The sequence below is a fragment of the Sneathiella litorea genome, from assembly GCF_009882915.1.
Taxonomy (GTDB): domain Bacteria; phylum Pseudomonadota; class Alphaproteobacteria; order Sneathiellales; family Sneathiellaceae; genus Sneathiella; species Sneathiella litorea.
In genome coordinates, this window is the sequence record NZ_WTUW01000002.1 from 1,453,144 (window position 1) to 1,510,814 (window position 57,671).

Consider the following 57,671-nt stretch of genomic DNA (forward strand, 5'->3'; position numbering starts at 1 on the left):
TCTTATCAATCACCGTTCCGAGCTTATTAACGATTTCCTCGATATGCCATTCTTCTACTATAAAGGGTGGCGCCAGCAGAATATGATCACCGCGCCGCCCATCTATTGTTCCTCCCATTGGATAGCACATAAGCCCAGCAGCCATCGCCGCGCTCTTAATTCTCGCATGTATTTTTAGGCTGGGATCCAGAGGTTCCTTTGTCATGCGATCAGCAACGAGTTCCACGCCCTGAAAAAGACCACGACCCCTTATATCGCCCACAAATGGATTATTTCCAAGCCGCGCGGTCAAGGCCTCCGCTAACAGTGCGCCACGACGACGAACATTGGATAGCAGGTCATTTTCTTCAATATATTGCTGTACGGCGAGCGCCGCCGCGCAACTGACCGGATGCCCCATATAGGTATGTCCATGCTGAAAAAAGCCCGATCCATTAACGATCGCTGCGAAAATTTCCTGTGAAACAAGCATTGCACCAATTGGCTGATACCCTGCTCCCAGCCCTTTTGCCGTCACCAGAATATCCGGCGCGACATCCTCCTGCTCAATGGCAAAAAGACTGCCGGTCCGACCCATGCCGCACATCACCTCATCGGCAATAAACAGGATACCATATTGGTCACAAATCTCCCTTATGCGTTTAAAGTAGCCCTCAACAGCGGGTACGGCTCCCATTGTTGCTCCAACAACCGGCTCACAGATAAAGGCGCAAATATTCTCTGGTCCGGCCTCAATTAATGCCGTTTCAAGCTCCCCTGCGACCCGTTGACCAAAATCCCATTCTGTTTCGCCCGTTGGCTTTTCGCGGTATTCATAACAGGGGGAAATGAGGGGAACCGACATCAGTAAAGGCGCATAGGGTTCCCGGCGCCATTGATTTCCACCTGCCGCCAGCGCTCCAATGGTATTACCGTGATAACTTTGCCGCCGCGATATAAAGCGGGTCCGGCTTGCCTCGCCTTTTTCCAGAAAATATTGCCGGGCCAGTTTCAATGCCGCCTCCACGGCTTCCGACCCTCCCGACACGAAATAAACATGATCCAGATCACCTGGAGCCCGTTCGATCAAAAAATCTGCCAAATCCTCCATGGGCTGATTTGTAAAAAATCCGCTGTGAGCGAATGATATCTGGTCAATCTGCTGTTTCATGGCATTAGCGACATAGGCGTTACTATGCCCCAAACAGGAAACAGCCGCACCACCGCTGGCGTCCAGATACTGCTTCCCGGCGGCATCATAGATGTAAGGCCCCTCTCCTCTTGCCGCCACGGGAAGTTCTACCTGCGGATTTCGATGGAAAACATGTGTCACCGGGCATCTCCATTTATCCAATAGGTGTTATTGTCACGGAGAAGCGCCTCTGACGCCTGCAACTTAATAACAGCCTCCTCGCCGAGCTTGCTCACAATCGCGGCAACCAGGGCCTGAACGATAGCCATTGCGCCAACCAAAGAACGGTAAAATGACGGGCTTGTGTTCGCTGCAAGAAAAAGATGATCCGCGCCAATCGCCAGAGGGGATACGACACTATCGGTAATAGAAGTCAGCTGTGCTCCCACGGATTGAGCCGCCTTGGCCGCCCTTACCGTTTCATTCGTATAGGGATCAAAGGCTATGACAAGGACCGCATCTCGCTCAGATATACGTGCGATTTCCTCTCCATACAAACCTGCCTGACCTTGAATCAAGCGGGCGTTGGGAAAGAAAACTCGAGTTGCATAATGGAAGTAAAAAGCTATCGGGAAACATTTCCTGAGGCCTATAATATTAACTGTTTCCGCGTTGATGAATGTTTCCGCTGCGGCCATGATGGCGCTATCTTCGATAGGGTCAAAGGTTTGTTCAATATTACGCCTGTCTGCGGCTGATATCTCCTGCAAGAGCCCTGATCCAGCCGTAAAAACCTCGCGCGCTTGTAATTGTCGAGCTCGCGCTGCATAGGAACCACTCGGCGCGGCAATCCGGTCGCGAAATCTGTCGCGAAAATCATTAAAGGTATTAAATCCCAAACGCTTTGCCAGACGTAACATTGTTGGCGGCAGAACATCAGCCTGAGCCGCCACTTCACGCATGGAGTGAAAAGCGATGCGATCCGGGCGGTCAAGAGCAAATCGCGCTGCCAACCGCAGCTGCGGACTCAATTGGTCATATTCATTTTCAATGACCTTAAGTATATCCTGTCTGTCTGTCATAGGTGTCGCCTACTTTTAAAACGCCCCCCTGAAGAAACGGCTATTACCGTCCCAGTCTATTAGACTATCCATGGACATAGGCTTCTGCAACAATTGAATCAAAATAATCCAATCAGATCATTTTGTGGCGCCAGCGCCTTACCTCCATAGCAGCCTCAATTATAGACGAGCCTATAGCGTTGGAATTGAGACAGAAGGATTATCAATAATTACTGTTTCTAATTTAGATTTTTCTAACCTATAGTGGTATGGGGGCCTGATTATATTCAATAACCAAAAGATGCGCATATAACTTTTTAGTTCTACGAAAGCGCGTTCTTTCATATTGCTGACTCAGGCTCCTCTGTGTCAAAGAGGAGGGCAAAATATGACGACAACATTGGTTATTGGCTTAGATGGCCATGAATCGGGTGAACGAGTACTTGACTACGGCAAACGAATGGCCGGGCTTATACAAGACAGCGAACTCCTGATTGTTTATATCGTCGAATGGTCACCATACTCATTTCAAACCCCTGAAGAAAATGCCGAACGCCATAAGCGGCGCGAACAAGAAATCTCCACCGCTTTTGAGCGCGTTGTTAATCCAGCAGTTGAAAAGCTGGAAAAGGCGGGGATCAAGGCCAAAGGCATCGTTCGGCATGGACATGTTGCGGATATCCTGAACTCGGTCGCCAAGGAACAAAATGCCGAACAAATCATCGTCGGCCGATCCTCCGGGCGAGGCCTGGCAGGACGCATCTTTGGAAGTTCAACATCTAATCTGGTCATGAATGCTGCAGTACCAGTTACCGTGATTGGTTGAGGGGGAGGAGATGATGAGAAAGTTTTTATTTACGATGCTGTTATTAGTCGCAGCTAATGGCTGGATTGACAGTGCTCTTGCGCAGGAGGCGCAAACAATCGATCAACAAGTCAATGAAATTTTTGCAAATATTACCGGCCCTTTTGTGAGCCTGATTTTTGCACCAATACCCGGCACAAGCTTTCCGTGGATAGTTATGTGGCTTGTTATTGCGGCTTCGGTATTCACTATTTATTTCGGATTTGTCCAATTCAGATTTTTTGGACATGCAATCAGTCTGGTAAAGGGTGACTATTCCGATCCGAACGATGCCGGCGAGGTCAGCCACTTTCAGGCTCTCGCAACAGCGCTTTCCGGCACGGTTGGACTCGGAAATATTGCCGGTGTTGCCGTCGCTGTCGGGATTGGCGGCCCAGGAGCAACCTTCTGGATGATCTTGGCAGGCTTGCTTGGAATGGCATCAAAATTCACGGAATGCACACTTGGCGTTAAATACCGTAATGAGTATGAAGATGGCACTGTCTCCGGCGGACCAATGTACTATTTATCCAAGGGATTTAAAGAACGCGGAATACCCGGCGGCAAAGTTATGGCCATAGTATTTTCAATTTTCTGCATACTTGGTGCGCTTGGTGGCGGAAACATGTTCCAGGCAAATCAGGCGCACGCTCAAATTTCCGGAATCGTCGGCAACTATCCGGGGTGGATTACAGGGATTGTCTTTGCTGCTGTTGTCTTCGCCGTCATCGTCGGTGGTTTAAAATCAATTGCGCGCGTTACAGAGAAAGTCGTCCCGTTCATGGGTATCTTGTATGTAACGGCCGCAATCATCATTATATTGATCAATTACGATAAGATCGGCTGGGCGTTTGGCCAGATTTTTGAAGGCGCGTTCACTGGCCTTGGCGTTGCCGGCGGCTTTGTCGGTGCATTGATACAGGGCTTCAAGCGGGCCGCGTTTTCCAACGAAGCGGGTGTTGGGTCAGCCGCAATTGCGCATTCGGCCGTTCGGACAAAAGAGCCAATCACCGAGGGGTTCGTTTCCTTACTGGAACCATTTATCGATACGGTCGTAATTTGCACAATGACCGCTTTGGTTATTACGATTTCAGGCCAATTGATAGTTGATCCTGCGACCGGCCTATATATGACCGATGGTTCAATGATTTCGACGATAGACGGCAATACGGGCGTTGAATTGACATCAGCCGCCTTTGGATCAGCGATTAGCTGGTTCCCGTATGTCCTGGCCATCGCTGTGATCTTGTTCGCTTTTTCGACAATGCTTTCATGGTCTTACTATGGCCTGAAAAGCTGGACATATCTGTTCGGCGAAGGAAAATCTAAGGAACTGGTCTTCAAGATCATTTTTTGCATCTTTGTCGTTATCGGTGCTGCCGCTAATCTCGGGCCGGTGATAGATTTTTCTGACGCCGCGATTTTTGCAATGGCCGTTGTGAATATCATCGGATTGTACTTCCTAATGGGATTAGTCAAAAAGGAATTCAATTCCTATAGTGAGCGACTTGAATCAGGAGAAATCAGAAAATTTAAGAACTAGGCATGAGAAGGAGGCGGCGTATCAGGCGCCTCCTTTTTTTGGCCAATCCCAAAAAAAACCTACGGCATTCTCGCGAAACTCCCTGGCTAGGGCTCACATAGCAACTAGAATACTGGAAACAGCTTTTTCAAGGCTGGGTAGGGCAAAGCACGAATATTTATTCCGTTTTCAAAAGATAACTTTTCACATTTTTCGAGGCCGAGATCTTGCAGCCATTTTAGCACATCGGACTGCTCCACCCCCAAATGTAAGGCTCCGAAATTAGTAAGCAGGCCCCTCAACCGTGCAACATAATGCTCTTTAGCTCAAAGCAACCCATTAGTTTTCCCTTATGCTGGATGCCCGGGCCTTAATCTGGCTATCAACTGGCTCGACAAGAACCGGGCAAGAAGGATAACATTGATCCTGAAACCAAATAATAAGAAGAGTTAGAGCATGACCAAAATACTTAACGAAACTGAAGTGATCGACAGAATTTTCTCACATATAGACGCAAAAACAACCGATGTAGGTGATCGTGTCTGGCGGGAACCTGTCGAAAATTATCGCTCGGAGGAACGCTTCAATGCGGAAATCGAATTACTCCGTCGCCTGCCGGTGCCCTTCTGCCCCTCTGCGGCGTTGCCCGAAAAAGGATCATTCATCGCACGAACTGCCGCCCTCACACCGATAGTGGCCGTCCGCGGGGATGATGGCGTGGTGCGCGCCTTCCGCAACAGCTGCCGACATCGCGGTATGGCAGTTGCGAATGGGACTGGCTGTGCGCGCGCTTTCGTATGTCCTTATCATTCATGGACCTATGGCCTGGACGGAAACCTCAAGCATATTCCCGGGCAGGAAGGGTTTCCCGGTATAGATATGACAGAGCATGGGCTGGTGCCCGTCACCGCGGAGGAGCGCGGCGGCATTGTCTTCGTAACCCAGGATGCGCCAATTTCCAACGGTGCGTTGGACGCACTGCCTGAGATTATTGACCCTAGGCAGGACATGTTCGATCACGGGGAATATACGGATGAAACCAACTGGAAGCTGATGGCCGAGACATCCATGGAAGGGTATCACATCAAGAGCCTTCATAACCGTACATTTTACCCCTATGGCCTGGACAACATAAATGTTGTCGAGACGTTCGGCCCAAACTCCCGAATCATATTCCCCTTCCGCCGGATCAATAAACTACGGGACGTGCCACGCGAGAAGCGGCGCATTAATGGTATGACGACAGATGTTTTTCAGCTGTTCCCCAATACCCATCTATCGGTTCTCTCCAGCCATTCGATCCTCATCGTGCTGGAGCCGGTTTCACCGACTGAGACCCGAACAATCATTTACAGATTGCGCAACCTCGATCCTGACGGAGAGCTTGTTGATCTGGCGATCGCAAAACGCGACGCCGGTTTTGTCAAGGAATCGGGAATTGAAGAAGATCGCGAGGCTGCCCGCTATATCAACACAGGACTAGAATCCAAAGCCAACAGCCACTTCACCTTTGGCCATTACGAAAAGGCTATCGTCCATTTTCACGAAACCCTGGACGACCATCTTGCAAAAGCAACAAGCGCGAATGATTGAATAGATCACAGACACTAAGGGTAATTCATCGAGATCCATTGTGAATTGCCGTAACCAATAGCTTTGCGATAGTTGAAAACCAGAATATCGAATAGGAAAAGAGATCAACGGCGGCTAACGCTCTGGCTGGAATGCCAGTGGTTAGCCCCTTGGTTGCATCGAGCTTGCTCAAGCGGCAAGTTGCCTTCACGCTAAACATAAATATACATCAAAATAATTAATATTATTTCACAAATATTAATTCGACAGGTCATTTTATTTCTTAATTTATTTAAATTCAGGAAAATAAAATGAGATATTTATTACGATACCTGCCTTCTATTACATCTTTTAGACATGATCGACATCGAGACTCCCGAAACGATAACTTTTCAACTTTCAACCAAATTATACGTAAAAATTACCTTGATCACCGACAAATCAAGAGTCTTTTCAATTTCGGCATTATCGAGACAATGTTACGCCAACAAGCCGATAGTGATCCTATTTTAATTAACAATCTTAAATCGACTGATTATTTTACACCTATGCTAACATATTCGGCTTTTTTAAAGTCGTATATCGATTCTAATACTTCAGGTCATTTAATCAGTATCGGCGGCGGCCCTCGTGGTACGATGCAATTCAATGCTGAGGTGGATTTTCTAAAAGAACATAAAAAAGACTTCGATGAATTAAGTTCTCTTGGCGCCCATTATAATATGCTAACGACAGTTATCGAAAGACAGGGACCAGAATCGATCGCTGGTGGTGTAGCCTGGACTGAAAGCTTCGGCGCAGCCATGATGAATACTGGAGCCGAGGGAGAAATCACGTCCCGCCTGATAAAATACATAGAGAAAAATCAGGATTCCATCGAAAAGGAACTGAAGGAAAACCCGGTCGCCTTCGCAACATTCAAACGAGCCAGACGAGCAGATCGCATTTTTCAAGCCCCTCTCAATCGCGCATTAGTGACCCGCAGAATAATAGGCAGGGAACTCTTGGAGCATTTCAATGACCAGGTGGAGACGGCAAATAATCTCGACATTGGATATGCGGTTCAAATCTTATCTGACACCACGGTCAAGGGAATAGATATCTCCACCCCCTTGAAACCTATTGTCGTTTTCGACGAAGACGGTCGGATAAACGGAATGTCGGCCGATATCGTACGTATGAATATTGGCACCATCACCCATTGTGCGACAGAAGATGAGGAAGTTCAAAAACTTACATATTGGGGGCCAATGTTTGGTTCACCTAGAGTCGAGAACTCTCAAGAAAGTAAGTCAGACCCTACGTTCGCGCCCACGGACCAGACACCGGAAAGAAATACCGGACTGGAAACGAACAAACAAAACCAGGGTGTAACTGCCTTCCTGAAAGAAAAGGGCCTGACCGATGAAAATAATAAACTAAAAAGCAATGCAACCCTGCTTGTGGGTGGATCAGGGCTATCCCTTTATGATCAGCTTCTAGCGCTTCAGGATAGCATGGGGCTTTTTGAAACTGTTGATGAAAGTGAATGGGATAGCCATCCACTCGGCTATAAAGTAAGTGAGGCAGCAATAGAAAAATATGTAAGAAACCGGAAGGGTGACATCCCCCCCATTGTCGTTATCAGCAGAAACCCGGGCAAATGGATTGCCCCACGCCACTCACACGGACCGTGGTGGAGGCAGACACTTGGTGATGAAGAGACTCCAAGCCGTCCATTGGCTGGCAGTTCGAAAGTCCAACATGCGCTGTTTCTACATGGCGACGGCGGTCATGTATTTGACACCTGGAAAACAATTATGGATGGGGCTATTGCTGCTTATTGCGGCGTTCACCCAAGAGATCTTCAAACCAAGAAGGATACCTATTCCTTATTGCAAGAACAGTATGAGCGGAATATCCAGCGCGCGAGGAAGATTAATGACTATAGCGACGATTTATCCGCGACAAGAACATTAGAAGGTGCCTCCCGTCAGGCATATCTGGCGGGCATCCTTGGGTTTGGCATGGAATTGGGGCCCGGACCCGTGTTGAAAGATGAAGACTCACTCGCAGAAATGGCGCCGCTGACGGCATATGGTCGACTTGGATATTTGATGCACCGGGCACAATTTAGAGCTATCAGCAACCCTGCCACATTTCAACCGACCGAAAAACATGCCCGCCTACAGAGAAAAATGCTGAACAATGCGGGCGAAATGATGAACCACGTAACGTCTTCGCCGATAGAGGTTCACTCATTGATACAGATGTTAATTGCCGCAAAACTCGCTGTGTATCTCCCCGTCGATTATAGGAACATAAAGAACAAGAATAGCAAACTCGTGATTGAAGGTTCTGCCATAGATAAGATCAAAAAAGCCCCTTACCTCGACCGGGTAGGCGGCGCCGATACTTTGAAAGGCCGACAATTCGATGCCTTTATTGTATCCGCAATCTTTTATGGAAAGCCGGATGTTATCCCCATAGCCGATGTACAGCTGAGCGAAATGAGCAATGTAAAAGTCAACGTAGGGTCCAAACCCCTGACCTTTAAAAACATACAATCCATGTTTCAGGATACAATCGAGCCCAGCGAAGCACCACCTAGCGGGCATAAAGCCATGGTTGCAGAAATTGAAAAGCGAACTATCGCAGCATCCAGTAAGCTGGGAACTCAGCTCGCTAAAATCGAAAGTCAAAAAGATAGTATCTTTAATATATTTATCCCAAATAGTGGCTTTTCAGTTTACCCCCACAGACGACTGGCCATGAAGGTTGATGGTCAAACAAAGCTCACATCAATTGAGCTCAATGCGCTTCTGGGCAAAGGGGTCAGTTTGGGAGATGCCGTTCAGTATACCGGAGATACTACGTTTGATCCTGTCTCCAAAGCGCTTAGAATGAAGGCAGACATCTTTGCAACCGATGTAAACAATCGGGAATCCATTACAAATCTTGTCAAATCCCAAGCCTACTACCGTTTTGCGTTAGAGCATTTAAGGGCAGCTAAAATCGAGAACCCGCAAGCAGAGCTGGACAGGTTTTACGCGATCCAGAATTTAAACTCACACAGTCTTGTCGACATCATAGAGATTGGAAGCGAGATAAAAATCGATCCTGCCCAGCTGGAATATAATGAAGAGGTTAGAAAATTCGAGCCATACTACAATGTAGGACGTTTAGGTGCAGCATACATCTCCGCGATCACGGAAATTACCGAAGGAGATGCAGAGCAATATCTTTCACTTTATATCGCCGGACGAGAAATATTTCAGGACATGTCGGTAAGTTTTGATAATTTTGAGGAAACAATCAGCAGCAAAGCTTTGCCGAAGGATGTGAACCCCGCAATAATCCGCCATATGAAGGAAACCCTTGGGGAAAGCTACGACTTTGCGCCACGAAAGGCATCTGACTACTTTAGCGCGTTTGTTGATTATCCCGAACATATCCATAAGTTAGCCTATCAATGGGCTGAAAAAGTAGCGAAGAAAAAGCTACGAAGTGATCAAGGCAGGCCCAGCAATTCTTTTGACTTTCCCGACCCAGAAGACCTCATGGATAGGGGACTAGATTTATTTTAACCCGCAATAAATTGCACTCCTTATTCAGACCACATTTCCTTTTTTTGTGCCTGAATGCCAGAAAAAAAGCCCGGAAGAGATACATAATCTCCTCCGGGCAAATAAGGTACCGCATCAAACTACAATGGGAAAAGTCGCTGCGTTACCAAACAAGAAAGATGGAGAAACCGCTGGCCTTAATCTGGACAGAGAACCGGGAATGGCAGCTACACTGTCAAATATGCCTCATGTAATATCCCCGGATTTTCGTTCAGTTCCTTTGGATATCCGGAGAAAACTATTCTCCCTCGGTTCAGAACATACGAATAATCTGAAATTCCGAGTGCCAAATGAGTAAATTGCTCTATGAGCAAAATGCCGATACCCCTTTCTCTCAATTTCACCAATACATTCATCAATCTCTCGATGATAATGGGAGCCAGCCCTAGAGACATCTCATCGACCAGTAAAATTTTGGGTTGGCAAACCATCGCTTGAGCCAGAGCAACCATTTGCTGCTGACCCCCTGAGAGCATACCGGCCCTTTGATTTTCAAGGCGTCGGATTTCAGGAAAGACTGCGTAGGCTCCCTCAACAGCATCGGCCAACTCTTTCCTGCTATGCATGGACCCGGCGGCTTGGAGATTGTCATGCACAGTCAATTTTGAGAGGACTTGGTGTCCCTCCGGAACAGCTGCCACCCCCAAAGCCCTTATCTTTTCAGGCCGTTTATCAGCCAGACTTGTCCCACCAATACTAACGGAACCTTCTGCAATTGCCATTTGCCCAGCGATCGCGAGAACTAATTCGCTCTTACCCGCGCCATTGGGTCCGAGTACCGAAACAATTTTTCCCGGTTCAACCGTCATCGAGATTTCCTCAAGAACCGTCCGTTCCGGCGTGAGTACGGTTAAATCTGAAATATCCAATACGCCTGCTTTCATCATGTACCTATTTCCGTCCCTAAATATGCAGCCTTGACATTTTCATCCTGTAAGACGGTTTCTGTCGGACCGTATGCAATGATTTCGCCAAAATCCAACACCATTGTTTTTGAGCAAACTGACCGGATCAGTTCAACATCATGATCAATCAGCAAAACCTGCGCGCCAAAATTGGCTTTGATATTGCCGATTACATAGCGAAGTCTGTCGACCTCGCATTCGGACAACCCACCTCCCGGTTCATCAAGGAGTACGATCCTGGGGGAGGCTACAAGGCATCTTGCAAGTTCCGTCATCCGACGTTGGCACGGATTGAGCATTGCTGCCGGCACGTTCGCCATATCTACCAACCCAACATATTCCAGCACCCTGTTAAGTGCGGCGGATTTTCTCATGCCTATGCTGGCAGAGGTATCAAGGGATACCCAAATATTATCCGCAACCGACAGATTATCTGCCGTTTGTACTTTCTGAAAGGAACGTGCAAGACCCCAACGCGCCCTTCTATGCGGGGCCAGCGAGAGCAGGTCTACCCCTTCGACATCAATGGCTCCGCTATCGGGAAGAACGAATCCGGACAAAACATTGATCAGGGTTGTTTTTCCGGCCCCGTTCGGGCCAATGACGCCGACGATATCATCCTGGATATCGACTGTAATGTTATCAAGCGCCACAACGCCGCCGAAATGTACGGTCAAATCAGAAATCTTGATCATTTGTTCTGGCGCCCCCAGGCCTGGAATAGAGTAGAGATCTGACCGGCAATTCCGTTGGGAGCGGTCATGATCGCGTGGAGCAATGCGGCGCCAAAAATAACGAGGGAAAGATCCGCATCGATCCCGATGTTGTTAAAGATTGCAGGGAGGACTCTGTATAGGAACCCAGCGATGACCGCTCCCATCCAATGCCCCACGCCGCCCACAATTGCAAGGGCGAACAACAAGATCGACTCCCCCGCAGGAAAGGATTTGGCATCGAGAATTTTCAAGGCGCCCGCGAGAAGTCCTCCCGCAGTCCCGGCTAAAAACCCGGATAGGGTGAAGCACCAGAGTTTGTAGAATGTCACATTCACACCGGCTGCCATGGCATTTGCTTCTGATTTTCTTATCATCGCCCATGCCCGCCCGGGCCGGCTAAATTTATGTGCCGCTGCTAACATGATGCCGAAAACCACAATAACAATTGAGTATCTCAGGTAGGCTGTATCACTCTCTGCGATCACCGGGCGTCGCATCTCACCGGGAGATTGCAAGGCAACTCCGAAAAAACCACTCCCACCATTCGGAAATTGAATTGCGGAGAGAATAATCTGGAAACCGCCTGCAATCATCAGGGTGATAAGGGCAAGATATAGCCCTTTCATACGTATGGCCGGCAGGGCAAGAACCATTCCAATAAAGGCGGTTATCACTGCGCTAATCAGCAAATTCACCTCGAAAGGAAAATCGGCTGCGTAGTTCAACCGCAGCATGATCCACCCTCCCGCACCGACTAAAGCGACCTGAGAGAGATTAACGAGACCAAGATGAGAATAAAGTAGCGATACCCCATAGGCGGCGAGTGTGAAAATAGCCGCAGACGTCAGCACTTTTACCCAGATAGAGTCAATAATAAGAGGAAGAACTAGAATACAGATCGCCACAAAACCAAATGTGGCGTACATCCGACTCTCTCTTCGAAGATGTAAGATCATACCTACTTAGTCCTCCGTTTGAAATACAAGCCGCTGCTTGCGCTGCATCCAGAGAATGACAAGAACAGCGACGACAAAGGGCACCAAGGACCTGAAAGGGGCCGCTGTTTTTACGAGCGTGAGCATCGCCTCCGCAACGCCGATTGACAGTCCGCCAATGAAGGTAAGAAAGAGAGATTCAAGGCGACCGCAAATAGCGGCAGCGATTGCCGGAATGACCATGAAAGTGATGATTGTCGGGTCCAGACGCACCAAATCTCCAAACATCATCCCCGTAAACCCTGCTAACGCGCCGGAAAGTGCCCAGGCGATCGTTTCAACACGCAAAATCGGTATTCCAATCAAGGCGGAATGGGCGCGATTATTTGCGAGCGCCCGCATGAGCAATCCTGTCTTGGTTTTTTCCAGATAGAGTATCATCCCAAGGGCGATCAACAGGCTTGCGCCGAACGCGATAACACGCGTTACCGTGATCCGAACCTCCATCAGGCGAAACCCGATCTTGTCTGTTGGCAGAACCAGCTTGCGCGCAGCATCATCCCAAATGAAGCTGATCAACCCGAGGATAATTAGCGCAAAACCGAGCGTTGCGACCGCCTTTACGACAGGTTCCCTCCATGCCAATCCCGAGGCAAAGAAGCGGCCAAAGAATACGGATAAAGCCACGCCGGTCAGTATAGACATCAGCCATGACACTGGTCCCGCAAATCCCCAGTCAATGAATTGCCAGCAAATCATCGCGCTTGCCGCTGCGATTGCGCCATACGCGAAGTTCAGGAACCCTGTGGCGCGGCGCAGGACGACAAGACCGATACCCCCAAGGGCATAAAGCGAGCCTACAGCAAGGCCGGAGATCAAAAATAGAGCATATATTTTCATGACAAATGGCCTTCAGAAAATGATAGAATGCCGTTCCCGGAACTTAATCAAAAACGGCATTTCAAGCAGTCTGATTACTGGATAAGCCTCAACTGACGTTCTTGCTCACGAATAGGCTCCAGATAGCTTGAGTCAATGTCGTAGCAATCCCTGACAACCTTGAACTCATTCTCCGAATAGACGACCATGCGACCTGCATGATTGGGCATATGCCGATCAAAATCGCCAACATAGTATGGCCCACACAGCAAATCGGACGTTAAACCGGATATCCCCTTAATCGCCTTTGTTACGTTCGTGCGATTAATCTCGGCAGAATCCATTTTGAGCAGCGTTTCAACAAAAAACTTTGCGGATAAGTACCCGGACTGGGAGAAGGTATCGCGTCTGTCCTCCTTCTCGCCGTATTTATCCATAACGGCTATCCAGTTTTGATTGTCCGGCCCATCTGAATTGAACGGCCCCAGTTCGATATTCACATAAAGCTTGTTGTCCCAGTAATCCCCGAGCGCCGCGGGAATAGTCGGGTCGTATAGCGGGGTCGGAGAAATCCATTTAAAAGTATCTCCGCCGTCCTGTTCTTCAGCCACTTTTAAAATCCCGAGAGCCGGGCCAGCCGGCAGCATCAGCATGATCGTATCCACACCTTCCGCCAGCGCCTGCAGATAAACAGAATTCAAATCAACCGCAGACGGATCCATTAATAAGGCAGTCGATTTTTTGCCGACAGACTCCATGTACTTTCCGGCCCAGTCACAGGCCCATCCCCCATTGTTGGGAATGTTGAACCCAATACAGGCGGCATGTTCCGTCCCGAGTTCTTCCACTGCAAACTTCAATGCGCCAATGCCTGACGGGAGCGGTCCCTGGTTGCTCGAAACAATGTTGGAATTCTCATAACAATCCGAAATCGCGCAAGCAGATGCCATTGCCATGACATCTTCGTCCTTATAGAGCTTCGCATTAACCGCCATGGATACAACTGAGCCATTGCCGACAAGTGCCACGACGCCATCATCTTTTACGAGCTTGGTAGCCACTTGTGCTGCCAGTTCCGGATTCCATTGATCATTTTCAACGATATACTTGATCGGGCGACCATTGATCCCGCCGTTATCATTCACGCAATGAAAATACGCGGCGGCGGCATCAGTTCCTCCGGAAAAATCGCCAGGAGGTGCATTGCCATTGATACCCCCAACAACAATTGGCTCGCCGGTTGCTTTCTCGCCGGTATTTAAACCGCATTCCGGTTCAGCAGCCTTCGCTTCCTCTGAGTAGCTTATAAATCCCATGGCCAGCATCAGTGCCAGCCCCATATACCGCATAAACATTATCCATCCTTCCTGTTTCGTTAAAACTTTGCCTGATGCCATTTCTATGCTGGCATTCCCTGCAATGTTTGATTGTTGGGTATTCTTTCTGGTGCAGGCTCCTCAGCTACGCACCCCGCTTAAAAGTCCTGTCCCCGACGCGCAGTTTACGTATTCCGCAATTTGGCTGACTGCCGGTAACACAGAAACTTCATGCCAGTAACGCGACCGCATTTTTGGTCCGTATCTTGGCGCAAACTCCATAAAGGCATTAAAAATCGCGAGATGAGTCGGGTGGAATTCCGCCCACTGTTCAAGGTCCTTCAAAGACCGGAAATACGCCAAGCCATAGGTATGGTCTCGGCTTTCGCCCCCTTCATCGAGAAGCGACATATATCGGCAATCTATGCAATTGACTTCTTCAAGCCCGTTATCCCGGAGAAAGTTCATTCCGGCCCTAAGCACTGGTTCAATATCCGAATAATATTCCTCTCTCTCGATCCCGGCTGCCTTGGTGAGGTCCTGACCCGACCTAATAACTGCCAGGTTCTGATTTGGACGGACGACAATGCGATTTGGTCCCTCTTCCACCACCTCTATATCTCCGGCAGGCTCCAGTACGTCAGTCGCGGACTCCTCAATCCTATCTCGCATACTCCCCCAATAGGCGTGCCTCAGAATCGGGTCACTAACACTATGGCGGGCGTGACCGATACCAACAATGTGATCAGGGCCGGAATGCAAGGTTTCAAAGCGTTTCAATGGAATATTAAAGAATTCGCGAAAAACACCGTAATCTAGGCCTTCCATACTATGCCGCGCCCAAAAGGCCCTGAAGACAGGCGTCTCAAAAAATTTGGCCATTGCGTCCGGCTTCAACCAGTAACAGGTCACTACAAGCTGACTATGGCCTGTGCCATCCATTTCGCACTCTGACAAATCCACATGATCGGCCTTGCCGATCTTGCGCAAGAGAAGATCGAGACCCGCCACGACCTCATAAAGCCTGTCCCGGTCTGAGCGGCTGAACTGACAGCCGATCACCGCCATGGAGATTTCGTTTGTCCCTGAGCCAAACTCTGAACTGAATGCCGGGACCGGCGGTTCCCATCCCGGAGGCATCCGAAGCGGATAGGTCCGCTCACTTCCTCCAGATAGATTATTCTGCCGCATGCTCAATCTCCATTGTAGCCGCGTCGGCATCCTGCGTATCTTCGCGGACCGCCAGCTTTTCTCCCTCATCAAAATTCATGACAACAGGGTTAGGACGCGAATTGAACATCAGGCGCAGCACGTCCGGCCGTGAATAGTGACCAACGGGATCCGCCGCCGATTTCGCATAGGCAATCATTCCAAGGTCAATTTCCGCGATCAGTAGCCCTTCTTCATTCTCGGCGAGTGGTTCGGCAAGCGGCGACCCATCGGGGCCGTAAATTCTGGCATGACCACCGCCCGCTTTCAGGAACTCTCTCTTATCCGGAGAATCGCAGAGAAGCTCGACCATAGCCGGCGAAACCGTGGCACATGACGCAACAACGAAACATTGCCCTTCCGCCGCATACATTTGGCTGGCGGAAGAATTCAACTCCGGTCCCAATGCGTATGCGACGCCGTTGTAAAGGCTGAAACTCGGCCAGGATGCAACATGTATTTGCTCATTCTGTGAATACATGGCGTACTTGGTAAGCGGCTGCAGATGTTCCCAACAACAAAGGGCGCCGACACGGCCTATGTCTGTATCGCTGACAATGAGATGGCTTCCGTCACTTTCGCCAAATACAGTCCTTTCCACATGAGTTGGTTTCAGTTTTCGGCGGCGGGAAACGATTTCACCATCGGGCCCGTAATGCCATTGGCCCATGTAAAGACTGCCACCGTCCTTCTCAGACACACCGATAACAACATGAATGTTGTTACGACGGGCTGCCTCAGCCAGCGCGTTATCATGGTTACTGCCTACCTGGATGGAATTTTCATGATATCGTCCCACAAACTGCATTCCCCAGGCCGGAGCGCCGAGCCAAATCCACCATGGATAGCCGGGCAGCCAGGTTTCAGGAAAGGCAATAAGCCTTACCCCCTCTGCTCCCGCCTGATCGATGAGCGAGATCGCTTTAGCGACGGACTTATCCAGATCCAGATACTCAGGAGCGGCCTGTACGGCCGCGACTTTGAAAGGTTGGTGTGACATAGTTGGAACCTTCTCCCTGTTAGTTAATTTGGCTTCCGATTGTTTGAAATTAAAATACGATTCAGACTTACGGACTTATCCGTATGGGCGGGAAATATTGTTATTTTGGGCAAAATTTAGTATTTTATGTTTTTATTATGTATATTACCCTCAGTAGAAGGACTTGAGGACAGCGAGTCGTGCAACTGAATTTTGATACGAGAAGTGTTACGAATAGAGATCGCTTTGCCTATTGGCGCGAGGCGGTTTGTGCCACCTATGTCCAGCTTGGTTGCGAAGCAGTTGAACGCCGGAATTTCAAGGGTTCAATCACATTAGAACGGCTTCCTCAGATCTCCATTTCCTTCGTTTCCGGAACATCGCATGATGTCATTCGTCGCAAACAGGATATATCGCGCGCGACAGACGAATTTTTTCTTCTCAGCTTACAGTTGAAGAAAAAGGCATACCTTAGTCAGAGGGAGCGCATTGCCGAGCTAGGCCCAGGTGACTTTGCTCTGTACAGCAGTACCGACCATTACAAACTGACTTTGACGGATAGTTTCGAGCAGTTGGTCCTCCAAATGCCGAAGAAACAACTTCTGGCGAGAATGCCTAACGCAGATCTTTTGACCGGGCGTCGTATTTCGGGGAACAGCGTAATTGGAAAACTGGTTGGTCAAAGCGTCCTCGGGTTTGCTCGTGCCGAAAACAACAACCGGATTATACAGTCCTTTATTCAGGACACTCTTATTGATCTGGTCGCGACTGGCTTGTCATCGATTGATGAGGGTAACTGTGAATTAAGTTTGCCGGAACAGCATATGTCACTGCGCGCAAGAACCTTTATTCAGTCCAACTTGATGGACCCTGCGCTGGACAGAAACGCCGTGGCACAGGCGACAGGTATATCCGTCAGGCGGCTGAACGAGATATTCATGAAGGAAGGTTATTCCATTAGCGGCTTTATCCGCAGTGCCAGGCTTGATAGAGCCGCATCAGATCTTAAGGACCCTCGGTTCCAGCGGCAATCTATCAGTGAACTCGCGATGAAATGGGGATTTAATAACTTCCAACATTTCTCGAGAATCTTCCGGGAAACATACGGAAAACCTCCAAGCGAATTTCGATCAGCGAAAGCTTCTTATCCCAAACAGTGAACACTCCTTGTGAATGTGCGCATAATTTCCAAGCAGAGGACACCGGTCTCATCGCGCCTTGGCAAGAGAGAAGCCTAATACAATTAGCGGTTATTAAAAATTTCCCTCGAAGTTAAACCGCAGAAGCGTCAAAACTCAGCAACCTTTTCTGTTCGCGTACCTGCCTATTGACTATTGCGATATTCTATATAACCATTCGGACCGCTTCGATAATCAAGAACGTAAATAAACTGAAGCGAAAAAAGAATAATTAAAACAATTTGCGGGAAAGTGACTTCCCGTGGGGAGAATATAATGAAATTGAAGCGTATGATTGGCAAAAGTCTCTTTGTGATGGCGGCTTTACTTTCTGTTAGCGCATTCAGCACCAGCGCATATGCAGAATATTACCTCCGTTACAGTGAACTCGGCCCGCCACGTGGTGCCCGTGCAGAATCCTTGAAATGGTGGGCTTCTGAAATTGAAGAGCGCACAAATGGCGAAGTTAAAATCGAGTTTTTCTGGAGTCAGGCGCTATCTAAAGGCAAGGAAACCCTGAGAGCGGTCTCAACGGGCCTTGCAGATGCAGGAACCATTATGGGTCCATATAACCCAGCAGAAATGCCGGTATGGAACTATGGTAACATCCCGTTTGTCGCAGGCGATATTTGGGTAACGCTGAGAACCTGGCAAGATCTGCAGACGACAATGCCCGAGCTTTCCGATGAAATGAAGAGAAACGGTATTCACGCGCTGGCCAACTTTACCACGGGACCCAGCGAGATTGTTTCAAACTTTGAGATCAAATCGTCCGCTGATCTTGATGGCAAAAAAATCCGGGCAACTGCCGGCTTTATACCGCTATTGAAAAACCTCGGCGCCATTCCTGTAAATCTTGGCCATAGCGAAATCTATCAGGCGATGGACCGCGGCACGGTAGATGCCGGTGCTACCTACATGTTTGCGACGCGCTCTTATAAATTTTATGAAGTTGCGGACTATGTAACGGAAGTCAACATGGGACAGGTTGTTGGATATGGTGCTGGTATAAATCTCAAGCTGTGGAATGAAATGCCGGACAACATCAAGAAAATCATGACCGAAGTCAGCGAGGAGTTTGTTGAACATTACTCCAAAGCCCTGATTGAAGATAACGCCTCTGCCCGAGCCGAATTGCTCAAAGGCATTGACGGTAAGGTCATGAAAATTACTACTCTTGATGAAGAAGAGCGTGCGAAATGGAGAGCTGCAGCAGAAGAACTGGTTGTTGAATGGAAAGAACGTACTGATGCCAAGGGTATCGATTCCCAAAGTGTCATCGATCAGTACAACGCAACTTTTGCTAAATACCAGAAAGAGCTCGAAGAAAAGGGCTATCCTTGGAACCGTTAAGCTGTCTTTTGTAACTTCTTAATCTGGAAAACTAGATGAAAAACAGCTTTCACTATTTCGAGAAAACCCTCGTTCTAGTTGCCGGCGTAGCCGTTATGCTCATGCTTGCAATCACCACATTGTCTGTATTAGGCCGATATGTCATAGGCGTCCCAATACCGGACGATGTGGTGATGAATGAGTTTCTTATGGTGTTCGTGGTGTTTTTGCCCTTCGCTTTTGTGCAGTCACAGCGCGAACATATCATGGTAACCTTGTTTACTGATAAACTCCCTGACCGCGCAAACCTGGTCCTTGACGCCTTTGGCTTTCTGCTTGGTTTCGCGTTTTTCGCGATCATGACCTATTCTGCATTCCACTACTTTCTGGATGCGTGGATTACCGGAAACTATATGGAAGGTCCGCTATCCTTACCGGAATGGCCGGTCCGTTTCATATTTTTCGTTGGCATTCTCATGTTTACGCTTCGGTTTGCAATAGACGTGGTCAAAGCCGGGCTCGAGCTCACGAACAGAAAGTAAAGTTTTATGGATCCCATTACTCTCGGATTCTGCGGAATCGGCGTACTTTTACTATTGATAATCATTCGTGTTCCAATTGCGGTTGCGCTTGCTGTTGTCGGATTTGTTGGTCTCATTCTGGCGATTGGATGGCCTGCGGGTCGGGAGGCTAATCTGGAGCGGGGCTGGCAGGCCGCCATCAACTATATCGCGTTTGAGCCCTATTCGTTCGTCGCCTCTTTTTCACTTGTTGCAATCCCGCTCTTCTTGATGATGGGCTATGTTGCCTTTCATTTCGGATTTACGCGAGATGGATATGACTGCGCTCGCGCCTGGTTATCCCGGCTTCCTGGCGGCCTTGCGGTCGCCTCTGTCATGGGTTGTGCCATGTTTGCTGCGGTCAGCGGATCAAGTCTGGCTACGGCTGCCGCAATGGGCAAACTGGCCGTGCCGGAAATGCTTCGATACAAATATGACAAGGGACTAGCGACAGGCGTAATCGCCGCAAGCGGAACACTCGGTTCACTTATTCCGCCAAGCATCCTTATGATTATCTATGGGCTATTTACCGAACTATCCGTTGGAAAGCTCCTTCTTGCGGGATTGGTCCCAGGTATTCTCTCTGCGTTAATCTATATCTTCATGATCATCATTCGGGCCATGATTAACCCGAAGTTGGCGCCCCCCCCAGAAAATGTTAGCTGGGAAACACGGTACAAGTCCCTGCAAGGAACATGGTCAATCATAGTTCTGTTTGTCCTTGTGATGGGCGGAATTTATGCCGGCATCGTAACACCAACGGAAGCCGCGGCTGTTGGCGCGGCGGGCGCATGGGGGCTAGCCGCTCTTTCAAAACGGTTAAAAGCCAGGGAAGCCAAGCTTTCAATTCTTGAAACAGTGACCCAATCCGCCAGTATTTTCGCCGTTGTCATTGGCGCTAAAATTTTCGTTGGCTTCATTGCCATTACTGGCGTTGCGGGATTTTTGTCGGACCTCGCATTATCGCTTGATTATCCGCCAATTGTTATCCTGCTGGCACTATCGCTGGTATATATCGTTCTCGGAACGTTCATGGATCCGCTCGGGATCATGCTCTTGACCTTGCCCGTGGTAGTGCCCGTGATTGAAAATCTGGGCTACGACCTCATCTGGTTTGGCGTCATCATGATTAAATTGCTTGAAATCGGGCTTATTACGCCACCTGTCGGCCTTAATGTTTATATTCTAAAAGGGGTTATTGGCGACAGGGTTAAGCTAGAAGTCATATTCAAGGGCGTACTCTGGTTCCTTGTAATGGATATTCTGACCTTGTTGCTTCTAATACTCGTACCGGAAATTAGTCTGTTCTTACCGAATGCACTCAATTGACGATATGCTCGTTTATGCAGGCACCTCACCTGCAGTATATGAACTTTTAGTTTGATTGCGATATAGAGTTTGCTGCCATCTACCCGGTCCGCTTAACCGGTGTTGATGGCAGCCTTCTCGAAAAAACAATGATTTTCGATCAGTAAAGTTGGCTAGTCTCAACTTTCCACTACACATCTACGCATAATCCTGACCTTATTGAGAATATTATATGGCCCAACCTTATGCAGGACGCTTCCGTTGTCCCAAATTAATAGATCACCGGGTTGCCATTTGTGCGTATAGATTGCTGTCGGTTTGAACTGGAGGCTGTTAATTTCTTTCATCTGCTTAATACCTGCCGGCCAAAACTTGCCTGCAATTCGCCAAGCGTGATCTCCGATGTACAGTGTGGGACGACCTGTTTTAGGATGAGGGCGTACAATCGGATGATAGACAGCACCATCACGAAACCGCCGTCCCAAGACACTCTTCCACCATTTCAGCTGCATCACCAGGGACTCGCGGTTTAGTTCCGAAAGCGACCATTGCCAAGGCATCCGCCGTTGCCTTGTTGCCCGGGCGAGTTCAAAATTATGTTCAGCCTGCAACCCTTTGAAGCGGTCCTTCACAGACCGATCAAGATCTTCATAAATCTGGTACATATTTGCGAAATGCGTGGCCCCTTCTCCCTCTGGCACTCGAATTCCATAAAGAACTGTCGCCCTGCTCGGTTGCAGGGACCAAGATCCATCGCTATGCCAGTGAGTAGAACCGGGGTCAGGGTGACGGCCGATAGGTTGGCCTTCCGTATCCACATTACTGAGATAATGAGCAAGATTGTTTGCACTGGGATAGTCTTGATTTTGCCAAAGTGCGCGGCAAGGACCAAAAATTTGCGCAAAGTGAATTTGCTGATCTTCAGTCAAGTCCTGTTGGCGAAACAATAGAACCTGATGGTCCACTAACGCCTGATTGAGAGCCGATTTTTGGCTTTCTGTTATAGTTTTCGACAGATCCAAACCCGAAACCTGTGCCCCGAACGTTTCAGAAAGGGGCATAAAATGAAGTGCCTCAAGCGGCACAGCGCGATTATCAGGCGGCATGACTTGGTCAGATTCCATCTAGTTATAATACTCCATCAATCGCGGTATAGGAAATCAAACCATCGCGCTTGATTGAGGTTTGATGCACACCGGATGCTTATAACCCTAAGCGCAAAATTGTAAATTTTGAGCAAAAACGATAAGTTTAGCGTCAACAGCGCAAGGAAAGCTGGGAGCAAGTGCATCCACTGCATGCCATATTAATGATTGGTTAGACATTCATTTCTATGGTTTACTAATCATCATAATGAGTTAGACCAAAAAAAAAGATATTGAAGATATATATATATGAAACTGTTGAAAAGTCTTCTCGATGGTAAAGCTGCCGTATACCAGATTGCCCCCAAAATTGACGAGCGCGGAAGCCTAGTCCCAGCTGACCTTTCAGAACTAAATTTCCCGGTCAAAAGAGTATTCCTTGTTAGGGCCACATCAAATGTCGAGCGTGGCGGGCATGGTCACTATCGTGGGCGACAGTTCCTGATGCATGTTTCAGGTAAGATAACAGTCGAATTGCGGTACAACGGGGTAATTAGAACAGAACAATTAGAATATCCTGGAAATTGTCTGCTGATTGAGCCCGGTGTATGGTCAAAGCAGATATACTCGAATGAATCCTCTGCATTAATTGTCTGTTGTGATACGAGTTATGATGAATCCGATTACTTTTATGAGACCCGTGAGGATGGCTTATTGACTTCATCTGTTAAGAAGGATTCTTAAAAAATGCGCATTGCCATTCTGGGTGCCGGAATTATGGGCAGCAGCCTTGCCATCTTACTTGCAAGACGGGGGGCGAACGTAACTTTATTTGAAGGCGGCGGCGCCCCAATGATGGGCGCAAGTAGGTGGAACGAAGGAAAAATACACCTTGGTTATGTTTACGCAGGAGACCCAACCTTGGCATCTGCGCGTCACGTTCTATCTGGTGGCATCTCCTTCGCGCCAATAGTGTCGGAAATACTGCAAACTGATATTCGTCCTTATTCTACTACCGAAGATGACCTTTTTGTTCTGCATCAAGATTCAGTTGTTGATAAAGCGGAGTTTAAAGGCTTTCTGAAGAAATTAGACGAGATAGCAGGATCGCATCCAGATGCAGGCGACTACTTTGGGAATTTATCCGGATATTCCTCTCTAGAGTTAACGACTAAAGAGATCGAACCCATCGCGAACCCGGAAACCACAGTTTCCGCGTTTCGAGTTCCCGAACGTTCCGTCCAAACGGAAGTTATCGCTGGTCTTTATTGCGCGGCATTAGGCAATGATAAAAAAATCACCCTGGAAACCGGCTGTACAGTAACTAATGTTTCGCCCCAGGATATGGATAACGGATCTTGGAGCGTGACTTGCGATACTGCCGATGGCAAAAAAACCTTTGAAGAATTTGATAGCGTTATAAACGCCCTTTGGCACGGCCGAATGGACATAGATGCCAAAGTTGGCATCCCGCCAAGTGGTACCTGGTCCAACCGATACCGGGTGTCGCTTTTCGCAAAAACAAACAGGGTTGTGAAAACACCCAGTGCGTTTGTCGCGGTTGGTGCGTTTGGCGATGTCAAGAATTACGATGATCGGTCCTTCTATTTATCTTGGTATCCCGCGGGGCTTTTGCTGGATAGTATTGACGTTCTGCCGAAAACACCGGATCCGTTGACAGTGGAACAAAAGAATATAATTACAGAAAATGTTCGGTCTGGATTAGCGACGGTACTGATTGGAGCTGACGAAATTTTTGATGCGGCGCAAGACATTCGGGTCGAAGGCGGCTTCGTCTTTGCGCAAGGCCGAGGCTCAATCGCGGAAAGGTCCTCTACCCTGCATTCACGTGATAAATTCGGAATCACGCGAAAGGGTCGGTACTATTCAATTGATACTGGAAAGTATTCTTCTGCCCCTGAGTTAGCGACAATTCTCGTCAAAGAGCTAATGGGATAATTGATCTGATGGTTTCTGAAGGCGGGACAAAACTGGATTCGAGTATGACGAAAGAAACGGCAACGAAGGAAGCAGACCTACCCCTCGTTACTGCCTTGTTACCTAGTTATAACGCAGAGGCATTTATCCGCAAAACGCTCGACAGCCTAGTCGCGCAAAGTTGGCTAAATCTGGAAATATTGATCGGCGATGATTTTTCGACAGATGGAACGCCAGAAATCATCCAGGAATATGCCGCTCGCTACGAGAATATTCGCGTTTTAAATCGAGAAAAGAACCTCGGCTGGCTCGGTAATTGTAATGATCTTATGGCAAATGCGCGCGGCGACATGATGTTTTTTGCTTTTCATGATGATGTTGTCGCGCCCGACTACGTGTCTTCTCTTGCTACGGCTCTGCAACGCGAACCGGATGCAATACTCGCATATTCAGATCTTGAACTTGTAGATCCGGATGGAACAAGGGAATTCCTGGATTGCGCCGAACTCTCCGGAGTTACGAATGCCACGATGAGAGGATTAATGTATGCGCGGCGGCGCCCTGACTTTCATTGGTGGATACCAAACCGAGGCATCTTTCGTAAACAAGCCTACACAATAATTGGGGGCATCCCGAAGAACGAGTATGGAGAGTTTAGTGCCGATTGGACCTGGCTGTTACATCTTTCACTATTAGGACCATTCATTCGCGTTCCAGAAACACTGTGCTTCAAACATTATCAAAAAAGCAGCTTAAGTATTAATTGGAAAAGAACATCCGCCAAGTATCGAGGCTTGGCGCGCTCGGGAATTAAAGAGGTCATGCGTAGTGACCTTGATCTGTTTGCAAAGCTACTGATATGCGGATATTTGCAATACCGAATTTTAGGTTCGAAAGTAAAATCTTTGGTAAAAGGTAGCTGAATAGCGGCCTATAGATTATTCGAATCCGTCTTGGCACCATCTATTCCAAACATAACCTCGACATCTGGGACACCTTGATTGCAGAGCCAAGGTTGTCACCAGATAATCGTTTCCTGCTGTCTCTTGGGAAAGTTTTTATCAACCCGGAATTAGGATTCTGACGACTGAGACAGATACAAATGCCTAAATCAAGGCAATCTTACCCGTTCGCAAATCATAAACACCACCGACAATGTCGATCTTTTTACCGGCATAAAATTCACCGACAATAGGAGAAGATTTTTTCAACTCTTCTACCTGTAAACGGACATTTTCGATAATAGCATTATTAAGCAGGTTATCTGCGCCGGACTTCTGTGCGGCGGCGACAGCAGGTTTTATCGACGAGATAAGCCCAGGCAAATGACCAGGAAGAACCGCATTATCCTCTAATACACTAATTGCCGCACTGACTGCACCGCAATTAGTGTGCCCCAGAACCATGACCAATGGTGTACCCAAAATTTTAACGCCATATTCAAGAGATGCCAAAAGATTTGGGCTCATAACGTTTCCCGCAACCCGCATTACGAAGAGGTCTCCCGGGTTTTGGTCAAACGCAAGCTCGGGCGACACACGTGAATCGGCGCAGCTTAAAATGGCAGCAATTGGATATTGCGATTTCGCGAGAGCCGCGCGACCCGCAGAAAAGTCGCGCTGATTGGGCGTGTTTGCCGCATACCGCATATTCCCTTCCATCAGCCGTTTCAAAGCGGCTTCAGGCTTGATAGCATTTGGCAACTCTCCCGCTTTATCCGCGAACGCAAGCCCTGCGGTCCATGGGGCGAGCATCGCAAGTGTGCCGGCAGTCGTCAGTATTCTCCGCCGGGATAGTTGCGGGCCTCGCAAACCTTCTTCTTTCGTTTCGCACATTTTCACTTCTCCATAAATTGGTACAGCATTGACGTAAATAAGGGTTATCCTATGCCAATGCATTCAGGCAATTAAGGCGAAAATTGAAATGCGCCCTACACTAGTTATGATAACAAATATCTCTTGGAATGTAACAATTGAATGTATTTTTTAGTCCGCGTCAGTAACCTAGCCTTTCAATCTTTCAAACTATTTTCTCGATTAAGAAGTTTCTAGTTAATGCATCATCAGGAATGAGACACGAGATACTTCTTCAAGTCATCAAGATTTGGCTCCACACCAAGACCATGGCTTTCCGACAATGTCGCCACTCCTTTTACATCTGACAACATGCCGCCAACAAGATCACTGCGAAGTGGATTATGATTGCTATCAACTTCGAGAAGGCCGTCGCCACCCGCTGCCGCCAAAGCATGGGCGGAGGCAACGAGTCCAACCCCGCCGCCGAGATAATGCGGGCAATAACGGGCGCCGGAGGCAATTATTCGCCGCGCTAGCGGAACGCATTTCGTTAAGCCGCCCCATTTTGCAAGATCCGGCTGGATCACGGACAGGGCCTTATGGCTGATCGCGGCATCGAAGATGTCGTCTCCCGCCATATTTTCCCCGCCGGCCAATGGCATTGGCGCCGACGCTTTTAATTGCGCCCACTCGTCTTGATCGCGGTCGGCGGCAATGGGCTCTTCAAGCCATGAAAGGTTATATGCCTCAAAGCTGCCCGCAGCAAAACAGGCTTCCTCAATACTCCAGGCCTGATTGGCATCTGACATTAACTGCCTATCGGGTCCCAACAGGCTCCGAAGCGTTTTCAAGTTACGGTGATCCAGCTCCAGTCCAAAACCAACCTTCAATTTGATGGCTTCAAATCCATCACGTAGCGCGGCTTCAGCGAGCCGTTCCGGCTTATCCGGACTTAGCCCGCTCGCATAGATAGGGACCTGATGGCGGTCGCCACCCAGCCTTTTCCAGATCGGCAGGCCGTCCTTCTTGGCGGCTAAATCGTGCAGCGCGATATCAAGGCCCGCGATACATTGCGCAATTGGCCCGGCCTCACCGGTTTGTATCGCCAGAATGCGGGTGGCGCCTGTTAAGTGATTGAAGGCGGTATCGGTGTCGTCAAAGGCTTCGCGTTTTAGAATTGGGCCGAAGACATCATCAACTAGGCGCGCGCGATGTTCCGCACCGACATTGGGAAAGTTGCACCATATCTCGCCCCAACCGGTGACGCCGTCTGCATCACGGAGGCGGATAAGTACCATTGGCCGGTCCCGCATCATGCCGAAGGAGGTCACGACAGGTTCTGTCAGCGGGTAGCGAAAAACGAAGCATTCGACTGTCTCGATATCGATCATGGTTTCATGTCCATATCGAAGCGGATACAGTCCGCGCGGTAAATAACATCAGCAAGATAAACGATTTCATTGTCTTCTTTCGTGAGTAGCCGCCGGACCTTGGCGACAGGATCTCCTATCGGATACTCGAGCAACTCGGCCGTTTCAATGTCACATTTTCCGATAGTCACCCGCTGTCGGGCGTTTGCAATATTCAGGTTTTCCAGACTGTAAAGGACGGGGAGGACGAGTTGCGTGCGAAATTGTTCTTCCGCCTTTCTGAAAACTGTTTCCTCAATGTATAGGGAAATGATGCAATATTTCATGTCTGAGCGCATATGTGTGCGCTTCAGATGGTAATATGATGGCGCAAGATATCCTTCATCTTCCGAAATACTGGGCCGGATAAGACCTTCCTCGATATTTTCGACATTGGGCTTATCCCCTTTATAAATGTCGATCAGGTCGGCCATGGTCGTCTCGACGCGTAGCGGCCGACGAGCAATTGCCTTCTGGGTAACGACGGTACCGCGTCCTCGTTCCGGCAGCAATAATCCCTCGTCACGGAGTAGCCGGACCGCTTCACGAACAGTAACGCGGGCAACGGAAAATTCCGCCATCAAGCTATCGAGAGAGGGTAGAATGTCGCCGGGTTTCCATGTGCCGTCATATACCCGTTGCCGGAATATCTCTGCCACCTGATGGTAGAGTGGAATGGCCCCCGTTCGTGAGAGAGGCGTATGTCTATTTTGTTCGGAGTTATCCATATTTACCGTGAGCCCTGACCCGAATTTGGAAGCTTTCTGTATATAGTTGCTTGCCCCTTTTGTCACTATATAGTACTAACTTATTAAAGGTCTATCTTTAGGATGTTTAAATTGGACAATTAAACGATAAAAACTGAAAACTCCGGTTTTCGAAGCATATCGCAGGACTGGTGACTATCGGCCATATTCGCCTTGAAAACCCAATTCTTATTATGAAAGCTTGAAATATGTCATACGAAGAACTTGCGCTGCTGATTGACGGGCGCTGGACACAGGGAACCTCCGGCAAGACGGAGACAGTGGTGAACCCGTCAACAAATGAAGCGTTGGGAGAGTTACCGCTCGCCTCCATTGCTGATCTGGATGAAGCGCTTGAGGCCAGTCAAAAAGGCTTTGATGTTTGGCGGAAAACGCCGGCCATTCAGCGTCAGATGATTATGGAGAAAACGGCGCGCCTGCTCGAGGAAAGGATGGACGTCATCGCCGCCAACCTCACCCGAGAGATGGGAAAGCCACTTAAGGAAGCGAGAATGGAACTTGGCGCGGCGATAGATGTGCTGCGCTGGTACGGGGAAGAGGGAAAGCGCGTCTACGGCCGCGTCGTTCCGTCGCGCATCACAGGCATGCGACAGACAGTGAAGAAAGAACCTATCGGACCGGTTATCGCGTTTGTGGCGTGGAACTTCCCGGCCATCAATGTGATGCGTAAGGTGGCCGGCGCTATCGGCGCGGGATGCTCCATCACCATCAAGGCCAGCGAGGAGACTCCGGGCACCTGTATCGCGATCGGGCGGGCGTTTATGGACGCCGGTCTGCCGGCGGGCGTTCTGAATATTGTCTTTGGTGATCCGGCCACCATATCCTCTCACCTCTGCGCGTCCGACATTCCGAGAAAACTGTCTTTCACCGGAAGCGTCCCGATTGGCAAGCATTTGCAGAAGCTGGCGGCTGACAAAATGATGCGCTGCACGATGGAACTGGGCGGACATGCCCCTGTCCTGGTATTCAGTGATGCAGATATCGACGCGGCTGTGCGCAATTGCGTGGCCGGAAAATATCGAAATGCCGGTCAGGTCTGCGTCTCTCCCACACGGTTTCTTGTGCAGGAAGCTGTCTACGATAAGTTCGCGACTGCCTTTCGGGATCAGGCCTCGAAACTTGTGGTCGGTGATGGACTCGCCGAGAAAACTGATATGGGCCCCCTCATTGCCGAACGGAGGATCGAGGTCATGGAGAACTTCATGGCGGATGCGCTGTCCAATGGCAGCAACTTGCTGACCGGAGGTGAACGTCTTTCCAATAGCGGGAGCTTCTTCGCACCGACTGTTTTGGGAGATGTCACCGACGACGCCCTGATCATGAATGAGGAGCCTTTCGGACCCATCGCCCCTATTTCGAGATTTTCCACACTTGATGAGGCAATCGAACGAGCAAACCGCCTACCATTCGGCCTGGCGGCCTATGCGTTCACCAAGAACGCAAAGACAGCAGCGGCATTAAGCTCGGAAATCCAGTCGGGCATGCTGGCGATTAATTCGCTGATGGTGGCGTCGGCTGAAACACCTTTCGGCGGTATTAAGGACAGCGGCTATGGATCGGAAGGATCAATCGAGGGTATGGAGACATTCCTGACAACACGCTTTGTAACGGAAGTATACTAGCTAATTCAGTGCTCCACAGGGTGCCGGGCAATGAATTCCTCGATAACGGCGTCGTCAACCTCAACAAGGTTTTCCGGCGCCGGATATCCTCCTGACCTGATATCCGCAGCGAATTCTGAAAAGGCGGCGATACGTTCCTTTTGCATATCTTGCCGCATTTTGTGAAAGTCCCTGTAAATTTTGGCGTGGCGCGGAAAAGGGCCCGGACCGTCACCCAGAATATCCTGCGCGAACAGGAACTGGACATCTCCGCCAACGCCGGATCCCAGTGATACAGTAATGAGGGAGGTACGTTTCGTCAGCTCGCTCATGATGCGATGAGGGATAACCTCGCATTCGACAGACCAGGCGCCGGCTTGCTCTAAATCCTTGAAATCCTGATAAATCTTTTCTGCCTCGGAAATTGTTTTCCCAACTGCCCGCAGGCCACCCGTCCAGGTGCTGCGCCTCGGCACCAATCCGGCATGTCCTTGCACGGGAATGCCGGCATTTGCCATTGCTTCTATAAATTGCAGGCTCCACGCGCAGTAAATGCCATCTCCGCCGCCTTCCATGGCCTGAAAACCAATACGGAGCGCCTCCTGTTCACTCGTACAGAGGGTCAGGGGCATACAAAAAGTGGTAAAGGTGTGAGGTGCTGCCTCGCAAACGGCAAAAGACTCTCGTGGATCAAGGGGGTTCCAGCGGACATTGATCAGATCGATGCCTGCCGCTTCGGCCGCAGCCGCTTCATCGGGCGTGAAGGCAAGGGTTTGCGTCAACTGCTTCTTGCCCTTTAAGTCCCGGATATCCCGTACCGTATAGTTACGAAGGCTGACGTCGCCCGCCATCGAAACGACACGTCTGAAATCTTTTTGCTGACTTGCAGTCTCATTTTGTATTTCCGTCACGCTAAGCTGTCCTCTCAATTAATGGCATGGTGACGGCTCATCGAAGCAGGTTCGGGAGCCATAGACTGATTTGCGGCAGCAACGTGATCACCACCAACATGGCAAGCAAACCGACGATGAAGGGAAGGACCGCGACAATCATTTTCTCGATCTTGATATTTGCAATCTGCGATGCGACGAAAAGATTGACCCCAAGTGGTGGCGTCAGGAATGCGATTTCGATATTCAGGATCAGAATGATCCCGAAGTGAACCGGATCAATGCCGAACGACAAAATCAGCGGGACCAGCACCGGGCCCAGAATGATGATGGCAGACAGCGTTTCCATGAAGCAACCGATGACGAGCAATAGAATGTTGATCATCAGCAGGATAATCAGCGGATTTTCTGTGGCTTGCGAAAAGATCTCAACCAGGGTCTGCGGTATCCGCTCCAAAGTGATGACGCGCGCAAACAGGGTCGAACTGGCAACCACGATCATAAGTGCGCCGGAAATAACATGTGTTCTCTCGAAGGCTTCCTTCAGCTTTCGCAAAGTGAGGGTCCTGTATATGACGCCACCAACGAACAGGGCATAGACAACCGCGACAACTGAGGCTTCGACCGGGGTAAAAATGCCCGTATAAATTCCGCCGAGGATAATAAACGGCATGGCAAGGGCTGCTTTACCCTCCCACAGGGTTTTCCAGATGCTTTGCTTTTCTTCTTCCGATTGGATGACGGGCTTAATGCCGTGATAGCGCGCGACGCCATAGGCGATCCCGGCCAGAACAATACCGACCAGAATTCCGGGTATCACGCCAGCAATAAACAGGTCGCGGATCGAGGTGTTGGCGATGATCCCATACAGGATGAGCGGGTTGCTCGGCGGGATCAGGACACCCAGCGTTCCGCCTGTTGCCGCGGTTGCGGCAGCATAGGAAGGGGGATATCTGTCGCGGATCATGGCCGGGATCAAGATTGCACCAATGGCAGCGGTGGCCCCTGGACCAGAGCCCGAGATCGCGGCAAAAAACATGCAGGAGAAAATCGTAACAATCCCGAGGCTGCCCGCAACATGGCCAATCATCTGGCGGAAAATGCGGACAATCTGCTGGGTAATGCCACCCTGTTCCATCAGGTTGCCGGCAAATATGAAGGCCGGAATAGCCAGTAGTGGAAATTTATCAAGCCCGTTCAGGATACTTTGGGCCGCGACTTCTACCGGAGTGCCGAGCACAAAAGCGCAGGCAAAACCAACCAGCCCTAACGATACATAGATAGGAACACCCAGAATGAGAAGCGCAGGGAAGGCGAATGAAAGAATAAGCTCGACTGGTGTCACGGCGTAATCTCCCCGGAACTGGGCGTTTGAAGGCCCGGGGCTTCAACAAACCGGGATAGAATTGTGAATATAATGGCAGCGGAAAAGCCAATCGCAGGGGCTAAAAACAAGATATTCTCGTTGAAATTGAGGGTCGGGGACAGATTGGGGTAACGAAAGCCCTCCTTAAGATTTTCGATGGAATACCAGGTAAACAGGACATCAAAGGTAAGAACCGCACACCATTGCAGCTGGGAGACGATCCAGCGACTTGTACGACCCATCTTGGATATCAGGTCCGAAAAGAATTCAACGCGAAGGTGAGCGCCGGTTTGCGTTGCATAACTGGCGGCGACAAATATCATGGCGATAAAGGAGAAACGGGCAAGCTCTTCCGTCCAGTCGAGTTGCCAACGCATCTGCCGGGCAAGAACCTGAAAGAACAGGCTGCCAACCATAATTGTTAATGTTATATGAGCGGCCCACAGTTGTGTTTGTCTGAGAAACGCAAAGATCAGGTTGGTTGTATTATTGCTGCGCATTCCTGCCTCTTTAGCACGAAAATGGTGGGCCTCCCTCCGGGAGGCCCAATTAGCATCTATTTCTTGTAACCTATTCTGGTTACTTCATTTTCGCACGGTGTTCTTCGATGATTGCGACAGCCTTGTTGGCAACCATTTCACCGTCCGGACCGATATTCTGGTAGTAATCGGGCCAGATCTTCCGGGCCTTTTCAACCCATTCGGTCTCGTCCTTGATATCCGTTACAATGACGTTCTGTTCTTTTGCCTTTTCCCACCAATGAGCTTCATCGATCGGCTGCCACCAGCGGATATAGTCAGTTGCTTCCCGACCGGCGCGAAGAATAGCTTCCTGATGCTCTTTCGAGAGACCCTGAAACCACTTTTCAGACACTATGATCGGGTGGGTGAGAATGGTGTAATGGAAGCGGGTCATCCGGTTGATAACTTCGTAAAACTTCATTCCGATGACGTCAGTCACCGGATTGTCACCACCGTCAACGACGCCCTGTTGCAATGCGTTGTAAAGCTCCGTCCAGCCGAGTGGGACAGGATTGGCATCCCAGGCCTTATAGGTCGCAATCATCACAGGATTTGGCGGCACCCGCATCTTGAATTTGGCGAGATCAGCAGGTTTTTCGATCGGTTCGTCAGACTTATAGAAGAAGGCGCGCCAGCCGCTATTCTCCCAACCGACAATTCTGACACCGGCTTCCTCAATAACGCGCGGTACAAGGAATGGCGTCAAGTTGTCCTGCAGGTAGTTAACTTCTTCGGTGCTGGTTGCGATGTAGGGCAGGATAAAGACATTCAGGCTTGGGGCCATGGTTGCCAGGTTATTTGTCGCCGGCAGGGAGACATGTATCTGCCCCTGGCGGGTCTGCTTCGCCATTTCCCGTTCGCCGCCCAACTGGCCGCCGGGGAAAATTTCACCGCGGATTTCATTGTTCGTATAAATGGCGACAAGTTCTGTAAAGCGTTTTAATGTCGCCGTGTGAGAGCTCCATTCCATATTCACGGTATGGGCAACAACCATTTTTATCTGGTCATCTTTCTCTGGCAGGTTCTTGTATGTATACGGATTTTCTTCCGCATATACGACCGGTGCCACCAGCATGGCCAGCGCAACGGCTACTCCCGAAAATAACAAACGTTTCATTTTTCTCTCTCCCTCTTGATGAATTGATTATTGTTTTTATTGGTACGCATGTACCGGCAAGGATACGCCGGATTTCGCTACTTACTGGGTATTGCAGATGTCATTTTTACCGCTTTCGTCCGTTCCCTTGACGAGATAGAGACGCCGCTTGGAAAGATCCGGCACACCCATCTCCTGAACTTGCTTTCTGGCAAGCTCACGATCGAAATGAGAGCTGGCAGGCATGTAACGAAAGACCAGACCACCACGTCGGCGTCCCGAATTGTTAGGCTCGGCGCCGTGGACAAGATTGACATCGTGGATTGAGAATTCCCCCGGTTTGAGTATCACATCTCTTGGGGGCTTAAAGTCATACTTGCTGATATCAATGGACTGGTTGAGGACGATTTTGTCACTATCGTCACGATCATGATCATAGAGAACCTGATCTTTGTGAGATCCCGGGATGACACGCATGCAGCCGTTATCCACATTGACGTCGTCGATGGCGATCCATGCTGTAACTGTTTCCAATGGACGAATTGGCCAATAATGACCATCCTGGTGCCAGGGCGTCGCCTTGCCACCAACACCTTTCTTGGCGAATAATGCTGATCCCCAGACGATGATGTCGGGGCCAATCAGGTCGGATACGATATCAAGGATTTCTGGGGATTTTGCGTATTTGAGCCAGCGTACGTCCTGATCGATGAGATTGGCAGCGTAATCCTGGTCAACACCGGGCTGTCGAGCGAAGAATGCTTCCATGGTCTCGTTTAGCTCCGCGACTGTGTCGCCGGACAGCTTTTGCGGGGCCGTTATTTGCCCATCTTCGTGATATCTAGAAATTTCAGCCGGCGTGAGCATTCAATTCTCCCTGTTCAATTTGTTGCCGTTGCAAACCCGGCTTTAGTTGTTGATTGCCTTGAAGAACGAGTTCGGCCCCCTTCTCGCCAATCATGAGCGAGGCGGCATTCGTGTTGGCCGACGTTACTTTTGGCATGATGGACGCATCAATCACCCTCAGCCCCTCTACACCACGCACCCTGAGCTCAGGATCGACCACTGCCAGGTCATCCGATCCCGCACGGCAGGTGCCGGTGCAGTGAAACACAGTGCCGCCATGTTGCCGGGCAAAATCTAGTAGTTCCTGATCTGTCGTGAGGTTAGCGCCCGGGAGGATTTCCTTGTCCCATAGGAGCTTGAAGGCAGGCTGTTGATAAATTTCCCGTAACATCTTGATCCCGGCGACAATGGTCTTCCGGTCAAGTTCTTCTTTCAGGTAGTTTGGGGTTATACGCGGGGAGGTAAATGGATCGTCCGACTGGATGTCAACGCGGCCTCGGGAAAGCGGATGACATTGCCAAACCGAAGCAGTAAAGCCGGAATATTTATGGAGTGGATCGCCAGGCTTGTCGACGGACAGAGGCATAACATTAAACTGTATGTCCGGGCGTTTTCCGTCCGAATATTCTGTACAGGCGGCACCGCCCACCTGTCCTGCGCCAACCGTCAGGGGTCCGCTCCCCTTGAACAGCCATTCAAGTCCCATTGCAGCCAGACTGAACGGGTTGCGAACGGCGTCATTGAGTGATTGACGGTTTTTAAGACGAACTATGGTCCGGGCCTGATAGTGATCCTGCAGGTTGCCGCCGACTTCGGGCGCATCGACCTCCACCTTGATACCGTGCTGGCGCAACAGATCGGCAGGACCTATCCCGGAAAGCTGGAGAAGCTGGGGAGATTGCAGCGCTCCAGCAGACAGAATAACCTCTCGATCCGTTTCTGCGGATTGTGGTTTGTCCTCGCTGATCCATTCAACGCCTGTCGCCCGTCCATTCTCAATGCTTACACGAGTGACCTGCGCGCCGGTGACCACGGTCAGGTTCGGCTTGGAAAGAATTGGGTGCAGGAAGGCAACAGCGGAGCTTTCCCGCCACCTTTTACCAATGCTTAGCTGGTAATCCCCAACACCATATGTCGTCGCGCCATTAAAATCCGGGTTCAGCGGCAAACCAAACTGCTCAGCTGCCTCTATCCAGGCTTTGCAACCTGGATTCTCGTTGCGCAAGTTGGACACCGACAATTCACCCTCGCTTCCCCGGTACTGGTCGGGTTCGGCAGAGTTTTTTTCAAGGCGCCGGAAATAGGGGAGGACAGAGTTGTATCCCCATCCTGTTGCGCCAAGCTTTTCCCAATCGTCGAAATCTTCTGCCTGTCCACGAATGAATATCAGACCGTTGATGGAACTGGATCCGCCAATCACCCGACCACGGGGCCAGATAATCTGCCGCCCTGCGGTGCCTTCATCCGGTTCAGTCAGGAACTGTCTGGAGAAACGCGGATCCAGCATTGACTTGAAGTATCCGACCGGAAGGCGGAGCCAGAAATTACGATCCCATCCTCCTGCCTCCAGCAGCAGCACCCGGTGGCTCGGATCTGCGGAAAGCCGGTTGGCGAGTACACAACCTGCCGAGCCCGCCCCAACAATGATGAAGTCATAACGATCTATGCTCACAAGCCGGCCTTCCTTCACATGGCATGAATAAAACGCCAATCTGCTGAATTCGCGCTATTCGAATTGGTTGTTGAACGGGTTGTGACATTCGGTCTGGCTTTAATGCCGGTGTTTAGTTTGTTATAATATCACTAACGTCCTATATATAGGATGTTAGAAATTAATGACTTTGTCAACATCTTAGAAAAAGGTATTATTTAACACCTACCGGACGGAAAGGTTGCCCCACCTTAAAGGTTTTCCTTGAACGACAAGTTAGCTTGGATTTGCCTTATGACATACGGAGCTATATTAAATGTTGCCTTCTTTAGACTTTCTTGAATTGTACGAATGGTTTTATTTATTATCTTAGCGGGTGTTTCTTTTTACCCGCTCAGGTAGATATTCCCGGAAAAATGCGGCATTTGAAGGAATAACGAGTTTGACACACAATCAAACGATTTATCCAAGAATATACCTGTAATATCGCCATCTAGACTAAAAGACTGCAATTACTCTAGGCGTTACTTTCGCCCCTCATTATATAATAAAATATTGAATTATCAGACTGAATGCATTGAACAGCATAGGTAGCGATTTCTTTTATTGTAAGGACAAAAACTTAGTTTGTTTATGCCGCCCTGAGGATCTCTGCCTCTAATAGAATTAAATATAATTGTTCTACCATTGACGCCCCTGACCTTCTCTTAAAAATTAAGCATTTGTTAAGAAATTAATATTACCTTAATTGCGTCGAATATTAGATATAGAACTATTGGAGCGTGTTATGTTTAGGTCAGTACAGAGTGAAATCGGGTATAGGCATCTATTTTCTATAACAATGGTTACCTTGCTGAGCGCCCTCGTTCTATATTTGTCGCTGCCTCAATCTTCAGAGGCAAAAGAGACAGCTTACTGGAACGTCCTTTTTGTGGAGGGTACTTCTCAATGGCGCCCTATTAGCAGTACTGAAAACTGGCAAGCATTATCCAAAGAGCAGCAGCTCCCTGCACGAATAGAACTCCGGACCCTGGATAATTCCCAAGCGGTTATCGCGCACGGTTTCGACAAAATAGAGCTTGAGCCTAATTCAACAATCAATGTCTCCCCCGAAGCAGATGCAGATGCTACGACCGCAATTAATCAACTAAAAGGTAAAGTTGGATATTCAGTCCAGAAACGCAAAGCCCGCACGTTCTCCGTGACCGCGCCATATCTTGTTGCTGTTGTGAAGGGAACCAGTTTCAGTGTGGATATCAATGAAGAATCAACCCAAGTCGACGTGGATGAAGGAATTGTTTCTGTATCTAATGTAAGCGATGGCACTACGGCCGATGTTACAGCTGGAATGTCTGCAAATGTTTCCAACAATACTAAGGGTGTCTCCACAAGCATGACTAACAGTTCTAATTCCACGAATACTGGCCTCGGAATTAGTGCCGAAGGTGGCACAAGCGGAGCTGGCGGTGTTGAAGGCAGCAACGCAAGCGTCGGCGTAGGCGTTGGCGGCATTGGTGTAGGTGTCGGCGTCGGTGTTTCTGATGGTGGTATCAGCGCAAGTGCAGGTGTTGGCGTTGGTGGCGTCGGAGCCAGTGTGGGTGTCGGTGTCGGAAGCAGCGGCGTTGGTGCCAGTGTTGGAGCAGACGTCGGCGGCGTTGGAGCTAGTGCAGGCGTAGGTGCCGGAAGTGATGGCGTTGGTGCCAGCGCTGGCGCAAGCGCAGGCGGTGTCGGAGCTGATGCAGGCGTAGGTGCCGGAAGTGATGGCGTTGGTGCTAGCGCAGGGGCAAGCGCTGGTGGCGTCGGAGCTGATGCAGGCGTCGGAGTTGGCGACAGCGGTGTCGGTGCAGATGCAGGCGTTGGCGGTGCAGATGCAGGCGTTGGCGGTATCGGTGTCGGTGTAGGTATCGGTAGTGACGGTGTTGGAGTCGGCGTCGGTATCGGCGGTATCGGTGTAAGTGTTGGTATCGGCGGCTAACACATAACCTGACATCCGATTGAAATGCTCCTTCGGGCTTTCACATGGTTGCTGGCTTTCGGCATAAGCGTTGCCGCTTTTAGCTTCCATACACTGGACTTCATAGAAAGACCATTGCTGGAGCAGCGCTTCAAGCTCGATCATCATGACGCAGACCCGAACATTATTATTGTTGAGATTGATCCGAAAAGTCTGCGGGAAGTTGGTATTTGGCCCTGGAAACGCTCGCTCCATGCGTTGCTGATTGATCGTCTGACTGCAGCAGATGTATCTGCAATCGTTATGGATGTGGATTTCAGCCTCGCGAGCAATGACGCAGACGATTCCGCATTTGAGAAGGCACTCGAGAGAAGCGACGGGCGGACTGTGCTTGCCGCCTTCCGGCAGTGGAGCGAAGCCGATAATTCCTTTATCGATATTGGGCCCATGCCACGCTTCGCCCAGCATGCGGAGATTACATCAGCGAACGTTTTCCCGGCAACCGACGGTCTTCTCTGGCGTCAGATACTGACTCAGGAATGGAATCAACGGATTATTCCAACATTGGCAAGTAGCCTGGCTACCAAATCAGGGCTATTTAGCCCTTCCAAAAATCCTATCCAGGATTTTGGTATTGATTATAGCATCGACCTGTCATCTTTTCAGCGCTACTCCTTCTCTGATGTTGTCAGGGGCGATATTGATCCTGCATTGTTGAAAGGAAAAACAGTCCTCGTTGGCGCAACCGCCGTAGAGCTTGGTGATAATGTTGCCACGCCCTTATACAAGTCCCTGCCAGGGGCTCTAGTTCAGATGCTTGCAGCCCAGTCTCTTGTCACTAATCGCGCTTTACAGCCAATCCCAACCAGCCTGACCGTCATTAGTTTGTTTTTGATAACGGTCTTCATTGCAATTATCAGCTGGAAATTCCGGTTAATTCATATACTCGCTGTTGTCCTTGCCTGTGATGTCGTCATTTTCGCCGCCGCCGTGGTGGTGCAGTCCAGAACCGAACTATTAATACCCGTTGCACCCTTTTTTATAGGCACCTTTTTAACTGGCAGCTTTACTGTTCTCATTCGCTACCACCAGCTTGCCCTTAACGTTATGGCAGAACGACTAGGGCGTTTGCGCGCTCAGGCTCTCATGGCAAATGTCGCGAGGAATGCTTTTGATGCCTTAATCACAACGGATGAACAGGGGCGCATAAAAACTATAAATCTCGCTGCAGAACGTATTTTTGATATCAGTTCGGCGAACGCAAAGGGACGTCTTATGTCGGAATTTTACATTCCTTCGACCTTGACTGACGGCAACACGTTTGATCAGGTGCTGGATAAGGCCGTCACCACGGGTAAGCCTTTACGTATTTTATGCAAGAGAACTGCTGGAAAGGCGTTTCATGCCGATATGGCTGTGACAGCCATGGAGGACAAGGACAGCAATGGCCTCATCCTTTTGATGCGAGATATCGATCAACGTGTCAGAGCAGAAAGAATTGCCCAGCGGAAAGAACGCCAATTGGTGGCAGCCAAACAGCAAGCCGAATTGGCAAATCGTGCCAAAACCGAATTTCTTGCCAATATGAGCCATGAGTTCAAGACTCCCCTGAACGCGATGATGGGTTTCTCGGAGACAATGAAGGGGGAATTTTTCGGCCCATTAGGCTCCCCCAAATATATTGAATACTCTACGGACATATATAACAGTGGCGCCAGGCTTCTGGAGACGGTAACAGACGTTCTTGACTTTGCGCGGCTCGAAAATGATGAATTGGTAGTGCAAAAACAAAAAGTTGATTTGCCCGCAATTGTAAAACGCCTCGGGGAGATGTCACTTGACCGTGCAGAAGCGGCCGGACTTGACCTCATTTTTGAGATACCCGAGGAACAACTTGTCTATGAAACCGACGAGAGATTATTAAAGCAGGCCTTTAGCTCCCTCATTTCAAATGCCTTAAAGTTCAATCGGGATGGCGGCTATATAAAGTTGGCGTTATGTCGTAGCGCAACCGGTGATATAAACTTATCCGTATCAGATAACGGCATCGGCATCGCAGAAGAGGAAATCGAAACCTGCCTCAAGGCGTTTGGACAGGCAAACAGAGGTCTCCAGCGAAAATATGAGGGCACGGGTTTGGGGCTAACCCTAGCTAAACAATATGCGGAAAAATTGGGCGGTACGTTGCAGATTAGCTCTAAACTCGGCGAAGGAACAACAGTAACAATATGCCTTCCTGAAGAAGTCAAAACAGAATAACCACACCCCAGCCAACAGGTTTATTCTTACGGGTCGCATTATTTTCTCCACCTCGGATGACCCCAGTTTTTGGAAATCGAGAACGAGGCACAGGAGAGGGAAAAGCGGATGTCCGTTATCCGCTTCCGGAAGGAATTATATTGCGGTTGTTCTTCTATCGTTTACAATTGTAGCATGACAAAATGGATCCCAAGGCGCGAGACACTGGATCGCCCCCTTCACGTTGGTATCGCGAACTCTCTCAAGGAGGCTATATCCGAAGGTAAACTCGCAGTCGGAGAACGTCTCCCTCCACATAGAACTTTAGCAGATTCATTAGGTGTTAGTGTCCACACCGTTGGCAAAGCCTATGATGAACTCACACGTACAGGCCTGGTTGGCGGCCAAGTCGGACGGGGTACTTTTGTTCTGGATCCGTCACAAAACTCCCAACAACCATTTTTAATGGAAAGGACTAATCAAGGGCTCATTGATCTTTCCATTGCGCGCCCGCTTTATGACAATCTTCATGCAGGCAAGATGCAGTCTGCACTCAAGGATATGTCCACGAGCTTAAACCCTGACGTTTATTTGGCCTGTCGGCCGAATGTAGGGTTGGAGGAACATCGCAACGCAGGTGTTAAGTGGTTATCGCGATGTGGATTGAAGACCTCTGCAAAAAATATCGTCATGACCAACGGAGTATGCCACGGCATGACAACTGCCCTATCCTCCGTGGCTCGCCATGGGGACGTTGTTGTTACAGATGCAATTGCTTACCACCTCATAATCTCTCTTTGCTCCTATCTCGGCATACGTCTGCAAGGCCTTAAGATGGATAATGAAGGCGTTCTGCCAGACGCATTTGAAGCGGCCTGCAAACAACAGGAGGTGAAGGTTTTCTTCACTGCTCCTACACTCGCAGGCCCATCTGTCAGCCTTATGTCGCTAGAAAGGCGGAAGGAACTCGTCCGAATCGCACGGCAAAATGACGTCTTGATTATTGAGGATGATGTCCTTGGACCTTTACCAGAGAATCGCCCTCCTCCAATATCCGCGCTTGCTCCAGAAAGATCCATTTACCTTACTTCTTTCACAAAATGCGTCATGCCAGGCCTACGTACAGGATATCTGGTCACACCAGAAACACTTCTGCCCACCATTACAGGGAGGCTGATTGTATTTAGCTGGATGGCCACACCATTCATTTCAGAAATCGCGAGCCGTTGGATTGAAGATGGTACAGCCGACGAATTAGTGCGCTGGCAAAGAGAAAAAATCGCTGAACGCCATGCAATTGTGACAGAAGAACTGGCCCAATTTAACTGGGTCGGGCATCCAGCCGCCCTCCATTTTTGGCTCCGGCTACCTGAGCAATGGAGTGCACAAAATATGGTTGACCATGCAAAAGCTCTTGGGGTTGCCGTAGCCCCCCCACAACCTTTTATGACGGCACAAAGCGAACCCATGAACGCTGTCCGTATTGCTGTTGGTGGAGTAAGCAGTATAGATAGGTTTCGGCAGGGCCTGATCCTTATCAAAGACTTGTTAAAGCGATCACCGGAGCCTTTGCCCCAAATTCTATAATTGTACTGCTACAATATAATATTTGACATGCAATACAATTGGGGGCCAGACTTTTAGCGAAAAATTTAGTCAAGTTGTTTTTCGTCAAACTCTGTACTGGACTTGATCCTTGGAAGGCCACTGTGGGGAAAACCATTATTGCTTTTATGTATCAAAAATAGTGTTTCGGAGTTTTAGGGCTGTTGTGCGCGAGGAAAATCAACTTGTCGAAAATCGCCAAACAACTAACTGGAGGTATGGCACTGATGACTTTGAAAAATCGCGGCTTCATAGGCTGCTTAACAGCTGTGGCGACATTCGCTGCAGGGTTGAGCGCCGCACAAGCAGATAGCTGGAAATACGCATTTGAAGAATCCCTGACTGAAGTTCAGGGAGTTTATGCAACAAAGTTCAAAGAAGAGATTGAAAAAAACTCTGACAATGAAATCCAGCTATTTCCCTATGGAACACTGGGTGAGTCAGCGGACCTAATGGAGCAGACCCAAGCGGGCATCCTTCAATTCGTTGATCAGTCTCCCGGATTCACCGGCGCACTGATCCCGGAAGCACAGGTATTTTTTGTTCCCTATTTGCTTCCGACTGATCAGAAACACCTGGCTCGCTTCTTCCGGGAAAGCAAGGCCATTAATAACGATTTCAAGGATCTTTACGCGGAACAAGGCCTGGAGCTCTTACAGATGTTCCCCGAAGGCGAAGTCGCAATGACGACAAAAGAGCCTGTTAATAGCTGTGAGGATCTTAACGAAGTTAAATTCCGCGTTATGACAAACCCGCTTCTGGTCGAAGCCTATAAAGCATTTGGGGCGACGCCAACGCCTCTGCCTTGGGGTGAGGTTTATGGCAGCTTGCAAACCAACATTATTCAGGGCCAGGAAAATCCAACCTTCTACCTTTACTCAACAAAGCTGTATGAGGTTACAGATTACATCACTTATACCGGCCATAGCAATTTTACGACAGCCGTCATGGCCAACAAGGAATTCTTTGACGGCCTGAGCGATGCTGATAAGAAGATCGTTCAGGATGCCGCTAAAGCAGCGTTTGAACATATTGTTGTTTATCAGGATGGCCTGGCTCAGCAGGAACTGAAAAAAATCAAGGAAACAAAGCCAAGCATGACGGTTACCGTGCTCTCTGAAGAGCAGCGCTCCTGCTTTAAAGATGCCGCAGGTGACGTGGAGGCTAAATTCATCGAAATGACCGGTGATCGCGGCACGGCAATCCTTAAACAGTTTAAGGCAGACCTTGCTGCCACTGCTCAATAGGGCTGTATGCCTAAAAGTACCGGGCGGTTTTTAATAAATTGCCCGGTGCACTATCCTCAAAATTTTGGGTTCGGATGAAACAGGGAATGCCTCGTGACAGATAAAGCTCACAAATCAATGCTACCCGGTTTCTTAGGGCAGATCGACACCTTGATCGGTCGAGCGGAAGCCGTCATCCTTGCAGCCGGCGTATTATTGATGGCCCTGAATACAGTAGGCAATGTCATCGGTCGGTTTGTCTTTCAATACAGCTTCTTCTTCACAGAAGAGGTAAACAGAATTCTCATTATCATGATTACCTTTGCGGGCATCGGCTATGCTGCGCGTCATGGACGGCACATTAGAATGTCAGCCATATATGACGCTCTTCCCATTCGAACGCGGAAGGTCATGATGATCCTCATTACAGTAATAACGGCGCTGACCATGTTCGCTCTGTGCTATTTCTCTATCGGGTATATTCTAAAAGTTGCAGCCTCCGGACGAGTGTTACCCGCTCTTCAGATTCCTGTTTATCTGATCTTTCTTTGGGTTCCCGTCGGTTTCGCCGTCACCGGAATCCAGTATGCGCTCACAACGGTTAAAAACCTTCTCGAAAAAGACGTCTACCTCTCCACACATATGCTGGAAGGCTATGACGATAACGAGATCGAGGTCTAGGAGAGTCAGATGGCAATCAAAATAACAGCGATCATGATTGTTCTCCTGCTGGCAGGCTTACCGATGATGATCCCGCTTCTGCTAGCTGCCTTTTACGGATTTTACGAGCTTTTCAACGGCTTTTCAAAAATGGACTTCATGGTCCAGCAGATGCTGGCGGGTATTCGCCCTGCATCATTGATTGCAGTCCCAATGTTTATCCTGGCGGCAGAAATCATGACCCGGGGTCAATCTGCAAACCGGCTTATCGACATGGTCATGAAGTTTATCGGTCATGTCAGAGGGGGACTGGCCGTTAGTACAGCTACAGCCTGCACCTTGTTTGGAGCCGTATCGGGATCGACCCAGGCCACTGTCGTAGCCGTTGGATCTCCGTTACGCCCTCGAATGCTGAAAGCCGGGTATAAAGACTCATTTGTCCTAGCATTGATCATCAATGCCAGCGATATCGCCTTTCTGATACCACCCAGTATCGGCATGATTATTTATGGGGTGATTTCCAGCACCTCCATATCAGAACTGTTCATTGCCGGTGTTGGTCCGGGTCTTCTGCTAATGGTCCTTTTCTCCGCATACAGCATGATATATGCGACCATTAAAAAGGTTCCAACCGAGCCAAAGGCAACCTGGTCTGAACGCCTTGATGCCGCGCGAAAGGCTATTTGGCCACTCGGCTTCCCTGTTATAATCATTGGCGGCATTTATGGCGGCATTTTTAGCCCGACTGAGGCTGCGGCCGCCTGCGTCTTTTACGCACTCGTTCTGGAAATCGCCGTTTTTCGATCCCTGAAACTCATAGATATATACCAAATCGCCAAATCCACTGGCCTGATTACCGCAGTTGTGTTTATTCTGGTTGGTGCCGGTGCGGCCTTTTCATGGGTTATCTCTTTTGCCCAGATCCCACAGGAAATTCTGGGGGCGATTGGCATTACCGAGATGGGTCCCAAAGCGGTTCTGGGTGTTATTTCCGTTTCCTTTTTCATCGGATGTATGTTTGTTGATCCGATCGTTGTGATTCTGGTTCTTGTGCCCATTTTTGCACCGGTGGTAGATGCTGTAGGTCTAGATCCGGTTCTAGTGGGAACAATTATCACCTTACAGGTCGCTATCGGATCTGCGACGCCCCCATTTGGATGTGATATTTTCACGGCAATAGCCGTCTTTAAACGACCGTATGCTGATGTTGTCAGGGGGATTCTCCCATTTACGATCATTCTCGCCGCAGTCTCAGTAGCTCTTATATTCTTCCCACAAATTGCCCTGTTCGCTCGTGATCTGGCCTTTCGCTGATTGGCAGGAGGTACCATATGTTTAAGAAAATTCTGATCCCGATGGATGGTTCGGAACAATCCCTAAAAGCTCTGAAAATAGCCGTCAATTTGCAGGAATCTTTTGATTGCGAGCTAATTATCCTGACTGTATTCAGGCATCACAGTCTTTTAGAAACCTCTATGTCCATGGTTCGCTCGGAGGAGCCAGAGATTATGGATGATATTCTGCGGAAACATGCATCCGAAGTGGCAGAAAGTGGAAAAGCATTAGCTCTGGATATGGGGGCCAAGCGGGTACGGGCTTTCGTAAAAAACGGCCACCCTTCCCGAACCATTGTCAGCTTCTCAAAAGACAAAGATATCGACCTTATTATACTGGGTAGCAGGGGGCACGGAGACCTAGAAGGCTTTCTACTCGGTAGCGTCTCCCATAAGGTAACCAGCCTCGCTAAATGTCCGGTAATGGTGGTATAGAACCTTGTCTGATTTCTAACCTCAACCTCATCATACCTTTTCAGATGGGATAGATTTAAATGGATACTTCAACCCTATATTCCCGGATCCTTCCATCCGAACTGGACGCCTCTCCTGTCGCTAAAAGGATCGGCCTCATTGCGCTTGCTACAGATCATACGTCGGAACTGGATTTTGCGCGGATTTGTGACCCCGAGGAAGTTGGAGTGTATGTTGCGCGAATTACCTACGATAATCCGACCACACCGGAAAGCCTCAAACGCACAGGTCCCAGGATAACCGAGGCTGCCAGCCTGATTTTGCCTGATGAACAAATTGATGTCATCGCCTATGGATGTACAGCGGCGACTGTCGTTCTTGGGGACAAGACTGTCGCCGATTGCATTCAAAAGGCAAAACCAGGCAGTAAATGCGTGACGCCAACATCCGCTGCCTTTGCTGCCTTCGAAGCTTTAGGGGTAAAAAAGGTAAGTGTTTTGACGCCTTACTCCCCTTTGGTGACAGAAGAACTCACTGCCTATTTTACAAGCAACGGCTTGGATGTTGTTAACTGGAACTGTTTCGGCCTTGACGACGATAGAAATATGGCCCGCGTCTCTCATTCCAGTATTATTGCCTCCAGCGCCGAGACTATTGATGAGGACGCCGACGCCCTCTTTATCTCCTGCACGGCTGTACGGGCTGCCGTTTGCGTAGACGAAATTGAACGTATCACGGGCAAGCCCGTAGTGACATCCAATCAAGCCGTTGTCTGGCGCAGCCTCCGACTAGCCGGTATTACCAGAAAAATCCCCGGCTATGGCCGGCTGTTCCAAATTTGAATCACCCAACAAGAAGGACCGCGAAATGGGTTCAGTAAATTTGGCGGCTATTGAAAAGGCCCGCATCAGGATAGCTCCCTTTATCCGGCAAACCCCGACTGTATCGTCCCCTTCCCTGTCAGGGATTACAGGCGGAGACGTTCACCTCAAGCTGGAGCAACTCCAGATTACGGGTAGTTTCAAGTTACGGGGCGCAACTAACGCAGTGCTAAATCTAACGGAAGAGCAAAAGGCAAATGGTGTGGTGGGCGTATCAACTGGGAACCATGGCCGGGGGCTTGCCTATGCCGCCCGAAATGCGGGCGTAAAATGCATCATCTGCATGTCTGAACTCGTGCCCCAGAACAAAGTTGAAGGCATCCGGGCGCATGGGGCAGAAGTTCGGATTATTGGTCGTTCGCAGGATGATGCACAGGTGGAAGTGGACCGCCTGGTTGCTGAAGAAGGCATGACCATGCTGCCACCGTTTGATCATGAAGACATCATTTGCGGCCAGGGAACGTTAGGAATTGAGATTCAGGAACAACTTGCAGATACCGAAACCGTCCTGATACCGGTTTCCGGAGGTGGCCTCATTTCCGGGGTTGCTCTGGCATTGAAAGGCTGGAAACCCTCCATCAGGATTATCGGCATAACTATGGACCGGGGCGCCGCCATGTTTGAAAGCCAGCAGGCCGGCAAGCCAATTATGGTGGAAGAGTACCCCACACTGGCAGACTCTCTCGGGGGCGGTATTGGACTGTCCAATTTATATACTTTCCAGATGGTGAAGGAACTCGTCGATGACCTTATTCTGGTAACGGAAAAGGAGATTGCCGATGCCATCCGTCACGCTTACTGGCAGGAGAAGCTGGTAATTGAGGGTTCTGGCAGCGTTGGTATCGCGGCTTTGCTCGCGGGAAAAATAACCGCGCCGGGAACCTGCGCCTGCGTCATCAGCGGGTGCAACATCGATATGGAATTACACAAAAGAGTCATCGACGGGGAAAATGTTGATGTCGGCCAGCAACAACTCGAAACGGAAGCCTGAAATGTCTGAAATTACCATTCTGAATGAAAAGGAATTAAGACAAATCATTTCTCTGGATAATCCCGCAGTTGAGTGTATCGAGAATGCTTTCCGGCTTCTCGCCACAAAAGAGGTGGTGATGCCGCCTATCCTCAGCTTTCACGTCCCTGATCACAATGGGGAAGTCGACGTCAAGACAGCTTATGTTCCGGGAATAGACTCGTTCGCAATCAAGATGAGTCCCGGATTCTTTGATAATCCCAAAATCGGCCTGCCAAGTCTCAACGGGCTGATGGTCCTTTTTTCTTCCAGGACGGGCATTGTGGAAGGGGTATTGCTGGACAACGGGTACCTGACAGATATCCGCACGGCTGCAGCTGGTGCCGTGGCCGCCAAATGGCTGTCTCGCAAGGATTCCAGCGTCGCAGGAATAGTTGGAACAGGAACACAGGCACGCCTGCAGCTCAAGGCCCTCTGTCTTGTTCGTGACCTCAAGAGAGCAGTTGTATGGGGACGGAACGATCTGAAAGCGGCCCAATATGCGGAAGAATGCAGCAAAGAGCTGGGGATTGATATTCAGGTTGCAGAAACCATTGATGACCTGATGGAACAAAGCGATATTGTGGTGACAACTACACCATCGCAAACAGCGCTTATTTCTGCAGAACAATTGCGTCCCGGTCAGCACATCACTGCGATGGGGACCGATGCTGACTATAAAACCGAATTGGCCACAGACGTTATTCCCGCAGCTGATTTATATGTCTGCGATAACCTCACCCAATGCCGCAAACAAGGAGAGCTGCGCCCCGCCATTGCTGCAGGGATGGTGGATAACGCAGCTGTTTTTCCGGAACTCGGCGGTATTATCGCTGGCCTTCATGGGGGTCGCCCGTCGGACCGCAGTATTACGATCTGCGATCTGACCGGCACAGGCGTTCAGGATACTGCAATTGCCACTTTTGTCCGAGAGCGCGCGCGTGACGCAGACATCGGCACTATTTTCAACAGCTAGCGGGACTTGGAGATAAATATGTCTGGACTTGATCTACCCTTTACTCAATCAGAATATCAGACCCGCATTAAAAAAGTGCGATCCTCGATGGTCCAAAACGACATAGAACTCCTTATCGTCACAGATCCATCAAACATGGCCTGGCTGACGGGCTATGATGGCTGGTCTTTCTATGTTCATCAATGCGTTGTCTTGTCTTTGGAGGGCGATCCGCTCTGGTACGGCCGCAAGCAGGATTCCAATGGTGCCGCAAGGACCGTTTTCATGAGCAGGGACAATATCCTCTTTTATCCGGAAACCTATGTGCAGTCGACGGAATACCATCCCATGGATTACCTGTGTACACTTCTCACAGATCGAGGGTGGGGAGCTTTGGCTATCGGCGTTGAGATGGATAACTATTATTTCTCCGCGGCCGCCTATCTGTCTCTGGTCAACTATTTACCCAACGCCAAGCTGAAGGACGCGAATTCATTGGTGAACTGGTGCCGGGCGGTAAAATCGGAGCAAGAGCTGATCTATATGCGGCGGGCCGGCCGCATTGTCGAGGAAATGCATAAGCGAATATTCGAAAAAATTGAACCTGGGCTTCCAAAAAATGAACTGGTTGCGGAGATTTATGACAGCGGCATTCGGGGGGCAGACGGATTTGGAGGAGACTATCCCGCCATCGTCCCCCTCCTCCCATCGGGCGCGGACGCCGCGGCGCCACATCTTACATGGGATGACAAGCCTATGAAAACGGGGGAAGGAACCTTTTTCGAAATTGCCGGCTGCTATCGGCGATATCATGTCCCGCTTTCGAGAACCATCTTTCTTGGAAAACCACCCCAGAATTTTATTGACGCTGATAAAGCCGTTCAGGAAGGCATGGAAGCCGGACTGGAAAAGGCGCAAGCCGGCAATACATGTGCAGATATCGCGAGCGCCTTTTTTGCAGTCTTAATGAAATACGGCATTATCAAGGATAGCCGGACTGGTTATCCAATCGGTTTGAGCTATCCGCCTGACTGGGGAGAACGAACGATGAGTTTGCGCCTGGGCGACAAAACCGTTCTCGAGCCAGGCATGACATTTCATTTCATGACAGGCCTCTGGATGGATGACTGGGGAATGGAAACAACAGAGAGTATTGTCATTACTGACAGCGCACCAGAGCTTCTTGCGTCTGTTCCCCGCCAATTGATGATCAAGGATTAGCGCGATGAAAGCCAATCCAATTTCCGTAACAGTCGATTATGACAAAGACGGCGTTCAGCACGGCTTCCTGAAACTGCCTTATTCACATGACGGCTCCGCCTGGGGTTCAATCATGATCCCCATCACCGTTGCCCGAAATGGTGACGGCCCTACCGTCCTATTGACCGGGGGCAATCACGGTGATGAATATGAAGGCCCGGTGGCGCTTTTTGATCTGACCAACACGATAAAATCTGAGGATATCACTGGGCGCGTTATCATTGTGCCCGCCATGAACTATCCCGCTTTCTGGGCGGCGAGCCGGACGTCCCCAATTGACAAGGGGAATATGAACCGGATTTTCCCGGGTAATCCTGTCGGAACCGTTACAGAGAAAATTGCTGATTACTTTCAGCGTACCCTGTTGCCGCTTGCCGACTATGTACTGGATATACACTCGGGTGGTAAAACCCTCAACTTCGTTCCATTTTGTGCTGCTCACGTCTTAGAGGACAAAGCGCAGGAGGAAAAATGCGTTGCAGCCATGCGGGCGTTTAACGCGCCCTTTTCGATGATGCTCCTCGAAGTGGATGCGACCGGAATGTATGACACCGCCGCGGAAGAAATGGGAAAGGTCTTCATTTCTACAGAGCTGGGAGGCGGCGGTTCCTCGACAGCGAGCAGTGTTGCTATCGCAAAAAAGGGCGTAAAAAACCTTCTCCGGCATACCGGCGTCCTAAAGGGAGACCTTGAAGTTAGCGCCTCAATCGAACTTAGTATGCCGGATCATCAGTGTTACGTATCCAGTGAGTCTTCCGGCTTACTCGAACTCTGCGTGGAACTGGGCGAACCGGTCACGGCAGGCCAGATTCTGGCCCGGGTTTACGATATCGACAGAACGGGAAGCGATCCTACAGAATACACCAGTCCGCTGGATGGCATCTTTGCAGCGCGCCATTTTCCGGGTCTGATCGGTATGGGGGATATTGTGGGCGTCGTTGCTGTAAAGGTATAGAACCGGTATATCTTCAATATGATTAAACTTGACGACCGTGACCTCAAAATACTGGCAGTTCTGCAGCAGGATGGCCGTATACCCAAGAACCAGCTTGCGGAGAGGGTTCATCTCTCTCCAACGGCCTGCTGGGAACGGTTGAAACGCCTGGAAAACGCCGGCATTATTGAAGGGTACGGCGCTCGGCTCTCCCTCGCTAAGCTTGGCTCTCCCGCCATAATTTTCATGCAGGTCGAGCTTGGCAGTCATCGCGCCGAGGATTTTGAGCGTTTTGAGAAAGCTGTCCGCGCAATTGATGAAATCACGGAATGCTGGGCAGTCGGTGGCGGTGTTGATTACTTCCTGAAACTCGTCTGTAGAGGTGTCGATGCCTATCAACGGAAAGTTGATGAGATGCTTGCTGCAGATATCGGTTTGCGGCGTTACTATACTTATGTGGTAACAAAGCCTGTAAAAAATTCGGATCAGATCCCCCCCTCTGCAATTGAGTGAATTTTAACAGTCGATCACAAAGGAATTCAGAGCGTCCCGAAAAATCTTTGCCTTTTTCGAGGTTTAAGAGAATTCTTCACTATATTTTCATACCATTTCAAAAGCACCATCTGGTCATTCTTTCCTATACTTCCTTCAGCATTTACCGGCGGAGGATGTGATGATCGAAGAAAAGAGAAACCTGTCCCGGATACCGGAGCTGGATCTGCTTGCAGATCCCAGACTTTTCAAGGAATTTTCCTATTGTGACGGACGATGGGAAACCGCAAATTCCGGCCGCGTCATTGAGGTTACCAACCCGGCAGACGGTGCATGGATAGGAACAGTTCCGTCCCACAGCAAGGAAGAAAGCAGGGCAGCCGTTGAAGCAGCACATCAGGCATTTCCTGACTGGGCTGCGCGTTTGCCACAGGAAAGGGCGTCGACTTTAAAAAGCTGGTTCCAGTTGATCAACGATTCCAAGGAAGACCTGGCATTGATCATGACTTTGGAGCAAGGCAAACCCATATCGGAGTGCCGGGGCGAAATTGACTATGGGCTCTCTTTCATCGAATTTTTTGCCGAACAGGCCAAGCGAACAGACATTCTGGGGGTAACATCCCACCTTCATAATGCGGAAGTAGAAGTCTGGCTGGAGCCAGTTGGGGTTGCGGCACTCATAACACCCTGGAATTTCCCGAACGCAATGATCACCCGGAAAGCGGCTGCGGCACTTGCCGTCGGTTGCCCCGTCATTGTGCATCCCTCCAAGGAAACCCCATTTTCTGCACTAGCCTTGGCAGAGCTGGCGGAGCGGGCAGGCTTTCCTCCGGGGATATTCAATGTCATCACTGGTGACGCTGCAGAAATCGTCGGAGAGTGGACGAAAGATACGCGCGTACGTGCGCTCTCTTTCACCGGATCGACGGAGATCGGGAGGCTTCTCTATGCGCAGTCTGCCCCGACCATCAAGCGCCTGAGCCTTGAACTTGGTGGTCATGCACCTTTTATCGTGTTTGCAGACGCGGATCTAGACAAAGCCGTTGAAGAAGGTATCAGTGCCAAGTTCGCGACCTCAGGCCAGGACTGTCTTGGCGCAAACCGCTTTTTTGTCGAGAAATCTGTTTATGATGAATTTTGTAAAAAGTTCGCGCAGAGAACAGCCGCATTGACAATTGGTCGGGGACTGGATGATCTGGACATTGGTCCGCTTATGAACGAAAACGCTATCAACAAACAGAAGGAACATGTAGAGGATGCCTTAAAAAAAGGGGCGACTCTTATGACTGGTGGGAACAGCCACGCATTGGGTCCGCTTTTTTTTGAACCAACCGTTCTGAAAGACGTGCCCGAGAGTGCAAAAATTATGCATGAGGAAACCTTCGGTCCAGTTGCTGCCATTACATCATTTGAAACAGAAGACGAGATCATCCACCGCGCAAACAACACGGAATACGGCCTGATGGCCTATGTTCACACGAAAGACCCATCCCGTATTTATCGTCTTAGCCGGGCGTTGGAATTTGGGATGATTGGCGTTAACCGCACGAAAGTTACCGGTGCTCCCATCCCTTTCGGTGGCATGAAGCAGTCCGGGATTGGGCGCGAAGGTTCCCGTCACGGGATCGAGGCGTTCTCAAATATCAAATATGTTTGCCGGGACTGGGCCTAGCCAGTTCTATTTAATCAGGAGAAATTTATGCTAACGAATGACCAACTCAGCCAATGGGACCGTGAAAATTTTTTCCACCCTTCCACGCATCTCGCCCAGTTCGCACGCGGAGAAATGGACAACCGTATAGTCACGGGCGGCTCCGGCGTTCACATTGAAGACAGGGACGGCAATCGTTTACTGGATGCCTTTGCCGGTCTTTATTGCGTGAATGTTGGCTACGGCCGCACGGAAATTTCTGACGCCATCGCAAAACAGGCCAAGGAACTCGCCTACTACCATTCTTATGTCGGGCACGGCACAGAAGCCTCGATTACTTTGTCAAAAATGATCATTGACCGGGCACCAAAAAATATGAGCAAGGTCTATTATGGCCTTTCCGGCTCCGATGCGAACGAGACGAACATAAAGCTGGTCTGGTACTACAACAATGTTCTGGGTCGTCCTGAAAAGAAAAAGATTATCTCCCGCTGGCGTGGGTATCACGGTTCGGGTCTGATGACTGGGTCCCTCACCGGGCTGGAGCTATTCCACAAGAAATTCGACCTTCCGCTCACGCAGGTCATCCATACAGATGCGCCCTATTATTATCGTCGCGAGGACCTCAGCCTCAGCGAAGAAGAGTTCACCCGTCAATGCGCGGAAAACCTGGACGCGCTGATTCAAAAAGAAGGACCGGACACTGTTGCCGCCTTTATCGGAGAGCCTGTCCTGGGAACTGGCGGACTTGTTCCTCCTCCTACTGGCTATTGGGAGGCGATTCAGGCTGTGCTCAAAAAGTATGACATCCTGTTGATTGCGGATGAAGTTGTGACCGGCTTTGGACGGCTTGGCACCATGTTTGGCTCCGACCATTACGGCATCGAAGCGGATATCATTACGTCCGCAAAAGGTTTGACGTCTGCCTATGCGCCGCTATCTGCCTCAATTGTATCAAAGAAGGTTTGGAAAGTTCTTGAACAGGGTACCGATGAGTTCGGCGCCATAGGCCATGGCTGGACCTATTCCGCCCATCCCATTTGTGCTGCTGCAGGGGTCGCCAACCTCAAGCTTATCGACAGCATGGGTCTGGTTGCCAACGCAGGAGAGATCGGCCATTACTTCAAGAATGCCATGACCGATGCCTTAAGCGGTCATCCGAATGTGGGTGATGTACGGGGAGAGGGTCTGATGCTGGCAGTTGAGCTTGTCAAGGACAAGGATACCCGGGCGTTTCTGGACACCTCACTGCTTTCGGGTGCGAAAGTAGCTACCGCGCTGCTTAAGCGGGGCGTGATTGCCCGGGCAATGCCCCAGGGAGATATTCTCGGCTTCGCACCACCGCTTTGCCTGACAAAAGGGGAAGCCGATACTATCGTCGGCGCTATGTCCGAGGCTGTCCGCGAAGTATTCGATAATGCCTAACTAAAACTGTTTGCAGGGTCTCGCAAAATCTCTTGCCATTATTGCGTCTAGACAACCTCCGCTGGCAATTGCATGCGAGGACCCTGCCGACATTCTCTCCCGCTTTTTCCGAGAAGGATAAACAGGTGCAATTCTCTAATGCACCATGAGTTTACCCCTTGCAATTCTTTTGAGTATTAAATAGCTTCCGCCAAGAGCCATTTTCTCTCAACACTCCACTTTCAGAAAAATACGAACATGAAGACAGGTATGCTCCGAACTGCGGCGATACTAGGCCTGCTCGCGGCGATTGGTCCGTTTGCCGTGGATATGTATTTGCCCGCCTTTCCCGCGATTGAAAAGGGCCTTGGAACCAGCGTCTCCTCGGCGCAGATGACGCTAACGGTGTATTTCATAGCTTTTGGTATTGCGCAGCTTTTTTATGGCCCCTTTTCCGATCAGGTCGGAAGGAAGCCGCCGCTTTATCTTGGCCTAGCCATATTTGCGATAGGGACTATCGGCTGCGCGTTATCTCCGACCATAGAATGGCTGCTTGTTTCGCGTTTCATACAGGGAATTGGTGGCGCCGTGGTTATGGTGGTGCCACGCGCGATCATCCGTGACATGTATACCGGTCCGCAGGCAACCCGCCTTATGGCAATGGTGATGTTGGTAATCAGCGTATCTCCAATGCTCGCGCCATTAGCCGGAAGCTGGCTCATACTTATAGCGGATTGGCGCGCAATTTTCTGGGTTCTCTTTGCAGCAGCTTTAATAGGCATTGTGATAACCGGCTATATGCAGCCCGAAACGCTGGAAAAGCACCACAGAGTGCCGGTTAATGTCCGCACTCTGTTTCGCGGGTGCCGAATTCTACTTACAGACCCTACGTTCATGGGAGTGACTTTTATCGGTGGCTTTGGAATGGCAAGTTTCTTTGTTTTCGTCGCCAACGCCTCATTCATCTATACCGGTCAGTTTGGACTATCCGCGACGCAGTTCAGTCTTGCATTTGCCGTGAATGCAATTGGCTTTTTCGCAACGTCACAGCTTGCCGCTGGATTGGGTGAAAAATTTGGCATGGAACGCGTTGTTTCATTGGCAGTATTGGGTTTCGCGGGATTTTCATTATTGCTGGTCGCCCTTACCTATGCAGGGTTTGGGTCCCTTTTAGTGACAATCAGCTTTCTTTTTCTCGCCAATGCCTGCCTCGGTTTCGTCATTCCGACGACAATGGTAATCGCTCTGGATAACCATGGAGACATTGCCGGCCTTGCATCCTCTTTGGGGGGCACATTGCAAATGTTGGCTGGGGGGCTCTTCATCGTTGTGATGGGCCCGTTTTTTGATGGAACGACCTTCCCGATGGTGGTCGCAATCGCGCTATGCGCAATCGCTTCGACCATCCTCACCTGGCGTATTCTACCAAATACCAAGTCGACCCAAGGCGAGCGAACCTAAGCTAATTTCTCTGGTAGCGCGAAGGCATAACCAAGGTTATGCCTTCGTCGGGTAAATTTACTGATTACACGCGTTCGAAGATCGCGGCCAATCCTTGTCCACCGCCGATGCACATCGTTTCCAGACCATAACGGGCATTCCGGTGTTCCATCTCCCGAAGTAACGTGGCAAGAATACGTCCGCCTGTCGCGCCAACCGGATGGCCAAGGGAAATACCCGACCCGTTTACGTTCATTCGGTCGAAATCAGATTTTTCGAACTTCCAGTCGCGGGTACATGCCAGTACCTGCGCGGCAAAGGCTTCATTGAGTTCGATCAGGTCTAAATCTTTAAGACTGAGCCCGGCACGTTCCAGCGCTTTCGCCGTCGCGGGGACAGGGCCAATTCCCATGATCTCTGGTCCGACACCAGCTACGCCCCAGCTTACAAGGCTGCCATAGGGTTTAAGGCCAAGCTCATCGGCAATGGCACGAGTTGTCACGACACAGGCCGACGCGCCATCGTTCTGGCCGCTGGCATTACCAGCTGTAACGGTCGACTCCGGATCCTGCTTGAGGAGGATGGGCCTCAATTTAGCAAGGCCTTCCTCATTGGCTTCTGGTCTCGGATGCTCGTCCTTGTCATAGGTGGTGTCTCCTTTACGGCCACGCACAGTCACAGGAATGATTTCATCATCGAAACGGCCGGCCTCTTGCGCTGCGACAGCTCGGCGATGAGATTCCACGGCGAAACTATCCTGCTCATCGCGTGGAACAGAGTGACTTTTACGGAGATTTTCGGCTGTTTCCAGCATGCCGCCGGGAACAGGGAAATTAATACCGCCGGCGGTCACCCGACCCCGGGCAAGCGCGTCATGAAATGCCAGCGATGTGCCCTTGATGCCCCAACGTCCGGCCGTTGAATAGAAGGGGGCGTTCGACATGGACTCGGCACCGCCTGCGATAACGACTGAGGACCCGCCTGTTGCCACCTGCATGACAGCGTTGATAATGGCCTGCAAACCAGAGCCGCAGCGACGGTCCAGCTGATACCCACCAATGGTTATGGGAAGGCCGGCATCTAGCCCAACGACACGACCAAGTGCTGGCGCGTCCATTGACGGATAGCATTGGGCAAAAATGACATCTTCCACCCGATCTTTGAGACCATCGCAACGACCAAGCAACCCCTCAATAACAGTCCGTCCCAGTTCATGGGCATGCAGATCCTTGAATTGTCCGCCGAAGCGGCCTACCGGTGTCCTTACGGGTTCACAAATCACAACATCTTTCAGCATTAATTCTTATCCTTTTTTTACTGAGGGGGTATTTTTCTCAGAGGCCACTGGGCATTTGTCCTTGGCCACCTATAAAAACTTCGCCTTTTCCATTTAAAATTTGAATGTAGTCAATACCGATATATGGCACTCTCGGCAAGTGTCGAGGTAACAACATTTCGGATGGGCCGATTGTTAAGCGGCATGATGACGACAATGATGTTATATCTTAAAATACGGTTGATTCATTTTTTTAATAAAATGCAATCGAGACGATGTTATTTTTGAGATCAGGAGCAACGGTATATGGATGATCTATCCCCCCTCCCCCCGGCTATTTTGACAGTCGCACCTAACGGAGCGAGAAAAAGCAAGCAAGATCATCCAATGCTTCCAATCACGCCATCTGAACTGGCGGATGAGGCCGATGCATGTGTTCAAGAGGGAGCCGCCATGATCCATCTTCATGTACGCAACGATCAGGGCGGCCATTCTCTGGATGTTACAAAATACCGGGAAGCTATCGCCGCAATTCGTGACAAGGTGGGCGATGATATTGTTATTCAGGCCACGACCGAAGCTGTCGGCATCTATACACCGGAACAACAGATGGATATGGTTCTCGAGTTACAGCCTGACGCGGCTTCTCTTGCAATCAAGGAGTTGGTGCCAGAAGGCCAGGAGGCAGGGGCGAAAGCGTTTTTTAATGAAATGAAGACGCTTAAAGTCATGCCGCAATTCATCCTTTACTCTCCAGAAGATGTAAAGAGATTTGAAATGCTGATAGCGGAAGGTATTATTCCGTTCAAAAATCCTTTTCTGATACTGGTCTTGGGGCGCTATACATCGAACCAGCAATCACATCCGCGCGATGTGCTCCCGTTTCTGTCGGCTCTCAAGCTGGAGAGGATCTGGGCTGTATGTGCGTTTGGTCCGCTGG

Annotated in this window: 49 protein-coding genes (2 of these 49 only partly in view); 29 read left to right on the forward strand and 20 right to left on the reverse strand. The window is 49.7% G+C overall.

Annotation, left to right across the window (positions count from 1 at the left end):
• A protein-coding gene (locus tag GQE98_RS13340; protein ID WP_161316105.1) for an aspartate aminotransferase family protein crosses the window boundary here: on the reverse strand, positions 1 to 1,312 show its 5' portion. The gene continues 23 nt to the left of window position 1, outside the view; the window shows 1,312 of its 1,335 coding nt (coding positions 1-1,312); its start codon is at positions 1,310 to 1,312; its stop codon lies off the left edge, out of view.
• Positions 1,309 to 2,193 carry a MurR/RpiR family transcriptional regulator gene (locus GQE98_RS13345; protein ID WP_161316106.1) on the reverse strand — a complete coding sequence of 295 codons (885 nt, stop codon included), beginning with the start codon at positions 2,191 to 2,193 and terminating at the stop codon, positions 1,309 to 1,311. The genes GQE98_RS13340 and GQE98_RS13345 overlap by 4 nt, the downstream gene beginning before the upstream one ends.
• A gap of 367 nt (positions 2,194 to 2,560) precedes the next feature.
• Between GQE98_RS13345 and GQE98_RS13350 the strand changes: the two genes are divergently transcribed.
• The 4 genes from GQE98_RS13350 (at position 2,561) to GQE98_RS13365 (ending at position 9,676) form a co-directional block, all read left to right on the forward strand.
• Positions 2,561 to 2,998 carry a universal stress protein gene (locus tag GQE98_RS13350; RefSeq protein WP_161316107.1) on the forward strand — a complete coding sequence of 146 codons (438 nt, stop codon included), beginning with the start codon at positions 2,561 to 2,563 and terminating at the stop codon, positions 2,996 to 2,998.
• A gap of 34 nt (positions 2,999 to 3,032) precedes the next feature.
• On the forward strand, positions 3,033 to 4,559 hold the full coding sequence (locus GQE98_RS13355; protein ID WP_343044219.1) for an alanine/glycine:cation symporter family protein: 1,527 nt from the start codon (positions 3,033 to 3,035) through the stop codon (positions 4,557 to 4,559).
• A gap of 435 nt (positions 4,560 to 4,994) precedes the next feature.
• Positions 4,995 to 6,131, forward strand: coding sequence for an aromatic ring-hydroxylating oxygenase subunit alpha (locus GQE98_RS13360; protein WP_161316109.1), 1,137 nt, complete (start codon positions 4,995 to 4,997; stop codon positions 6,129 to 6,131).
• Between the two features lie 290 nt (positions 6,132 to 6,421).
• Positions 6,422 to 9,676 carry a hypothetical protein gene (locus GQE98_RS13365; RefSeq protein ID WP_161316110.1) on the forward strand — a complete coding sequence of 1,085 codons (3,255 nt, stop codon included), beginning with the start codon at positions 6,422 to 6,424 and terminating at the stop codon, positions 9,674 to 9,676.
• A gap of 206 nt (positions 9,677 to 9,882) precedes the next feature.
• Here GQE98_RS13365 and GQE98_RS13370 read toward each other — a convergent pair whose 3' ends face one another.
• From GQE98_RS13370 to GQE98_RS13400, 7 genes are all read right to left on the reverse strand, one after another.
• Positions 9,883 to 10,602, reverse strand: a complete 720-nt coding sequence (locus tag GQE98_RS13370; protein ID WP_202526283.1) for an ABC transporter ATP-binding protein — start codon at positions 10,600 to 10,602, stop codon at positions 9,883 to 9,885.
• A complete protein-coding gene (locus GQE98_RS13375) occupies positions 10,599 to 11,315 on the reverse strand; it encodes an ABC transporter ATP-binding protein (protein WP_161316111.1) in 717 nt (238 codons plus the stop codon). Before GQE98_RS13375 ends, GQE98_RS13370 begins: the two co-directional genes overlap by 4 nt.
• Positions 11,312 to 12,262 carry a branched-chain amino acid ABC transporter permease gene (locus tag GQE98_RS13380; protein ID WP_161316112.1) on the reverse strand — a complete coding sequence of 317 codons (951 nt, stop codon included), beginning with the start codon at positions 12,260 to 12,262 and terminating at the stop codon, positions 11,312 to 11,314. The genes GQE98_RS13375 and GQE98_RS13380 overlap by 4 nt, the downstream gene beginning before the upstream one ends.
• A 36-nt stretch (positions 12,263 to 12,298) precedes the next feature.
• The gene (locus tag GQE98_RS13385) at positions 12,299 to 13,171 is read right to left on the reverse strand and encodes a branched-chain amino acid ABC transporter permease (RefSeq protein WP_161316113.1); all 873 of its coding nucleotides are present in this window, start codon (positions 13,169 to 13,171) and stop codon (positions 12,299 to 12,301) included.
• Positions 13,172 to 13,245: 74 nt separating this feature from the next.
• Positions 13,246 to 14,505, reverse strand: a complete 1,260-nt coding sequence (locus GQE98_RS13390) for an ABC transporter substrate-binding protein (RefSeq protein WP_161316114.1) — start codon at positions 14,503 to 14,505, stop codon at positions 13,246 to 13,248.
• A gap of 102 nt (positions 14,506 to 14,607) precedes the next feature.
• On the reverse strand, positions 14,608 to 15,657 hold the full coding sequence (locus GQE98_RS13395; protein ID WP_161316115.1) for a phenylacetaldoxime dehydratase family protein: 1,050 nt from the start codon (positions 15,655 to 15,657) through the stop codon (positions 14,608 to 14,610).
• Positions 15,644 to 16,675, reverse strand: a complete 1,032-nt coding sequence (locus GQE98_RS13400; RefSeq protein WP_161316116.1) for a carbon-nitrogen hydrolase family protein — start codon at positions 16,673 to 16,675, stop codon at positions 15,644 to 15,646. The genes GQE98_RS13395 and GQE98_RS13400 overlap by 14 nt, the downstream gene beginning before the upstream one ends.
• A 179-nt stretch (positions 16,676 to 16,854) precedes the next feature.
• On the opposite strand from GQE98_RS13400, the gene GQE98_RS13405 reads away from it, so the two are divergent.
• From GQE98_RS13405 to GQE98_RS13420, 4 genes are all read left to right on the forward strand, one after another.
• Complete coding sequence (locus GQE98_RS13405) at positions 16,855 to 17,814, forward strand: AraC-like ligand-binding domain-containing protein (RefSeq protein ID WP_161316117.1); 960 nt, start codon at positions 16,855 to 16,857, stop codon at positions 17,812 to 17,814.
• A 294-nt stretch (positions 17,815 to 18,108) separates the two neighbouring features.
• Positions 18,109 to 19,185, forward strand: a complete 1,077-nt coding sequence (locus GQE98_RS13410; protein WP_161316118.1) for a C4-dicarboxylate TRAP transporter substrate-binding protein — start codon at positions 18,109 to 18,111, stop codon at positions 19,183 to 19,185.
• A 35-nt stretch (positions 19,186 to 19,220) separates the two neighbouring features.
• Positions 19,221 to 19,706: a TRAP transporter small permease gene (locus tag GQE98_RS13415; protein WP_161316119.1), complete on the forward strand. Its 486-nt coding sequence runs from the start codon at positions 19,221 to 19,223 to the stop codon at positions 19,704 to 19,706.
• A gap of 6 nt (positions 19,707 to 19,712) precedes the next feature.
• Positions 19,713 to 21,053, forward strand: a complete 1,341-nt coding sequence (locus GQE98_RS13420) for a TRAP transporter large permease (RefSeq protein WP_161316120.1) — start codon at positions 19,713 to 19,715, stop codon at positions 21,051 to 21,053.
• A gap of 158 nt (positions 21,054 to 21,211) precedes the next feature.
• Here the strand turns inward: GQE98_RS13420 and GQE98_RS13425 are convergent, their stop codons facing one another.
• On the reverse strand, positions 21,212 to 22,156 hold the full coding sequence (locus GQE98_RS13425; RefSeq protein WP_161316121.1) for a TauD/TfdA dioxygenase family protein: 945 nt from the start codon (positions 22,154 to 22,156) through the stop codon (positions 21,212 to 21,214).
• A 270-nt stretch (positions 22,157 to 22,426) separates the two neighbouring features.
• On the opposite strand from GQE98_RS13425, the gene GQE98_RS13430 reads away from it, so the two are divergent.
• Genes GQE98_RS13430 through GQE98_RS13440 form a run of 3 tightly spaced genes read left to right on the forward strand, consistent with a single transcriptional unit; the run spans position 22,427 to position 24,978 of the window.
• Positions 22,427 to 22,861 carry a sugar 3,4-ketoisomerase gene (locus GQE98_RS13430; protein WP_161316122.1) on the forward strand — a complete coding sequence of 145 codons (435 nt, stop codon included), beginning with the start codon at positions 22,427 to 22,429 and terminating at the stop codon, positions 22,859 to 22,861.
• A 3-nt stretch (positions 22,862 to 22,864) separates the two neighbouring features.
• A complete protein-coding gene (locus tag GQE98_RS13435) occupies positions 22,865 to 24,076 on the forward strand; it encodes an NAD(P)/FAD-dependent oxidoreductase (RefSeq protein ID WP_161316123.1) in 1,212 nt (403 codons plus the stop codon).
• 44 nt (positions 24,077 to 24,120) lie between these two features.
• Positions 24,121 to 24,978 carry a glycosyltransferase family 2 protein gene (locus GQE98_RS13440; protein WP_161316124.1) on the forward strand — a complete coding sequence of 286 codons (858 nt, stop codon included), beginning with the start codon at positions 24,121 to 24,123 and terminating at the stop codon, positions 24,976 to 24,978.
• A 183-nt stretch (positions 24,979 to 25,161) separates the two neighbouring features.
• Here the strand turns inward: GQE98_RS13440 and GQE98_RS13445 are convergent, their stop codons facing one another.
• The 3 genes from GQE98_RS13445 to GQE98_RS13455 all read right to left on the reverse strand — a co-directional run bounded on the left by GQE98_RS13445 (position 25,162) and on the right by GQE98_RS13455 (position 27,988).
• Positions 25,162 to 25,890 (reverse strand): carbonic anhydrase, encoded by a 729-nt coding sequence (locus GQE98_RS13445; RefSeq protein WP_202526285.1) that lies wholly within the window; start codon positions 25,888 to 25,890, stop codon positions 25,162 to 25,164.
• A 227-nt stretch (positions 25,891 to 26,117) separates the two neighbouring features.
• Positions 26,118 to 27,242, reverse strand: coding sequence for a mandelate racemase/muconate lactonizing enzyme family protein (locus GQE98_RS13450; RefSeq protein ID WP_161316125.1), 1,125 nt, complete (start codon positions 27,240 to 27,242; stop codon positions 26,118 to 26,120).
• Positions 27,239 to 27,988, reverse strand: coding sequence for a GntR family transcriptional regulator (locus tag GQE98_RS13455; protein WP_161316126.1), 750 nt, complete (start codon positions 27,986 to 27,988; stop codon positions 27,239 to 27,241). The genes GQE98_RS13450 and GQE98_RS13455 overlap by 4 nt, the downstream gene beginning before the upstream one ends.
• A 227-nt stretch (positions 27,989 to 28,215) precedes the next feature.
• Here GQE98_RS13455 and GQE98_RS13460 point away from each other — a divergent pair, with 227 nt between their 5' ends.
• The gene (locus GQE98_RS13460; RefSeq protein ID WP_161316127.1) at positions 28,216 to 29,649 is read left to right on the forward strand and encodes an NAD-dependent succinate-semialdehyde dehydrogenase; all 1,434 of its coding nucleotides are present in this window, start codon (positions 28,216 to 28,218) and stop codon (positions 29,647 to 29,649) included.
• A 5-nt stretch (positions 29,650 to 29,654) separates the two neighbouring features.
• Here the strand turns inward: GQE98_RS13460 and GQE98_RS13465 are convergent, their stop codons facing one another.
• From GQE98_RS13465 to GQE98_RS13490, 6 genes are all read right to left on the reverse strand, one after another.
• A complete protein-coding gene (locus GQE98_RS13465) occupies positions 29,655 to 30,539 on the reverse strand; it encodes a 3-methyl-2-oxobutanoate hydroxymethyltransferase (protein ID WP_161316128.1) in 885 nt (294 codons plus the stop codon).
• Positions 30,540 to 30,576: 37 nt separating this feature from the next.
• On the reverse strand, positions 30,577 to 31,863 hold the full coding sequence (locus GQE98_RS13470; protein ID WP_161316129.1) for a TRAP transporter large permease subunit: 1,287 nt from the start codon (positions 31,861 to 31,863) through the stop codon (positions 30,577 to 30,579).
• Positions 31,860 to 32,384: a TRAP transporter small permease gene (locus tag GQE98_RS13475; RefSeq protein ID WP_161316130.1), complete on the reverse strand. Its 525-nt coding sequence runs from the start codon at positions 32,382 to 32,384 to the stop codon at positions 31,860 to 31,862. The genes GQE98_RS13470 and GQE98_RS13475 overlap by 4 nt, the downstream gene beginning before the upstream one ends.
• A 79-nt stretch (positions 32,385 to 32,463) precedes the next feature.
• On the reverse strand, positions 32,464 to 33,522 hold the full coding sequence (locus tag GQE98_RS13480; RefSeq protein ID WP_161316131.1) for a TRAP transporter substrate-binding protein: 1,059 nt from the start codon (positions 33,520 to 33,522) through the stop codon (positions 32,464 to 32,466).
• Positions 33,523 to 33,603: 81 nt separating this feature from the next.
• The gene (locus GQE98_RS13485; RefSeq protein WP_161316132.1) at positions 33,604 to 34,368 is read right to left on the reverse strand and encodes a phytanoyl-CoA dioxygenase family protein; all 765 of its coding nucleotides are present in this window, start codon (positions 34,366 to 34,368) and stop codon (positions 33,604 to 33,606) included.
• On the reverse strand, positions 34,352 to 36,019 hold the full coding sequence (locus GQE98_RS13490; protein WP_161316133.1) for a GMC family oxidoreductase N-terminal domain-containing protein: 1,668 nt from the start codon (positions 36,017 to 36,019) through the stop codon (positions 34,352 to 34,354). Before GQE98_RS13490 ends, GQE98_RS13485 begins: the two co-directional genes overlap by 17 nt.
• Positions 36,020 to 36,929: 910 nt before the next feature.
• Between GQE98_RS13490 and GQE98_RS13495 the strand changes: the two genes are divergently transcribed.
• The 16 genes from GQE98_RS13495 to GQE98_RS13570 all read left to right on the forward strand — a co-directional run bounded on the left by GQE98_RS13495 (position 36,930) and on the right by GQE98_RS13570 (position 55,476).
• Positions 36,930 to 37,973: a FecR domain-containing protein gene (locus GQE98_RS13495; RefSeq protein ID WP_161316134.1), complete on the forward strand. Its 1,044-nt coding sequence runs from the start codon at positions 36,930 to 36,932 to the stop codon at positions 37,971 to 37,973.
• 24 nt (positions 37,974 to 37,997) lie between these two features.
• Complete coding sequence (locus tag GQE98_RS13500; protein WP_161316135.1) at positions 37,998 to 40,211, forward strand: CHASE2 domain-containing protein; 2,214 nt, start codon at positions 37,998 to 38,000, stop codon at positions 40,209 to 40,211.
• Positions 40,212 to 40,319: 108 nt separating this feature from the next.
• Positions 40,320 to 41,777, forward strand: a complete 1,458-nt coding sequence (gene ehuR / locus GQE98_RS13505; protein ID WP_202526286.1) for a MocR-like ectoine utilization transcription factor EhuR — start codon at positions 40,320 to 40,322, stop codon at positions 41,775 to 41,777.
• A gap of 245 nt (positions 41,778 to 42,022) precedes the next feature.
• A complete protein-coding gene (locus tag GQE98_RS13510; protein WP_161316317.1) occupies positions 42,023 to 43,042 on the forward strand; it encodes a TRAP transporter substrate-binding protein DctP in 1,020 nt (339 codons plus the stop codon).
• 117 nt (positions 43,043 to 43,159) lie between these two features.
• On the forward strand, positions 43,160 to 43,702 hold the full coding sequence (locus GQE98_RS13515; RefSeq protein WP_161316318.1) for a TRAP transporter small permease subunit: 543 nt from the start codon (positions 43,160 to 43,162) through the stop codon (positions 43,700 to 43,702).
• Between the two features lie 9 nt (positions 43,703 to 43,711).
• Entirely contained in the window at positions 43,712 to 44,995 is a 1,284-nt protein-coding gene (locus tag GQE98_RS13520) for a TRAP transporter large permease (RefSeq protein ID WP_161316136.1), read from the forward strand.
• A gap of 17 nt (positions 44,996 to 45,012) precedes the next feature.
• Complete coding sequence (locus GQE98_RS13525) at positions 45,013 to 45,450, forward strand: universal stress protein (RefSeq protein WP_161316137.1); 438 nt, start codon at positions 45,013 to 45,015, stop codon at positions 45,448 to 45,450.
• Between the two features lie 59 nt (positions 45,451 to 45,509).
• On the forward strand, positions 45,510 to 46,271 hold the full coding sequence (eutA, locus tag GQE98_RS13530) for an ectoine utilization protein EutA (RefSeq protein WP_161316138.1): 762 nt from the start codon (positions 45,510 to 45,512) through the stop codon (positions 46,269 to 46,271).
• Between the two features lie 25 nt (positions 46,272 to 46,296).
• A complete protein-coding gene (eutB, locus tag GQE98_RS13535) occupies positions 46,297 to 47,301 on the forward strand; it encodes a hydroxyectoine utilization dehydratase EutB (protein WP_161316139.1) in 1,005 nt (334 codons plus the stop codon).
• A gap of 1 nt (position 47,302) precedes the next feature.
• Positions 47,303 to 48,295 (forward strand): cyclodeaminase, encoded by a 993-nt coding sequence (locus GQE98_RS13540; RefSeq protein WP_161316140.1) that lies wholly within the window; start codon positions 47,303 to 47,305, stop codon positions 48,293 to 48,295.
• Positions 48,296 to 48,313: 18 nt separating this feature from the next.
• Positions 48,314 to 49,495 (forward strand): ectoine hydrolase DoeA, encoded by a 1,182-nt coding sequence (gene doeA / locus GQE98_RS13545; RefSeq protein ID WP_161316141.1) that lies wholly within the window; start codon positions 48,314 to 48,316, stop codon positions 49,493 to 49,495.
• Positions 49,496 to 49,499: 4 nt separating this feature from the next.
• Positions 49,500 to 50,489 carry a N(2)-acetyl-L-2,4-diaminobutanoate deacetylase DoeB gene (doeB, locus tag GQE98_RS13550; RefSeq protein WP_202526289.1) on the forward strand — a complete coding sequence of 330 codons (990 nt, stop codon included), beginning with the start codon at positions 49,500 to 49,502 and terminating at the stop codon, positions 50,487 to 50,489.
• 18 nt (positions 50,490 to 50,507) lie between these two features.
• Positions 50,508 to 50,981 (forward strand): Lrp/AsnC family transcriptional regulator, encoded by a 474-nt coding sequence (locus GQE98_RS13555; protein ID WP_161316142.1) that lies wholly within the window; start codon positions 50,508 to 50,510, stop codon positions 50,979 to 50,981.
• A gap of 160 nt (positions 50,982 to 51,141) precedes the next feature.
• Positions 51,142 to 52,632 (forward strand): NAD-dependent succinate-semialdehyde dehydrogenase, encoded by a 1,491-nt coding sequence (locus GQE98_RS13560; RefSeq protein WP_161316143.1) that lies wholly within the window; start codon positions 51,142 to 51,144, stop codon positions 52,630 to 52,632.
• Positions 52,633 to 52,659: 27 nt separating this feature from the next.
• A complete protein-coding gene (locus GQE98_RS13565; protein ID WP_161316144.1) occupies positions 52,660 to 54,036 on the forward strand; it encodes an aspartate aminotransferase family protein in 1,377 nt (458 codons plus the stop codon).
• 237 nt (positions 54,037 to 54,273) lie between these two features.
• Positions 54,274 to 55,476, forward strand: a complete 1,203-nt coding sequence (locus GQE98_RS13570; protein WP_202526290.1) for a multidrug effflux MFS transporter — start codon at positions 54,274 to 54,276, stop codon at positions 55,474 to 55,476.
• A 64-nt stretch (positions 55,477 to 55,540) separates the two neighbouring features.
• Here the strand turns inward: GQE98_RS13570 and GQE98_RS13575 are convergent, their stop codons facing one another.
• Positions 55,541 to 56,752 (reverse strand): acetyl-CoA C-acetyltransferase, encoded by a 1,212-nt coding sequence (locus GQE98_RS13575; protein ID WP_202526291.1) that lies wholly within the window; start codon positions 56,750 to 56,752, stop codon positions 55,541 to 55,543.
• A gap of 285 nt (positions 56,753 to 57,037) precedes the next feature.
• Here GQE98_RS13575 and GQE98_RS13580 point away from each other — a divergent pair, with 285 nt between their 5' ends.
• Positions 57,038 to 57,671, forward strand: the 5' portion of a protein-coding gene (locus tag GQE98_RS13580) for a beta-keto acid cleavage family enzyme (RefSeq protein WP_161316145.1). The gene runs 194 nt beyond the window's last position; the window shows 634 of its 828 coding nt (coding positions 1-634); it begins with the start codon at positions 57,038 to 57,040; its stop codon lies off the right edge, out of view.

Excerpts from the sequence above, each read along its gene's own strand:
- GQE98_RS13430 (WP_161316122.1), top strand. The coding sequence starts at position 22,427 with ATGAAACTGTTGAAAAGTCTTCTCGATGGTAAAGCTGCCGTATACCAG.
- ehuR (WP_202526286.1), top strand. The coding sequence starts at position 40,320 with ATGTCCGTTATCCGCTTCCGGAAGGAATTATATTGCGGTTGTTCTTCT.
- GQE98_RS13525 (WP_161316137.1), top strand. The coding sequence starts at position 45,013 with ATGTTTAAGAAAATTCTGATCCCGATGGATGGTTCGGAACAATCCCTA.
- GQE98_RS13395 (WP_161316115.1), bottom strand. The coding sequence starts at position 15,657 with ATGCGGCAGAATAATCTATCTGGAGGAAGTGAGCGGACCTATCCGCTT.
- GQE98_RS13565 (WP_161316144.1), top strand. The coding sequence starts at position 52,660 with ATGCTAACGAATGACCAACTCAGCCAATGGGACCGTGAAAATTTTTTC.
- GQE98_RS13355 (WP_343044219.1), top strand. The coding sequence starts at position 3,033 with ATGCTGTTATTAGTCGCAGCTAATGGCTGGATTGACAGTGCTCTTGCG.
- GQE98_RS13435 (WP_161316123.1), top strand. The coding sequence starts at position 22,865 with ATGCGCATTGCCATTCTGGGTGCCGGAATTATGGGCAGCAGCCTTGCC.
- GQE98_RS13350 (WP_161316107.1), top strand. The coding sequence starts at position 2,561 with ATGACGACAACATTGGTTATTGGCTTAGATGGCCATGAATCGGGTGAA.
- GQE98_RS13575 (WP_202526291.1), bottom strand. The coding sequence starts at position 56,752 with ATGCTGAAAGATGTTGTGATTTGTGAACCCGTAAGGACACCGGTAGGC.
- GQE98_RS13460 (WP_161316127.1), top strand. The coding sequence starts at position 28,216 with ATGTCATACGAAGAACTTGCGCTGCTGATTGACGGGCGCTGGACACAG.
- GQE98_RS13520 (WP_161316136.1), top strand. The coding sequence starts at position 43,712 with ATGGCAATCAAAATAACAGCGATCATGATTGTTCTCCTGCTGGCAGGC.
- GQE98_RS13440 (WP_161316124.1), top strand. The coding sequence starts at position 24,121 with ATGACGAAAGAAACGGCAACGAAGGAAGCAGACCTACCCCTCGTTACT.
- GQE98_RS13375 (WP_161316111.1), bottom strand. The coding sequence starts at position 11,315 with ATGATCAAGATTTCTGATTTGACCGTACATTTCGGCGGCGTTGTGGCG.
- GQE98_RS13515 (WP_161316318.1), top strand. The coding sequence starts at position 43,160 with ATGCTACCCGGTTTCTTAGGGCAGATCGACACCTTGATCGGTCGAGCG.
- GQE98_RS13365 (WP_161316110.1), top strand. The coding sequence starts at position 6,422 with ATGAGATATTTATTACGATACCTGCCTTCTATTACATCTTTTAGACAT.
- GQE98_RS13360 (WP_161316109.1), top strand. The coding sequence starts at position 4,995 with ATGACCAAAATACTTAACGAAACTGAAGTGATCGACAGAATTTTCTCA.
- GQE98_RS13385 (WP_161316113.1), bottom strand. The coding sequence starts at position 13,171 with ATGAAAATATATGCTCTATTTTTGATCTCCGGCCTTGCTGTAGGCTCG.
- GQE98_RS13450 (WP_161316125.1), bottom strand. The coding sequence starts at position 27,242 with ATGATCGATATCGAGACAGTCGAATGCTTCGTTTTTCGCTACCCGCTG.
- eutA (WP_161316138.1), top strand. The coding sequence starts at position 45,510 with ATGGATACTTCAACCCTATATTCCCGGATCCTTCCATCCGAACTGGAC.
- GQE98_RS13400 (WP_161316116.1), bottom strand. The coding sequence starts at position 16,675 with ATGTCACACCAACCTTTCAAAGTCGCGGCCGTACAGGCCGCTCCTGAG.
- GQE98_RS13570 (WP_202526290.1), top strand. The coding sequence starts at position 54,274 with ATGAAGACAGGTATGCTCCGAACTGCGGCGATACTAGGCCTGCTCGCG.
- GQE98_RS13455 (WP_161316126.1), bottom strand. The coding sequence starts at position 27,988 with ATGGATAACTCCGAACAAAATAGACATACGCCTCTCTCACGAACGGGG.
- GQE98_RS13380 (WP_161316112.1), bottom strand. The coding sequence starts at position 12,262 with ATGTACGCCACATTTGGTTTTGTGGCGATCTGTATTCTAGTTCTTCCT.
- GQE98_RS13415 (WP_161316119.1), top strand. The coding sequence starts at position 19,221 with ATGAAAAACAGCTTTCACTATTTCGAGAAAACCCTCGTTCTAGTTGCC.
- GQE98_RS13420 (WP_161316120.1), top strand. The coding sequence starts at position 19,713 with ATGGATCCCATTACTCTCGGATTCTGCGGAATCGGCGTACTTTTACTA.
- GQE98_RS13485 (WP_161316132.1), bottom strand. The coding sequence starts at position 34,368 with ATGCTCACGCCGGCTGAAATTTCTAGATATCACGAAGATGGGCAAATA.
- doeB (WP_202526289.1), top strand. The coding sequence starts at position 49,500 with ATGAAAGCCAATCCAATTTCCGTAACAGTCGATTATGACAAAGACGGC.
- GQE98_RS13540 (WP_161316140.1), top strand. The coding sequence starts at position 47,303 with ATGTCTGAAATTACCATTCTGAATGAAAAGGAATTAAGACAAATCATT.
- GQE98_RS13480 (WP_161316131.1), bottom strand. The coding sequence starts at position 33,522 with ATGAAACGTTTGTTATTTTCGGGAGTAGCCGTTGCGCTGGCCATGCTG.
- GQE98_RS13500 (WP_161316135.1), top strand. The coding sequence starts at position 37,998 with ATGCTCCTTCGGGCTTTCACATGGTTGCTGGCTTTCGGCATAAGCGTT.
- doeA (WP_161316141.1), top strand. The coding sequence starts at position 48,314 with ATGTCTGGACTTGATCTACCCTTTACTCAATCAGAATATCAGACCCGC.
- GQE98_RS13475 (WP_161316130.1), bottom strand. The coding sequence starts at position 32,384 with ATGCGCAGCAATAATACAACCAACCTGATCTTTGCGTTTCTCAGACAA.
- GQE98_RS13560 (WP_161316143.1), top strand. The coding sequence starts at position 51,142 with ATGATCGAAGAAAAGAGAAACCTGTCCCGGATACCGGAGCTGGATCTG.
- GQE98_RS13445 (WP_202526285.1), bottom strand. The coding sequence starts at position 25,890 with ATGTGCGAAACGAAAGAAGAAGGTTTGCGAGGCCCGCAACTATCCCGG.
- GQE98_RS13390 (WP_161316114.1), bottom strand. The coding sequence starts at position 14,505 with ATGTTTATGCGGTATATGGGGCTGGCACTGATGCTGGCCATGGGATTT.
- GQE98_RS13410 (WP_161316118.1), top strand. The coding sequence starts at position 18,109 with ATGAAATTGAAGCGTATGATTGGCAAAAGTCTCTTTGTGATGGCGGCT.
- GQE98_RS13510 (WP_161316317.1), top strand. The coding sequence starts at position 42,023 with ATGACTTTGAAAAATCGCGGCTTCATAGGCTGCTTAACAGCTGTGGCG.
- GQE98_RS13345 (WP_161316106.1), bottom strand. The coding sequence starts at position 2,193 with ATGACAGACAGACAGGATATACTTAAGGTCATTGAAAATGAATATGAC.
- GQE98_RS13425 (WP_161316121.1), bottom strand. The coding sequence starts at position 22,156 with ATGGAATCTGACCAAGTCATGCCGCCTGATAATCGCGCTGTGCCGCTT.
- GQE98_RS13370 (WP_202526283.1), bottom strand. The coding sequence starts at position 10,602 with ATGATGAAAGCAGGCGTATTGGATATTTCAGATTTAACCGTACTCACG.
- GQE98_RS13555 (WP_161316142.1), top strand. The coding sequence starts at position 50,508 with ATGATTAAACTTGACGACCGTGACCTCAAAATACTGGCAGTTCTGCAG.
- eutB (WP_161316139.1), top strand. The coding sequence starts at position 46,297 with ATGGGTTCAGTAAATTTGGCGGCTATTGAAAAGGCCCGCATCAGGATA.